Annotated in this window: 51 protein-coding genes, 1 tRNA gene and 2 pseudogenes (1 of these 54 running past the window's edge); 31 read left to right on the forward strand and 23 right to left on the reverse strand. The window is 65.5% G+C overall.

Annotated features, from left to right (window positions below):
- Window positions 1-24: the 5' portion of an ABC transporter substrate-binding protein gene (locus BLS74_RS11710; protein WP_093106009.1), read on the reverse strand. Its footprint begins 807 nt before the window's first position; the window shows 24 of its 831 coding nt (coding positions 1-24); its start codon is at window positions 22-24; the stop codon falls past the left edge of the window.
- Between the two features lie 88 nt (window positions 25-112).
- On the opposite strand from BLS74_RS11710, the gene BLS74_RS11715 reads away from it, so the two are divergent.
- A complete protein-coding gene (locus tag BLS74_RS11715) occupies window positions 113-532 on the forward strand; it encodes a group II truncated hemoglobin (RefSeq protein WP_093106012.1) in 420 nt (139 codons plus the stop codon).
- Here BLS74_RS11715 and BLS74_RS11720 read toward each other — a convergent pair.
- Window positions 529-1,185: a Smr/MutS family protein gene (locus BLS74_RS11720; protein ID WP_093106014.1), complete on the reverse strand. Its 657-nt coding sequence runs from the start codon at window positions 1,183-1,185 to the stop codon at window positions 529-531. The two genes, BLS74_RS11715 and BLS74_RS11720, sit on opposite strands and share 4 nt — an antisense overlap.
- A gap of 98 nt (window positions 1,186-1,283) precedes the next feature.
- A pseudogene (locus tag BLS74_RS11725) lies at window positions 1,284-1,664 on the reverse strand (UPF0758 domain-containing protein); the annotation flags it as partial.
- 63 nt (window positions 1,665-1,727) lie between these two features.
- Between BLS74_RS11725 and BLS74_RS11730 the strand changes: the two are divergent.
- The 3 genes from BLS74_RS11730 to BLS74_RS11740 all read left to right on the forward strand — a co-directional run bounded on the left by BLS74_RS11730 (window position 1,728) and on the right by BLS74_RS11740 (window position 4,191).
- Window positions 1,728-2,183: an FKBP-type peptidyl-prolyl cis-trans isomerase gene (locus BLS74_RS11730; RefSeq protein ID WP_093106017.1), complete on the forward strand. Its 456-nt coding sequence runs from the start codon at window positions 1,728-1,730 to the stop codon at window positions 2,181-2,183.
- An 89-nt stretch (window positions 2,184-2,272) separates the two neighbouring features.
- On the forward strand, window positions 2,273-3,229 hold the full coding sequence (gene ispH, locus BLS74_RS11735) for a 4-hydroxy-3-methylbut-2-enyl diphosphate reductase (RefSeq protein WP_093106020.1): 957 nt from the start codon (window positions 2,273-2,275) through the stop codon (window positions 3,227-3,229).
- A gap of 14 nt (window positions 3,230-3,243) precedes the next feature.
- Window positions 3,244-4,191 carry a threonine/serine dehydratase gene (locus tag BLS74_RS11740; protein WP_093106177.1) on the forward strand — a complete coding sequence of 316 codons (948 nt, stop codon included), beginning with the start codon at window positions 3,244-3,246 and terminating at the stop codon, window positions 4,189-4,191.
- Between the two features lie 15 nt (window positions 4,192-4,206).
- Here the strand turns inward: BLS74_RS11740 and BLS74_RS11745 are convergent, their stop codons facing one another.
- Complete coding sequence (locus BLS74_RS11745; protein WP_093106022.1) at window positions 4,207-4,617, reverse strand: VOC family protein; 411 nt, start codon at window positions 4,615-4,617, stop codon at window positions 4,207-4,209.
- Between the two features lie 62 nt (window positions 4,618-4,679).
- Between BLS74_RS11745 and serS the strand changes: the two genes are divergently transcribed.
- Window positions 4,680-6,011 carry a serine--tRNA ligase gene (gene serS / locus BLS74_RS11750; protein ID WP_093106025.1) on the forward strand — a complete coding sequence of 444 codons (1,332 nt, stop codon included), beginning with the start codon at window positions 4,680-4,682 and terminating at the stop codon, window positions 6,009-6,011.
- A 45-nt stretch (window positions 6,012-6,056) separates the two neighbouring features.
- Window positions 6,057-6,146 (forward strand) — tRNA-Ser (locus BLS74_RS11755).
- Window positions 6,147-6,620: 474 nt separating this feature from the next.
- Here BLS74_RS11755 and BLS74_RS11760 read toward each other — a convergent pair.
- Window positions 6,621-7,106 (reverse strand): thermonuclease family protein, encoded by a 486-nt coding sequence (locus BLS74_RS11760; RefSeq protein ID WP_093106027.1) that lies wholly within the window; start codon window positions 7,104-7,106, stop codon window positions 6,621-6,623.
- A gap of 230 nt (window positions 7,107-7,336) precedes the next feature.
- Here BLS74_RS11760 and BLS74_RS11765 point away from each other — a divergent pair, with 230 nt between their 5' ends.
- Window positions 7,337-8,266 carry a LysR family transcriptional regulator gene (locus BLS74_RS11765; protein WP_093106030.1) on the forward strand — a complete coding sequence of 310 codons (930 nt, stop codon included), beginning with the start codon at window positions 7,337-7,339 and terminating at the stop codon, window positions 8,264-8,266.
- Between the two features lie 40 nt (window positions 8,267-8,306).
- On the opposite strand, the gene BLS74_RS11770 is transcribed toward BLS74_RS11765, so the two are convergent.
- Window positions 8,307-10,484, reverse strand: coding sequence for an alpha/beta hydrolase domain-containing protein (locus tag BLS74_RS11770; RefSeq protein WP_244503842.1), 2,178 nt, complete (start codon window positions 10,482-10,484; stop codon window positions 8,307-8,309).
- A gap of 303 nt (window positions 10,485-10,787) precedes the next feature.
- Window positions 10,788-11,618, reverse strand: a complete 831-nt coding sequence (locus BLS74_RS11775) for an FkbM family methyltransferase (RefSeq protein WP_170855578.1) — start codon at window positions 11,616-11,618, stop codon at window positions 10,788-10,790.
- Window positions 11,619-11,775: 157 nt separating this feature from the next.
- Between BLS74_RS11775 and BLS74_RS11780 the strand changes: the two genes are divergently transcribed.
- The gene (locus BLS74_RS11780) at window positions 11,776-11,967 is read left to right on the forward strand and encodes a hypothetical protein (RefSeq protein WP_093106038.1); all 192 of its coding nucleotides are present in this window, start codon (window positions 11,776-11,778) and stop codon (window positions 11,965-11,967) included.
- 528 nt (window positions 11,968-12,495) lie between these two features.
- On the forward strand, window positions 12,496-13,116 hold the full coding sequence (locus tag BLS74_RS11785; protein ID WP_170855579.1) for a hypothetical protein: 621 nt from the start codon (window positions 12,496-12,498) through the stop codon (window positions 13,114-13,116).
- A 40-nt stretch (window positions 13,117-13,156) separates the two neighbouring features.
- Here the strand turns inward: BLS74_RS11785 and BLS74_RS11790 are convergent, their stop codons facing one another.
- The 7 genes from BLS74_RS11790 to BLS74_RS11820 form a co-directional block, all read right to left on the reverse strand.
- Window positions 13,157-14,449: an NAD(P)/FAD-dependent oxidoreductase gene (locus tag BLS74_RS11790; RefSeq protein WP_093106043.1), complete on the reverse strand. Its 1,293-nt coding sequence runs from the start codon at window positions 14,447-14,449 to the stop codon at window positions 13,157-13,159.
- Window positions 14,450-14,642: 193 nt separating this feature from the next.
- Window positions 14,643-15,641, reverse strand: a complete 999-nt coding sequence (locus tag BLS74_RS11795) for a transketolase family protein (protein ID WP_093106046.1) — start codon at window positions 15,639-15,641, stop codon at window positions 14,643-14,645.
- Window positions 15,641-16,480, reverse strand: coding sequence for a transketolase (locus BLS74_RS11800; protein WP_093106048.1), 840 nt, complete (start codon window positions 16,478-16,480; stop codon window positions 15,641-15,643). The genes BLS74_RS11795 and BLS74_RS11800 overlap by 1 nt, the downstream gene beginning before the upstream one ends.
- Window positions 16,481-16,518: 38 nt before the next feature.
- The gene (locus BLS74_RS11805; RefSeq protein ID WP_093106051.1) at window positions 16,519-17,778 is read right to left on the reverse strand and encodes a TRAP transporter large permease; all 1,260 of its coding nucleotides are present in this window, start codon (window positions 17,776-17,778) and stop codon (window positions 16,519-16,521) included.
- A gap of 2 nt (window positions 17,779-17,780) precedes the next feature.
- Window positions 17,781-18,296 carry a TRAP transporter small permease gene (locus BLS74_RS11810; protein WP_093106053.1) on the reverse strand — a complete coding sequence of 172 codons (516 nt, stop codon included), beginning with the start codon at window positions 18,294-18,296 and terminating at the stop codon, window positions 17,781-17,783.
- A 109-nt stretch (window positions 18,297-18,405) separates the two neighbouring features.
- Entirely contained in the window at window positions 18,406-19,383 is a 978-nt protein-coding gene (locus BLS74_RS11815; protein WP_093106056.1) for a TRAP transporter substrate-binding protein, read from the reverse strand.
- Between the two features lie 32 nt (window positions 19,384-19,415).
- Window positions 19,416-20,165, reverse strand: coding sequence for an SDR family NAD(P)-dependent oxidoreductase (locus BLS74_RS11820; RefSeq protein WP_093106059.1), 750 nt, complete (start codon window positions 20,163-20,165; stop codon window positions 19,416-19,418).
- Between the two features lie 56 nt (window positions 20,166-20,221).
- On the opposite strand from BLS74_RS11820, the gene BLS74_RS11825 reads away from it, so the two are divergent.
- The gene (locus BLS74_RS11825; protein WP_348272424.1) at window positions 20,222-21,220 is read left to right on the forward strand and encodes a LysR substrate-binding domain-containing protein; all 999 of its coding nucleotides are present in this window, start codon (window positions 20,222-20,224) and stop codon (window positions 21,218-21,220) included.
- Window positions 21,221-21,341: 121 nt separating this feature from the next.
- On the opposite strand, the gene BLS74_RS11830 is transcribed toward BLS74_RS11825, so the two are convergent.
- Together BLS74_RS11830 and BLS74_RS11835 are read right to left on the reverse strand one after the other, a co-directional pair.
- Window positions 21,342-22,982 (reverse strand): MFS transporter, encoded by a 1,641-nt coding sequence (locus tag BLS74_RS11830; protein ID WP_348272425.1) that lies wholly within the window; start codon window positions 22,980-22,982, stop codon window positions 21,342-21,344.
- An 82-nt stretch (window positions 22,983-23,064) separates the two neighbouring features.
- Window positions 23,065-23,334 carry a helix-turn-helix domain-containing protein gene (locus BLS74_RS11835; RefSeq protein ID WP_093106066.1) on the reverse strand — a complete coding sequence of 90 codons (270 nt, stop codon included), beginning with the start codon at window positions 23,332-23,334 and terminating at the stop codon, window positions 23,065-23,067.
- A 269-nt stretch (window positions 23,335-23,603) separates the two neighbouring features.
- On the opposite strand from BLS74_RS11835, the gene BLS74_RS11840 reads away from it, so the two are divergent.
- Together BLS74_RS11840 and BLS74_RS11845 are read left to right on the forward strand one after the other, a co-directional pair.
- Entirely contained in the window at window positions 23,604-23,843 is a 240-nt protein-coding gene (locus BLS74_RS11840; RefSeq protein WP_093106069.1) for a hypothetical protein, read from the forward strand.
- 118 nt (window positions 23,844-23,961) lie between these two features.
- Window positions 23,962-24,996: an RNA methyltransferase gene (locus BLS74_RS11845; protein WP_093106071.1), complete on the forward strand. Its 1,035-nt coding sequence runs from the start codon at window positions 23,962-23,964 to the stop codon at window positions 24,994-24,996.
- A gap of 53 nt (window positions 24,997-25,049) precedes the next feature.
- Here the strand turns inward: BLS74_RS11845 and BLS74_RS11850 are convergent, their stop codons facing one another.
- On the reverse strand, window positions 25,050-25,985 hold the full coding sequence (locus BLS74_RS11850; protein ID WP_093106074.1) for a LysR substrate-binding domain-containing protein: 936 nt from the start codon (window positions 25,983-25,985) through the stop codon (window positions 25,050-25,052).
- Window positions 25,986-26,092: 107 nt separating this feature from the next.
- Between BLS74_RS11850 and BLS74_RS11855 the strand changes: the two genes are divergently transcribed.
- A complete protein-coding gene (locus BLS74_RS11855; RefSeq protein WP_244503843.1) occupies window positions 26,093-28,153 on the forward strand; it encodes an oxidoreductase in 2,061 nt (686 codons plus the stop codon).
- Window positions 28,154-28,269: 116 nt separating this feature from the next.
- Window positions 28,270-28,392 (forward strand): annotated as a pseudogene (locus BLS74_RS11860) (transposase); the annotation flags it as partial.
- Between the two features lie 99 nt (window positions 28,393-28,491).
- Here the strand turns inward: BLS74_RS11860 and BLS74_RS11865 are convergent.
- Together BLS74_RS11865 and BLS74_RS11870 are read right to left on the reverse strand one after the other, a co-directional pair.
- Window positions 28,492-28,797: an NIPSNAP family protein gene (locus BLS74_RS11865; protein ID WP_093106076.1), complete on the reverse strand. Its 306-nt coding sequence runs from the start codon at window positions 28,795-28,797 to the stop codon at window positions 28,492-28,494.
- A 148-nt stretch (window positions 28,798-28,945) separates the two neighbouring features.
- Complete coding sequence (locus BLS74_RS11870) at window positions 28,946-29,830, reverse strand: LysR substrate-binding domain-containing protein (protein ID WP_093106079.1); 885 nt, start codon at window positions 29,828-29,830, stop codon at window positions 28,946-28,948.
- A gap of 70 nt (window positions 29,831-29,900) precedes the next feature.
- Here BLS74_RS11870 and BLS74_RS11875 point away from each other — a divergent pair, with 70 nt between their 5' ends.
- From BLS74_RS11875 to BLS74_RS11895, 5 genes are read left to right on the forward strand one after another with little or no spacing between them, the layout of a single operon-like run.
- Entirely contained in the window at window positions 29,901-30,740 is an 840-nt protein-coding gene (locus tag BLS74_RS11875; protein ID WP_093106081.1) for an amidohydrolase family protein, read from the forward strand.
- Window positions 30,737-31,537: an SDR family NAD(P)-dependent oxidoreductase gene (locus tag BLS74_RS11880; protein WP_093106084.1), complete on the forward strand. Its 801-nt coding sequence runs from the start codon at window positions 30,737-30,739 to the stop codon at window positions 31,535-31,537. The genes BLS74_RS11875 and BLS74_RS11880 overlap by 4 nt, the downstream gene beginning before the upstream one ends.
- A 30-nt stretch (window positions 31,538-31,567) precedes the next feature.
- A complete protein-coding gene (locus BLS74_RS11885) occupies window positions 31,568-32,527 on the forward strand; it encodes a Bug family tripartite tricarboxylate transporter substrate binding protein (protein ID WP_093106087.1) in 960 nt (319 codons plus the stop codon).
- Window positions 32,527-33,054: a carboxymuconolactone decarboxylase family protein gene (locus tag BLS74_RS11890; RefSeq protein WP_093106089.1), complete on the forward strand. Its 528-nt coding sequence runs from the start codon at window positions 32,527-32,529 to the stop codon at window positions 33,052-33,054. The genes BLS74_RS11885 and BLS74_RS11890 overlap by 1 nt, the downstream gene beginning before the upstream one ends.
- A 13-nt stretch (window positions 33,055-33,067) precedes the next feature.
- Complete coding sequence (locus tag BLS74_RS11895; RefSeq protein ID WP_093106091.1) at window positions 33,068-33,652, forward strand: DUF4286 family protein; 585 nt, start codon at window positions 33,068-33,070, stop codon at window positions 33,650-33,652.
- Here the strand turns inward: BLS74_RS11895 and BLS74_RS11900 are convergent.
- The gene (locus tag BLS74_RS11900; protein WP_093106094.1) at window positions 33,637-33,972 is read right to left on the reverse strand and encodes a hypothetical protein; all 336 of its coding nucleotides are present in this window, start codon (window positions 33,970-33,972) and stop codon (window positions 33,637-33,639) included. The two genes, BLS74_RS11895 and BLS74_RS11900, sit on opposite strands and share 16 nt — an antisense overlap.
- An 809-nt stretch (window positions 33,973-34,781) precedes the next feature.
- On the opposite strand from BLS74_RS11900, the gene BLS74_RS11905 reads away from it, so the two are divergent.
- The gene (locus BLS74_RS11905; RefSeq protein ID WP_093106098.1) at window positions 34,782-35,210 is read left to right on the forward strand and encodes a hypothetical protein; all 429 of its coding nucleotides are present in this window, start codon (window positions 34,782-34,784) and stop codon (window positions 35,208-35,210) included.
- Window positions 35,211-35,361: 151 nt separating this feature from the next.
- Window positions 35,362-35,568: a hypothetical protein gene (locus tag BLS74_RS11910; RefSeq protein WP_093106102.1), complete on the forward strand. Its 207-nt coding sequence runs from the start codon at window positions 35,362-35,364 to the stop codon at window positions 35,566-35,568.
- A 17-nt stretch (window positions 35,569-35,585) separates the two neighbouring features.
- Here BLS74_RS11910 and BLS74_RS11915 read toward each other — a convergent pair whose 3' ends face one another.
- Window positions 35,586-35,873 carry an SDR family NAD(P)-dependent oxidoreductase gene (locus BLS74_RS11915; RefSeq protein WP_170855580.1) on the reverse strand — a complete coding sequence of 96 codons (288 nt, stop codon included), beginning with the start codon at window positions 35,871-35,873 and terminating at the stop codon, window positions 35,586-35,588.
- Window positions 35,874-35,896: 23 nt separating this feature from the next.
- Between BLS74_RS11915 and BLS74_RS11920 the strand changes: the two genes are divergently transcribed.
- Together BLS74_RS11920 and BLS74_RS11925 are read left to right on the forward strand one after the other, a co-directional pair.
- On the forward strand, window positions 35,897-36,337 hold the full coding sequence (locus BLS74_RS11920) for a CBS domain-containing protein (RefSeq protein ID WP_093106108.1): 441 nt from the start codon (window positions 35,897-35,899) through the stop codon (window positions 36,335-36,337).
- A gap of 22 nt (window positions 36,338-36,359) precedes the next feature.
- Window positions 36,360-36,986, forward strand: coding sequence for a class I SAM-dependent methyltransferase (locus BLS74_RS11925; protein WP_093106111.1), 627 nt, complete (start codon window positions 36,360-36,362; stop codon window positions 36,984-36,986).
- On the opposite strand, the gene BLS74_RS11930 is transcribed toward BLS74_RS11925, so the two are convergent.
- Window positions 36,983-37,999, reverse strand: coding sequence for a class I fructose-bisphosphate aldolase (locus BLS74_RS11930; protein WP_093106113.1), 1,017 nt, complete (start codon window positions 37,997-37,999; stop codon window positions 36,983-36,985). The genes BLS74_RS11925 and BLS74_RS11930 overlap by 4 nt on opposite strands.
- Before the next feature lie 111 nt (window positions 38,000-38,110).
- Here BLS74_RS11930 and BLS74_RS11935 point away from each other — a divergent pair, with 111 nt between their 5' ends.
- The 7 genes from BLS74_RS11935 (at window position 38,111) to BLS74_RS11965 (ending at window position 49,234) form a co-directional block, all read left to right on the forward strand.
- On the forward strand, window positions 38,111-42,937 hold the full coding sequence (locus tag BLS74_RS11935) for an NAD-glutamate dehydrogenase (RefSeq protein ID WP_244503844.1): 4,827 nt from the start codon (window positions 38,111-38,113) through the stop codon (window positions 42,935-42,937).
- Between the two features lie 97 nt (window positions 42,938-43,034).
- Window positions 43,035-43,988 carry an alkaline phosphatase D family protein gene (locus BLS74_RS11940; protein WP_093106116.1) on the forward strand — a complete coding sequence of 318 codons (954 nt, stop codon included), beginning with the start codon at window positions 43,035-43,037 and terminating at the stop codon, window positions 43,986-43,988.
- Window positions 43,989-44,067: 79 nt separating this feature from the next.
- Complete coding sequence (locus BLS74_RS11945; protein WP_093106118.1) at window positions 44,068-44,748, forward strand: response regulator transcription factor; 681 nt, start codon at window positions 44,068-44,070, stop codon at window positions 44,746-44,748.
- A gap of 10 nt (window positions 44,749-44,758) precedes the next feature.
- Window positions 44,759-46,609: a sensor histidine kinase gene (locus tag BLS74_RS11950; protein WP_244503845.1), complete on the forward strand. Its 1,851-nt coding sequence runs from the start codon at window positions 44,759-44,761 to the stop codon at window positions 46,607-46,609.
- A 97-nt stretch (window positions 46,610-46,706) separates the two neighbouring features.
- On the forward strand, window positions 46,707-46,910 hold the full coding sequence (locus tag BLS74_RS11955; RefSeq protein WP_093106122.1) for a hypothetical protein: 204 nt from the start codon (window positions 46,707-46,709) through the stop codon (window positions 46,908-46,910).
- A gap of 125 nt (window positions 46,911-47,035) precedes the next feature.
- On the forward strand, window positions 47,036-48,472 hold the full coding sequence (locus tag BLS74_RS11960; RefSeq protein ID WP_244503846.1) for a surface-behavior sensor histidine kinase ShkS: 1,437 nt from the start codon (window positions 47,036-47,038) through the stop codon (window positions 48,470-48,472).
- Between the two features lie 432 nt (window positions 48,473-48,904).
- Complete coding sequence (locus tag BLS74_RS11965) at window positions 48,905-49,234, forward strand: helix-turn-helix domain-containing protein (RefSeq protein ID WP_170855581.1); 330 nt, start codon at window positions 48,905-48,907, stop codon at window positions 49,232-49,234.
- A gap of 91 nt (window positions 49,235-49,325) precedes the next feature.
- On the opposite strand, the gene BLS74_RS11970 is transcribed toward BLS74_RS11965, so the two are convergent.
- On the reverse strand, window positions 49,326-50,885 hold the full coding sequence (locus BLS74_RS11970) for a Fic family protein (RefSeq protein ID WP_093106127.1): 1,560 nt from the start codon (window positions 50,883-50,885) through the stop codon (window positions 49,326-49,328).
- Between the two features lie 439 nt (window positions 50,886-51,324).
- On the opposite strand from BLS74_RS11970, the gene BLS74_RS11975 reads away from it, so the two are divergent.
- A complete protein-coding gene (locus BLS74_RS11975; RefSeq protein WP_093106129.1) occupies window positions 51,325-52,455 on the forward strand; it encodes an AAA family ATPase in 1,131 nt (376 codons plus the stop codon).
- The last annotated feature ends 265 nt before the right edge of the window (window positions 52,456-52,720 follow it).

The raw sequence follows: 52,720 nt of genomic DNA on the forward strand, positions 1-52,720 counted from the left end.
GGAAGCGGCGATTCGGAAACGCATGTTGTTATCTCCAGTGGAAGTCGGCCCGCACCATAGCAACAAAAGCCTGCGCCGAGAAATAGCTCTTTCACATATGCATACTGCCGGCATGCAGATTCAAGACAAGCCGCCCTTCGACACGCCCTTCGAATGGATCGGCGGCGAAGCCAAGGTCCACGCGCTGGTCGAGCGCTTCTACGACCTGATGGAGCTGGAACCGGCCTATGCGCAACTGCGCGCCGTGCATGGCACGACGCTCGACAACGCGCGCCAGCGGCTGTTCTGGTTTCTCTGCGGCTGGCTCGGCGGGCCGCAGCACTACACCGACCGCTTCGGCCATCCGATGCTGCGCGCGCGGCACCTGCCGCAGAGCATCGGAGGGCATTCGATCGGCATCAAGGAGCGCGACCAGTGGCTGGCCTGCATGGACCAGGCGATGGGGGAGACAGGGGTGCCGGAAGCCTTGCGTGCCCGGCTTCGTGACTCTTTCTTCCAGACCGCCGACTGGATGCGAAACAGAAGCGGCTAGCGCCGCGCCGGCGCCAGCAGCACCAGCAGCGCGCCGGCTCCACCCTCGGCTGGCTTGGCCTGCACGAAAGCCAGCGTCTCGCTCTTCTGGATCAGCCAGCGCTGCACCTTGGCCTTGAGGACCGGCTGGCGTCCCGGCGAGCCCAGCCCCTTGCCGTGCACCACGCGCACGCAGCGCAGGCCCTGCTTGTAGGCATCGCGGATGAAGGCACCGAGCGCCTCGCGGGCCTCGTCGCTGCGCATGCCGTGCAGGTCGATCTGGCGCTGGATCGACCATTCGCCCGCGCGCAATTTGCGCGTCACGTCGGTGTGGATGCCCGGGCGGCGGAAGCTCATCGCATCGTCGGCGTCGAGCAGCGTGGTGACGTCGAACTCGTCGGACAGCGATTCGCGCAGCACGCGCTCTTCGTCCAGTTGATGCTGCACCGGGATCGGCGCCGGCGGCTCGGGCGCCAGCGGCACGGCGGCCTTGCGGCGCAGCGGCTGGGTGGCGCCGATCGCGCGCGCGAACAGGTCCTGTTCGGCCAGGCGCTTCTTCTCGGCGGCCGCGCGCGCAGCGGCCGCGGCGGTTTCGCGCTCGCGCTGTTCGGCCAGCTTGTGCTGCAGCGTTTTCAGGTCGGCGAGGCTCTTGATGGCTTTGGGTGGGAGAGGCATGGAGCTCAGGATAAGGCTTCGTCGTCTCTTGCTCAGACCAGGCCGCGCTCGGCCATCGACAGGGTCTGGCCACGGGCGACGATCATGTGGTCCGGCGCCGCGAACACCTCGTGCGGCCGCGCGGCGATGTGCAGCTGCAGGTAGTGCTTGACGGCATCGGGCGAGTCGAACACCGCGCGCTCCTTCAGGCGCTCGGCCAGGGCGCGGCGTGCCAGCTCGAGCACGGCCGCCAGCTCGGCGCGCTTGGCGGTGCCGCCCAGGCCCTTGATGCGTTTGAGGTCGTCGAGCCCGGCATGGAGGAGCCCGGCCAGCCCGCCGAAGCTGTCGAGCAACTCCTGGGCGAGCTGCAGCACGTTCTTGCCCGCCGCGCCGGTGCGCAGCAGCAGGGCCAGCAACTCGGCATCGCCGAGCGCAGCGGCGCCCTGCGCGATGAGCCTTTCGCGCGGGCGCGCCCCGGCCGGCAGATCCTTGAAAGACATGATTTATGCGGGCTCAAGGGCCCCTCCCTAAAATACAGGCCCAGTCTATAGCGATCCCCCATCTTGTCCTCCACCACCACCGCCGTCGTCACGCCCGGCTCCTTTCTCACGCTGCACTACCGGCTGGCCGGGCCGGCGGGCGACATCATCAACACCTTCAACGACAAGCCCGCCACGCTGTCGCTGGGCACCGGCGAGCTCTCGCCCGCGGTCGAGCAGCGGCTGCTGGGGCTGGAAGAAGGCACGCACGCCACCTTCGAGCTGCCGGCCGGCGACGCCTTCGGCGAGCGCAACCCCGAGATGCAGCAGTGGGTGGCGCGCAAGCTGCTCGCTCAGATGGGCGACCCCGACGAGCAGTACGCGGTCGGCGACGTGGTGCAGTTCCCCACGCCCGATGGCAGCGGCAGCTACGCCGGCGCGGTGATCGAGTCGAACGAGACCGCGGTGCGCTTCGACTTCAACCATCCGCTCGCAGGTCAGCCCGTGACCTTCGAGGTCCGACTGATCGGCGTGTTGTGAGCACCGCCGGGCCGCCCCAAGGTGCGAAGGCCCCCTCGGGGGGCAGCGAGGACACGCCAGTGCCGAGCGTGGGGGCCAGTTCAACCGGCGTGCAAGAGGTCATCCTGGCCGAACCGCGCGGCTTTTGCGCCGGCGTCGACCGCGCGATCGAGATCGTCGAGCGCGCGCTCGCCAAGTTCGGCGCGCCGATCTACGTGCGCCACGAGATCGTGCACAACACCTACGTGGTCAACGAGCTCAAGGCCAAGGGCGCGATCTTCATCGAGGACCTGGCCGAGGTGCCGCCGGGCTCTACGCTGGTGTTCAGCGCGCACGGCGTCAGCAAGGCGGTGCAGGCCGAGGCGCGCGAGCGCGGCTTCGAGGTCTTCGATGCCACCTGCCCGCTGGTGACCAAGGTGCACGTCGAGGTCGCCAAGCTCGCGAAGGAAGGCTACGAGTTCATCATGATCGGCCACAAGGGCCACCCCGAGGTCGAAGGCACGATGGGGCAGCTGTCGAGCGGCATCCACCTGGTGGAAGACGTGGATGACGTCGCGCACGTATCGCCCGCGCAGACCGACAAGCTGGCCGTCGTCACGCAGACCACGCTGTCGGTCGACGATGCGGCCGAGATCTCGGCCGCGGTGCGCGCGCGTTTTCCGAACGCGCGCGAGCCCAAGCAGCAGGACATCTGCTATGCCACCCAGAACCGGCAGGACGCCGTGAAGCTGCTGAGCCCGCAGGTCGACCTGGTGATCGTGGTGGGCAGCCCGACCAGCTCCAACAGCAACCGGCTGCGCGAGCTGGCGCAACGGCTGGGCACCGAGAGCTACATGGTCGATTCGGCCGCTGAGCTCCAGCCCGAATGGTTCGAGGGCAAGAGCCGTGTCGGCTTGACGGCCGGCGCTTCGGCGCCCGAGGTGCTGGTGCGCGAGGTGATCGAGCGCGTCAAGGCGCTGGGGGCGGTGTCGGTGCGCAAGATGGACGGCATCGAGGAGACGCTCAAGTTCCCGCTGCCCAAGGGCCTGAAGCTCGACGACATTCCCGCACCGGGTCATATCTCGTGAGCGGCGCCGCAACCATCGACTGGCGCCGCAACATCGAGGCCGCCGCCCGCCGCCTGCACGAGCGCGCGCCGCATTTTTTGCGCGAGACGCCGCTGTGGAAGCTGTCGGGCCGTGCGCTGGGTGTGGAAGTGCCGGGCGTCGAGGTCTGGCTCAAGCTCGAGCATCTGCAGGCCAGCGGCAGCTTCAAGGCGCGCGGCATGATGAATCGTTTGCTGGCCAACGAGATTCCGGAAAGCGGCGCGATCGTGGCTTCTGGCGGCAATGCCGGCATTGCCACAGCGGCGGCCGCGCACGCGCTCGGCGTGCATTGCGAGGTGTTCCTGCCCACGGTGTCGCCCGAAGCCAAGCGCGCGCGCCTGCGTGCGCTGGGCGCGACGGTGGTGGTGGGCGGCGAGATGTACGGCGATGCGCTGGCCGCCTGCCTCGAACGGCAGCGCGAAAGCGGTGCGCTGCTCACCCATGCCTACGACCAGCCCGAGGTGGTGGCCGGCGCCGGTACGCTCGGTCGCGAGATCGAGCAGCAGGGCGGCCTGCCGGACGCGGTGCTGGTCAGCGTCGGCGGCGGAGGGCTGATCGGCGGGCTGGCGGCCTGGTTCGAGCAGCGCAGCCGCGTGGTCGCGCTCGAGCCGGAGCGCGCGCCGACGCTGTATCGGGCGCGCGAAGCGGGCGAGCCGGTCGATGTCGAGGTCGGCGGCGTCGCGGCCGATTCGCTCGGCGCAAGGCGCATCGGCGCGATCGCCTGGGACATCACGCAGCGCCATGTGCGCGATGCGCTGCTCCTGCCCGACGAGGCGATCCGCGCGGCGCAGCTGTGGCTCTGGAAGGAGCTCAAGCTGGCCGTCGAGCCGGCGGCCGCCTTGCCGCTGGCCGCGCTGCAAAGCGGCGCCTATGTACCGCGCGAAGGCGAGAAGCTCTGCCTGATCGTCTGCGGCGCGAACGTGGACCCGGCGAGCCTGGCTTAGGGACTGAACAGGCCCTCAGGCCGGCGGCTGGTCGACGTTGACCATCCACGGCACGCCGAACTTGTCTTCCAGCATGCCGAAGCCGGGGGACCAGAAAGTGGCGGCGTAGGGCATGGTGACTTTCCCGCCCTCGGACAGCGCCTTGAAGAGCTGTTCGCCTTCTTTCACATCCTTGGCCTGCACCGAGAGCGAAAAGCCCTTGTAGCCGTCGAAGGCCATGCCGGGCGGCAAGTCCGAGGCCATGATCTGCTTGCCGCGGGCTTCGAGGGTGGCATGCATGATCTTGTTCTTGTGGTCGGCCGGCGTTTCGGCGCCCATCGGGCTCTCGCCGAAGCTCATGCTGAAGAGGATCTTTCCGCCCAGGCTCTTGGCGTAGAAGGCCAGTGCCTCGGCCGCATTTCCGTTGAAGGACAGATAGGCTTCCATCGAATCTCCTTGAGTCAGTTGAAAGGGGGAGAGCGATCCTACGCCCCGCCTAAAATCGCCCGATGCTCGATATCACTCTGTTACGCAAGGACCTGGCCTCGGTCGTTGCCCGCCTCGAAACCCGCAAGAAGAACCAGACCTTTCTCGACGTGGCCAGCTTCAGCGCACTCGAGGCCGAGCGCAAGACCCTGCAGACCCGCACCGAGGAGCTGCAGGCGCGCCGCAACGCGCTCAACAAGCAGATCGGGCCCCTGAAGGCCAAGGGCGAATCGGTCGATGCGTTGATGACCGAGGTCAATGCGCTCAAGGCCGAACAGGAGTCGTCGGCGGTGCGGCTCGATGCCATCCAGCCTGAACTTCAGGCTCTGCTGCTCGCGGTCCCGAATCTGCCGCATCCGAGTGTGCCGGTCGGAGATGACGAAACGGCGAATCTCGAGGTCCGGCGCTGGAGCCCGAAGGGCGGCAACGGCGCCGATGCACCTGCGCTCGGCTTCGAGGCCAGGGACCATGTGGATCTCGGCACGCCGCTGGGACTGGACTTCGAGACCGGCGTCAAGCTCGCAGGTTCGCGCTTCACCGTGATGAAGGGGCCGATCGCGCGCCTGCACCGGGCGCTCGCCCAGTTCATGCTCGACATCCAGACCGAGCAGCACGGCTACACCGAGTGCTACGTGCCCTACATCGTCAACGCCGAAACGCTGCGCGGCACCGGCCAGCTGCCCAAGTTCGAAGGCGACCTGTTCGCCGCCAAGAAGGGCGGGCAGGACGGCGAGCCGGCGCCCGATCATTCGGCGCTCTATCTCATCCCGACCAGCGAAGTGCCGCTCACGAATTTCGTGCGCGACGAGATCGTGGCCGAGTCGCAACTGCCCATCAAGCTCACCGCGCACACGCCGTGCTTTCGCTCCGAGGCCGGCAGCGCGGGCCGCGACACGCGCGGCATGATCCGCCAGCACCAGTTCGACAAGGTCGAGATGGTGCAGATCACGCATCCCGAAAAAAGCTACGAGGCGCTCGAAACCATGACCGGCCATGCCGAGGCCGTGCTGCAGGCGCTGGAGCTGCCCTATCGGGTGGTGCTGCTGTGCACCGGCGACATGGGTTTCGGTTCCACCAAGACCTACGACCTCGAGGTCTGGCTGCCGGCACAGAACACCTACCGCGAGATCAGCTCGGTCTCGAACTGCGAGGCCTTCCAGGCCCGCCGCCTGCAGGCCCGCTTCAAGAACGCACAGGGCAAGAACGAGCTGGTGCACACCCTCAACGGCTCGGGCCTGGCGGTCGGCCGCACGCTGGTTGCGGTGCTGGAGAACCACCAGAACGCGGATGGCTCGATCACCGTGCCGGAGGCGCTTCGACCCTATCTGGGCGGATTGGGTGTGCTGCGGGCCTGAAAAGCGCCCAAAGCCTCTGCTAGAATCGCGGGCTCGACAGACACCGGAGAGGTGGCAGAGTGGTCGAATGTACCTGACTCGAAATCAGGCGTCCGTGCGAACGGACCGAGGGTTCGAATCCCTCCCTCTCCTCCAGAAGTAGCGCCGACAAGCGCCACGGACGACCGAAAAGCCCTTGAGAATCTACGCTCTAGGGCTTTTTTGTTGCCTATGTTGTCCGCCAAAGTGCTTTGACAGCCCGAGCCAAAACGGGGGGCACAGTTGGGGGCATAAACCGCGATCCGAGCGGTGCCCCTCGAAAATGCCCCCAGATGCCGCTCACCGACACCGCCTGCAAGAACGCGAAACGCTCACTTGGCGAGCCTGGGTGGCGTGCATACATGTTGCACTACCAGACAGGCATGAAAAAGCCCGCCGAAGCGGGCCGTCTGTCGGGCAGCGGGCGAGTTACGCTGCGTCGCGACGTGATTCAAGTCACTTACGTTCGCATGGTAGCGTCGGTGAGTTCCATCAATGTCCTTGATGATCACATCAATCTTGATGGACTGCCCGAACTTTGGGCTGCACTCATGATGGTACAGACACCTCCACTGCCCAACATCACCAGCGTCAGCCGCCGCGCTGTACCTTCCGCCATTCCCACGGCGCCAGGGGCTCCCTATCGGCCCACAACCCTAGATGCTGCGCACGGGCGGTGTACTGCATCTTGAACAGCGCGCCGTCGTCGCGGGTCGTGTACTGCTCGTAGACCCAAGCCCAGCCGCCAGCTACTTGGTGCCGGCCGGCGTCCTCACCGCGGCATCTCACATCCGCCACAGTCCGGCCGTATCGGTCGGTGTCGCGTGGCGAGATCCGAGCCTGTTCCATGTAGCAAAGCGCGCTCAGAGCCTGCTTGCTTCGCTGGCCGTAGGGCTGACGTGACTCAGGAGCATCGATGGCTGCAAGCCGGACCTTCACCTGCTCGTATGAGCCTGGAGAGCCACAGCGGGCCGTGAGGGTGTCGCCGTCACTGATGCCAACGACGAGGCAGGTTCGGGGCTGGGCTTGGGCGGCAAAGGGAAGGGCGAGCAGCAGACAGATGAGGGCGCGGAGCATTGGGAGTAACGGCCCATGGCTGGGCGAGAGGAGGAAAGGAGCGCGATGATAAGAGGCCGTCAATGCGCCCTGCAGCCCGATATGCGAACGTCTCCCTCCCTCCAGTGACGGATTTCAAGCTGTCTCAGGAAGCTTCAGAAAACCCCGCAAACCCCGCGTCAAGCCTAGGTTTCCGGGGTTTTTTCTTGCCCGGGCGGTCTCACTCGGCGCAGTGGTCAAATCCACTCGTCATGATCAACCTGAATCGTTTCGATCTCGTCTCCCTGCGCCTTTTCGTCGCGGTCGTCGATGCAGGAAGCCTGACCGCGGGCGCAGATCGCTTCGGCGTTTCGCTCCCAGCGGCCAGCAAGCGCATCGCCGATCTCGAACGGCATTGCGGCATCGCCCTGCTCCAGCGGGGGCAGCGCGGCGTGACCGCTACGCCGGAGGGACAGACCCTGCACCGACACGCGATCGAAGTGATTGCGCGCCTGGAACAGCTCGTGCAGGCCGTCGACGATTTCCGCTCGGGTGCCACCGGTCACCTGCGGTTGTGCGCCAATCCTTCCGCTTTCGGAGGCTTCCTGCCAAGCGTGCTGGCAGAGTACGCCCGCCGCTACCCCCATGTCGTGATCGACATGGAAGATGCCCTGAGCGAGGACGGTATCCGCGCCGTGCAGAAAGGCTTGGCGGAGCTTGCCGTCATTGGCGACAACGTGCCGCACGAAGGCCTCGAGACAATCGTCTGCAATGTCGACCAGTTGGTCCTGCTCGTGCCGGCAGGTCACGCGCTGGGCAGTCAGCAGAACGCCTCCACAGTGAACGTGTTCGACTATGACCTGGTCACTCTGGCGCGAAGCGCATCGCTCACGCGCAAGGTGATGGCGGCGGCCGACGCGGTGAAGCGCACACCACGCATCCGGGTGCAGGTGCGCAGCTTCGATTCGATGTGCCGCATGGTCGCATGCGGGCTCGGCCTGGCGATCCTGCCACGCGCGGCTGCCGCTCTCTATGCCCAAGCCCTCAACCTCGTGCAGGTCGGCCTCGAGGGCATCGAGATGGAACGCGTGCTGCTGCTGGCAATGCGGAGCCGCCCGGAACTGTCGACGTCCGCAGCCGCGCTCGTGGAGATGATCGAGAGCGCGGCTTCGCTCAGCAGCGTCTCCGCCAGCACTTCATGAATCCTGAGAAGGCGATGCTGGTAGCGCATTTCTCTCCTCGTCAGCGGAGCACAGCGCTGTCGGACGCCTGACGGATGAGGCGCTCACGGTCCGCGGGGAGAAGGAAGCCCTCGGAGAACGCCTTCTCGGCGGCGGCTCGCACCGCGGCCACGTAGCCCTCGTGATTGCCGTAGCGCTCCTCGAGCGAGAGGCGCGGGTCGCCATGGGCGATCCGCTCGGCACGCGTCCGGGCGAACGGCACATAGCCCCCCACATAGTTGCACACTTGCCCCTGATGGAAACCCGCAGCGGTGATGTTGAAGCCCAGGTAGGTGCCCAGCGGAGCCATCACGAGCACGGTGGGTACGCCCGCGATCTCGTTGCCGTCGGCGTCGACCTTCGGTACCTTCATCGGGATGACCTTCTTGATGGGCGGCGGCACGTTGGTGGGCACGCCGGAAGCTTCCGCGTGGTTGAATTGCGGGCCCCAGTCGTAGTCGAACACCGGAAACGCAAAGTTCTCCGGCAGGAAGATCGAATCCGGGATGCCGGGCACGCCGTCCGGGAAACCCATCGCCTCCTTGTTCGCGTCGACCAGCGTCTTGCCCGCGAGCGTGGGCCACCGGCTCGGCGGCGGCGGCGTACCCTTAAGCACCCAGTCGCGCATGGCCAGGCGCAGCACGTTGGTGATCTCCGTGTGCGGCACCGGGTTCGCCGCCAACGTGGCGCGACCAAAGTTGTTGCCGGGACAGGTGGGGCCGGTGGTGGTCGCCGGGATGTGCGTGAAGCTGCCTGCGCCGCCGCCGTGGTTGGTGCTCGGCACGTAGTAGCGGCGAACGTTGCGAGTCAGCGGGATGTCCGCGTCGCCGGCCGTGCCGATCCACTCGGGCGTCAGCTTCAGTGCGTACACCTCGGCCGACCCGAAATGCTCGATCACCTTCGGGCAGGTGTTGTTCGTGTTGCAACGCGAGAAGATGCTGCCGGCGGGCTGGTTGCGCACCGGGTCCGCCCAGTCCACCCACCACTGCGGGCCTTCGCTGCCCTGCTGGTAGAGTTCCAGCACGCCGTCCGGCTGGGCCCAGCGCGAGTTGGCGGCCACCCGGCGGCCCGCGATGATCGGCCAGGCCCCGTCGTAGACCTTGCGGTTGCGTTCGTCCTGGTTCAGACCCATGAAGATGAACTGCCGTACCATGTTTCCGGACTGCGACACACCCCGCACGGCCGTGCCCTTGACGAAGCCGGCGATCGGATTGCGCGTGCCGAAGTCGTCGGTAGTCTCGTAGCGGAAGAAGGTGCCGACGTCGCGGAATGCCGCCATGCCCACGCCCAGGATGTAAGCGTTTTGCGCCGGGTACACCACCTGGTACAGCAGGTTGGGATCGAAGCCGTTCCGCAAACAGATGTGCACGGGCAGATTGCCGGGCGCGTTGGCGGGGTTGTTGTCGATCAGAGTACCGGGGAACGGATTGCTGGCGTCGCATTTCGCGAACGCCCAGTCGCCCGCGGCGATGCTCGGACCCTCGGTGATGACGCCGTCGACGGTTTCCTTGGTGTGCGTCTTCAGTGTCGCCTTGGTCGTGTCCAGCGTTGCTGGAAGGTAGGGCATAGGGTTCGATTGCACCGTCAGCGGCTTGGAGTCCGCGCCGCTCTGGTTGACGATCCGCGCGAATACGTTGCCTGTGACGGCCAAGCCGTTGACCTTCGCGATGGGCGCCGCCACCCAGTGATTGGTACCCGCCGCGCGATTGGCGGCAATGCCTGTATTGCCGGCGTTGTCCGCCTGCCAGCCGCTGCGCAAGCCGATATCGCCCAGCTCGCGTTCGTCGACGACGATGGTGCCGGCGCCGCCACGGTTGGGCACGTCATGCCAGAGGAAGCCACTGGAGCGGTTCATGTCGACCGGCTTCACCAGATTGAATGTGGTCTCGTAGCGCACCTTGCCATCGGCGTCCGTTCCCAGCTTGATGTCGGTGATGACGCTGTTGTGCGGATCGTTCGGGTCGAGCTCGCCGAAGGCGCGGCCGCGGATTTGCTCGTACAGGATCGCCTGCCCCGTGAGTGGCGTGACACTGTCGATCACGATGCGAGTGACGCGGGCCTCGGCCGGCGCGGCAGCAACGGTCGCCGCCGTGGCCGCAGCCGCGAGCCAGGGCAGGCGCGACTGACGCCCGATCAGGCTTCTGGGGTGCATGCTGTCTCCTGCTTTTTGTGGTGGTCCGACGGCGTCGGCGCCTTGCATCCTCACGATTCGGAGGCACGCCGACAATTCGCATCTTGTTTAGTCGGTCTTAACTGATGGTTAAGGGTGACAGTCTCACTAGGATCAACTCGCACGCCTGCATCCAGCAATGACGCTACGCCATCCCGCAAGGTAGTCCGTCGGTGATTCGTGCCATGCGCCAGGGTGTTGTCGCGGTCGGACATGAGCGGACTTGTTTCTGATGGAATGCGTTCGGGGCCCTTGACCGACCCTGTGACGCAAGTTTCCTGGTTGCCGCGGTGGCTGAAAAATGCGAAACGTGGATATGTCCATAGGCCGAGCCTATGTCTTCTCCGCAAGCAACGGCTTGCGCGCGATCAGCATCTCGTAGAACCCGGGCGGCACCTCATCGAGGGGGCGAACTTCAATGCGCATGCCCCGCACCAGCGAGCATGCGAAGAACCAGAGCTTTCCGAGCTTCCCCGCATTGTGCGTTGAGGGTATGCGATCGATGGAATGGAACTCCGTGTAGCCATAGCTGCGCAGCAGTTCCACTACCTTCGACTTGCCATCCACGAACTCGCCGAAGTGCTGCTCGAAGACCAATATGGGCGAGTCGCGGTCCAGAATGCCCTTCATTCCCTGGATTGCCGCATATTCGTGGCCTTCGACGTCGATCTTGACGAGCCGAACGTCGCGCACGTCCGCCACTTCCTCGTCAAGCCGGCGGCAGGGCAACTCCATCGCCTTTCCTGTGGGCTGCCAGCCCTCTGGAAGCACGTACGTGCCTCCAATATTTCCCGCCTCCTGCTCGAAGCGCAGCGTCCCGTTTGTGTCCGATGCTGCAACCTGGTGGCAGTGAATGTTTTCTGCCAAGTTTGCGTTGAGGGCAAGGACCTCGTACGACCTGGGGTTCGGCTCGATCGCGTGAACGGCTTCGAAGTACCGCGACATGAAGATGCTGTGGTTGCCGATGTTCGCGCCGACGTCGAGCATCGCACCGCCTACGTGGCCGTTCGCCTTGAGCCACTGCGCGAGGACCTCGAGTTCCTCAAACTCCCAGTAGCCGTACATATTGATGCCCTGGCCGATCAGGTCCGACGAGAAGACCACCATCTGGGGATGGTTCGCCGCAGCACGCTGTGAGAACTCCGGCACCAGCACCTTGTTCATGATCAGGCTCTTCAAGATCCGCGATGCGGCATAACGCCTTCCGAAGTTCAACATGTCCTTCTCCGCCTGTCGTGGTGACTGGTGAAGGCTCCTTTTCCGGGGGAAGCCTGGTTCTCTCAAGGCATCTGTGTCAAATTGCGTCCGGGTAAAATGCCGCATGTCCAACACCCAACTCACGCAGGATGGCCTGCGCTACGTCAAGAAGGCGCCAGGCTCCATCATCACCACGCCGCGCGCCGAAGCCATGATGTCCTGCTTCAAGTGCGGGAAGTTCGTTCTTCGCACCGGGATGACTTCGCGGCGCTTTCTCGGCAAGAACCATCTCGTCTGTGCGCCCAAGTGCCCATAGGAAGCGCACCGCGGCGTTGCCCACCAAACTCAGCGGCCTCTCGGCCACCTGCTGAAGTGAAGGCGCGCCGCTCAGCTCAACCTCGCCAGCAAGCACGCGCTCCAGCGACCAACACATCGAACGCCAGGCACAGGGCATTCGCCTGAAGGGACGCGAAGCTTGAGAAGCTCAGGTTCGAATTCGTCGGCAACTGACTGTCGGTAACACCTGGGCGGCGGATGTGGGTTGGTTCGCAGACCGCGGTGTTTCACAATCGGAGGCCGAAGAGAACGGGGTGCCTCCATGAATGAACCCTCCGACAGTGAGGCACTTGCACTGCTGAACGAGCGCCGCGGCCTGTTGCGCCGTATGTGGGCGCTTGCGATGGTCAGCATGGCATCTGGAAGTGCAGCGCTCACGGCCTGCGGCGGAGGCTCCGGCGCCCAGACAACAGTAGCTGCAGCCGCAATTGCAGCCGCTCCTGCCCCTGCACCCGCACCTGCTCCTGCTCCTGCTCCTGCTCCAACGGCGCCAGCCCTCGGCGCCCACGTGCTCGACTTCAACCGTGACGGCGTGTCGTCCTCATCGCTGTCCACTTCCGGCATGTCCACGCGCACGACCGGAAGCACCCTGTTGGCCTGCGTCGGGCGGGGTTTGCTTTCTGCCATCGCGCCGACGGACAACGTGGGCAATGCCTTCGTTCAGCTCGATGTGGCGCACACCTACACCCTCTGGCCAAACTCAGGGACGGCCTTGTATGCCTGCGAGCAGGCCCGGGGCATGGGCGGCCACGCGGTCACCGTGGTGAAGCCTAAAGTCACCGACGAAACGACCCTGAGCGTTGTCGAGATCACCGGAGGCGGCTTCGTGCGCGATGTGCAGTGGCGCGAGGTGCTGTCTGGCCAGCCCCTGACCAGCGCCAGTGTCACCACCACCGGCCCTGCGCTGCTCGTCGCATGGTGGTGGGGCGATGCAGGTGTCGACCTGGACAAGACGGCCGTGCCCGACAGCGGCTTCACGGTGGTCGATTCGGTACTGGCCTCTGGTGCATTGGTGCAGTGCGCCGTTGCCGTCAGGCGGGTGAGCGTGGCCGGTACCTACAACGTGACCTGGGCGTCGACGCCGCAGCAAGGAGCGCAGCTCTGGCTCGCTGCCGTGCAGGCGGCCTAGCCCGTCTCAACAGCAGCCTGCACGAACTCCTGGGTGATCCTTAGATCCGCGCGTCTACCAAGTGGAATGCGCGGGCGCCCGCTTCATAGCCCAGCGCCTTCGCGTTGCGCCACAGCGTGGGGGCCACTTGTGTCACCGGCAACGGCAGGTCATCGCGGCGGACCGCGCCCAGCACGAGCTTCGCGAGTTCCCTGCCGAACACCGTTCCCGGTGCGATACCCCGGCCATTGAAACCGTTGAACGAAACCACGTTGTGGTCAAGCTCGTGAAATCGGGGGAGGGCGTTGCTCGTCATGCCGATCGTTCCATACCACTCATGCTCGAACGGCACGTCCTTCAACTGCGGAAAGATCCTGGCGAGCGCGCGTCGCGCCCAGTCGTGGTGGATCTCCCGTCCCATGCCCCGCAAAGCGCCGACGCTGCCGAAGACGAGCCGCCCCGCGGCGTCGAGACGGAACGAGGACAGAACCTGGCGTGTATCCCATGCGCCTTGGCGTTCGGGCAGGATGCTTTCTGCGCTTGCCCGCGGCAGCGGCGCCGTGGCGAAGTTGAAATAGGGCAATCGCACCTGCTCTGCCTGGATGCCGGGCCACAGCCCGTCGCTCCCGGTGTAAGCATCGGTGGCGACGATGACCCATCTCGCGGACACCATTCCGCCGCTGCTCGTTACCAATTGCCACTGGGACCCGACGCGCTCGGCCGCTGTCACGCGCGTCTGCGTGTGGATGCGCGCACCCGCACGCAGTGCGGCATCGGCCAGGCCTCGCACATAGGCGAGCGGTTGGACGGTGCCGGCCCGGCGGTCCAGCAACGAAGCCGGATAGGCCCGAGTTCCGGTGAGTTCCAGGGTCCGCTGCGCATCGAGGACTTCCACCGGGGCGCCGAGTTCCAGCCACTGGCGCGCGCGCTCGGCAATCTCGGCGACGCCGCGTTTACCCGCTGCGCAATGCAACGTTCCGTTGTGGACGGCCTCGCACTCGATGCCATGGCGGGCAATCAGATCGAAAACGATGGAAGGCCCATTGCCCAGGATGCCCAGCAGGCGCTGGCCGTGCGACTTGCCGAGCTCACCCAGCAGCACGGATGGCATGACCCACATGCCGGCATTCACGAGGCCCACGTTCCTGCCGGAGGCGCCAAAGCCGATGTCGAATGCCTCGAGCACCGCGGCGCTCGCGCCGCCCTCGGCGAGGTGAAGTGCCGCCGATGATCCGGTATATCCCCCGCCGATGATCGCGACGTCGACCGTTATCCGCTGCGTCAGCGGTTGCGTCTTCGGCGCCAGCGGCGCCGAGGCCTCCCACAGGCCGTGCGAAAGCCGATCGCCGTTCATTGGGAACCTCCGCATTGCTACTGGGCGCGATGGGTGAAGTTGAGCATTCTGCCGGCAAAGACGGCTTTCGCTGCAATGCCGACTATGGATGCGCGTGCCCGTGCCGGACTTGCTGGCCACAGTGCCGGCGCTTGAAGAACAACCGCGCCAAGGGCGCCAGCACCATCGTGTTGCGCCACACATCCGCTCGCGGTTATATCCAGGCGCGTATGCGCTCGGCCATGGTAGTCGCCGAGATGCCATAGCGATCATGGAGCGTCGGCAATGCGCCCGCATCAAGAAATGCATCAGGCAGCGCGACGTGCCGGAATGTCGGCGTGACACCGGAGCGAAGCAGAAGGCTCGCCAGAGCCTCACCAAGACCTCCAATGACCGAATGGTTCTCGGCGGCGACCACCACACGGTCCGATCGTTTGACCTCGGACAGAATCGTCGCCTCGTCCAACGGCTTGATCGTGGGCACATGGAGCACCGCGACATCCACGTTGTCGGCACGCAGCTGCTTGGCTACCTCCAAGGAACGCATCGTCATGAACCCGCTCGCAATGATGAGCACGTCCTTGCCATCGCGCAGCAGCTTGGCCTTGCCGAGCTCGAACTTGTAGTCGTACTCGTCGAGCACGAGCGGCACGCTGCCGCGCAGCAGGCGCATGTACACCGGCCCCGGATGTGCTGCGATCTGCGGCACGGCCTGCTCGATGTCCAGCGCATCGCAAGGGTCGATGATGGTCATGCCTGGAATGCCTCGCATCATCGCGAGGTCCTCTGTCGCCTGGTGGCTGGGTCCGTAGCCGGTGGTGAGCCCCGGCAGCGCGCAGCACATCTTGACGTTGAGCTTCTCTTCCGCGATCACCTGGTGCACGAAATCGTAGGCGCGGCGCGTGCCGAACACTGCATAGGTGGTCGCAAAGGGAATGAAGCCCTCCTTGGCCATCCCGCCGGCGGCGCCCATCAGCAACTGCTCGGCCATCCCCATCTGGAAGAACCGCTCGGGGTACGCCTGGGCGAACAGGTGCAGGTCCGTGTACTTGGCGAGATCGGCCGTCATGCCGACGATGTCGGGGCGCTCTCGCGCCAGTTCCACCAAGGCCTTGCCGAACGGGGCCGCCTTGACGCGCTGGCCCTCGCCGGCAATCGAGGCAATCATCGCCGATGTGGTCAGCCGCGGCTTCTTGTCGGTCGTGGTGTTCATCAAACGGCTCCTTCGTGTTGCGCCTGGTCGAGATGGTCGATCGCTTGCTGCCATTCCGGCGGATCGACGCGGATGAAATGGTTCTTCTCGCGCTGCTCGAGAAAGGGCACGCCCTTGCCCATCAGCGTGTCGACGAGGATGACGCGTGGCTTGGCGTCGCTCAGCGCGCGCGCGACGTCGAACGCCGCGACGACCGCGGGCAGGTCGTTGCCGTCGACCCGCTGCACATGCCAGCCGAAGGCAGTCCACTTGTCGGCCAGCGGTTCGAACCCGAGCACCTTGCCTGACGGACCGTCGGCCTGCTGGTTGTTGATATCGACCAGGCAGATGAGGTTTGACAGCTGGTGGTGCGCAGCCGCCATCGCCCCTTCCCAGGTCGAGCCTTCGTCCAGCTCCCCGTCCGACATCGAGTTGTAGACGAAGGCGGGGTTGCGCTTCTGGCGCAGGCCGAGTGCCATTCCGACCGCGATCGGCAGCCCTTGGCCGAGCGATCCGCCGGACATCTCCATGCCAGGCGTGTAGGTCGCCATGCCCGACATGGGAAGGCGACTGTCGTCGCTGCCATAGGTCTCGAGTTCGTCCTCGGGGATGATCCCCGCCTCGATCAACGCCGCGTAGAAGGCGATGGCGTAGTGGCCGTGCGAGAGCAGGAAGCGGTCGCGCGATTCCCATTGCGGGTCTTCCGGGCGGTACTTCATGGCGTGGCCATAGGCCACGGCCAGCACGTCGGCATAGCCCAGGGCCTGGCCGATGTAGCCTTGCCCCTGCACTTCACCCATCCGCAGCGCATAGCGCCGAATGCGGTAGGCACGCTCGGAAAGAGTCGATGGATCAGACATGAATGGTCCTTTGAGATGAGAGTGGAGCGAGAGCGGGTTCAGCGAATCGTGAGCCAGGGCAGATAGGCGAAGCCGATCAGCAGGCCGATCGCAACGGCATAGAAGGGAATCAGTTCCTTCACCACGTCGCCGATGCGCACCTTCGCGATGGTGCTGGTGATGAACAGCGTGGTGCCGATCGGCGGGTGGTAGAGCCCGATCGAGAGGTTGACGATCATCATGATCCCCAGCCGCACCGTGTCCATGCCGACCGCGGCGGCGAGCGGAACGAACATCGGCGTGAGGAGCAGCACGGCCGCGGGCAGATCGATGAACATGCCGGTGGCCAGCATGATCAGGTTCATCGCCAGGATGATCAGCCAGGGCGACTGCAGCGTTTCCTTCGCGAAGCGTGTGAACTCGGCAGGCAGCTGTTCGTAGGTCACGATCCAGCCGACGACGCTCGAGGCCATGATGATCAGCAGCACCACGCCGGTGGAGATTCCGGCTTCGATCGCCGCGTGTTTGATCTTGGCCAGCGTGAGATCCCGATAGACCAGGCCTGAGACGACCAGGGCGTACAGCGTGGACATCACGCTCACCTCCGTCGGCGTCGCGATGCCGAAGCGCAGGAAAACGATGATCAGCACCGGCATTGCCAGCGCGGGCGCGGCGTGGGCGAGCAAGCGCCAGAACGCAGGCCACTGGAACGGCGTCGTATCGCGCGGAAAGTTGCGGCGCCGGCCCTGCACGTAGCACACCGCCATGAAGCCCGCGCACATCAGCAGGCCGGGCAGGATGCCCGCTACGAACAGCGCCCCGATCGATGCACCCGAGACCAGGGCATACACGATCATCGGGATGGACGGCGGGATCAGGATGTCGATGGTCGCGGCCGCAGCCAGCGTGCCGGCTGCGAAGGGTGCCGGATAGCCCAGCTTCTTGAGCCACGGGATCAGCATCGAGCCGATCGCCGAGGCATCGGCCACGGCCGAGCCGGAGACGCCGCCGAAGATGGTCGACGACAGCACACCGACCTGCGCGGGACCGCCGTGGACACGGCCGATCATCATCGACAGCAGGCTGACCAGGCTCTGACCGAGCCGGCCGCTGACCATCAGCGCGCCGGTCATCATGAAGAAGGGAATCGCGATCAGCGGAAAGCTCTGCGTCTGGGCGAGCATCTGCTCGACTGCCAGGTGCACGGGCACCTTGTCGATGATGAGAAGTCCGCCGACGGAGGCGAGGACCAGCGCGTGCGCGATGGGGATCGACAGCAGCGCGACGACGATGAACAGCAGAATGATGAGTGCGGTCATGGCTAGGCTCCGTGAGCGACGGCCTCGACGGCATCGAACCCCTGCGGGGGGGAGCCGGCCCAGAGCGTGGGCAACTTGCACAGCGTCACCAGGCTGAGCAGTGCGAAGCCCAGCATCAGAGCCCAGACACTCACCGAGCCGGGCACTTGCAGCATGGGGCTGCGTTCGTCGGCCGCGATCTCCATCAGGGGCCAGGCGGCGGCCGCCAGCGATGCGTAGAGCGCCGCCACGGCCAGCGAGCCGCCCGCCAGCACCCAGCGGCGCGCGGCGCCGAGCTTTTGCGTGAGGATGACCACCGCGATGTGCGAGCCCTGCTGGGCCGCCAGCACCACGCCGGCCATGATGAGCCACGGGAACATCAGCTCGGGCAGCTCGGACGCCGAGGCGAGGCTGGTGCCCGCGACATAGCGCAGCCCGACATTGACGCTCAGGATCGCGAACACGACGCTCAGCGTGATGTACAGAACGCCACGACACGCTGCGCCGACGCATCGGTCGATGAATTGAAGGAAAGACATGAAATTGCCCTCGTGAAGGACGCGCCAGGACGCAGTCGCGGTTTTCGTGGACGACAGGCACCATCGCAGCGCCTTGCCTGGCGCCGCTTCATTCGCCTGCCTGGGTGGCTTATTGCGCTTGCTGGACCACGCGCTTGACGAAGTCGCCAGCCGGGCCTGCAGCCCACTTGGTGTAGACCGGCTTCGTCGCCTCGATGAAGGCCTTGCGGTCCACCGCGTCGATCTGCACGCCCTTGGACTTCAGTTCGGTGGCCAACTTCTCGTCGGCTTCCTTGGAGAGCTTGCGCTGCATCTGCGTCGCTTCGGCAGCGGCTTCCATGAAGACCTTCTGGTCCGCGGTGCTCAACTTCTCCCATGAACGCTTGCCCATCACGAAGGGATTGGCCTCGTACTTGTGGCCGGTGAGCGAAAGGTACTTCTGCACTTCGTACAGCTTGGCCGACGCGATGTTTGTCAGGGGGTTCTCCTGGCCGTCGACCACGCCCTGCTGGAGCGCCACGTACAGCTCGGAAAACTTGATCTGCTGCGGGTCCGCGCCGAGCGCCTGCATGATGTCCATGGTCATCGAATCGGGCGGGGTGCGGATCTTCAGGCCCTTGATGTCCGCCGGCGTCTTGATCGGCCGCTTGCTGTTGCTGACGTGGCGGATGCCGTTGTCCCAGAAGCCCAGCACGACCATGCCCTTGGCGGCCGTGCGCTTGGCCAGGTCCTCGCCGATCGGGCCGTCGAGCAGTTGCCAGGCCTTCTGGATGTCGGTGAACAGGAAGGGCAGGCCCAGCGCGGCATATTCGGGTACCACGTTGGCCATCGCACCCTGGCTGTTGGCCGACATGTCGAGCGTGCCCGAGCGTAGCGCAGTGATCATGGCGGCGTCGTCGCCAAGCTGCGCGGAATGGGCGACCTGGATGTCGAAGCGGCCGTTGGTCTTGGCCTTCACCGTCTCGGCGAACTTCACGGCCGCGTCGTGCCGCGGATTGCCCGGCGCCGCACCGTGGCCGAAGGTGAGCTTGATGGGCGCCTGCGCGAAGGCGAGGCTTCCGGTGGTGATCAGTGCGCCGACGAGAACGGCGATATTCCTGCGCTTCATGGTTTTGTCTCCGGTGTAGTAATGGGGATGGATCAGTGAATCAACATGCCGCCATTCACGTCGAGCGTGATGCCGGTGCAATAGCTCGACAGGTCGCTGGCGAGGAAGAGGCAGGCGCCGGCGACGTCCGCGGCGACGCCGATCCGGCCGAGCGGGATTTCGCCGGCGATCTGCGCCTTGCGCTCTTCGGTCAACTTGCCCTTGCTGATGTCGGTGCCGATCAGGCCGGGGGTGATCGAGTTGACGCGGATGCCATCCGCGCCGAGTTCGCGTGCCATCGCACGCGCCAGCCCGAGCACGCCGGCCTTGGCCGCCGAATAGTGCGGGCCGCCGAGAATGCCGCCGCCGCGCTGAGCGGAAACGGAAGAGATGCAGATGATCGAACCGCTGCCCTGGCGCTGCATGACGGGAATGGCAGCTTGGGAGAACAGCAGCGTGCCGCGCAGGCTGACGTCCATCACGGCGTCGTAGTCGGCGCCGCTGATGTCGATCGTCTTGCGCGGCTGGGTGATGCCGGCGTTGTTGACGAGGATGTCGATGCGCCCGAACCGATCGAGAACGCGTGCGACCGCGGCATCGACTTCCGACTTGATCGTCACGTTGGCAACCAGCCCCAGGTGCTCGTCGCCGAGCGTGGCGGCGACCTGCGCCGGCGCGGCGGCTTCGAGGTCAGTGATGACGACGCGGGCGCCCTGCGACGCGAGCAGGCGCGCAGTGGCGAATCCCAGGCCATTGAGGCCGGCGCCACCGGTGATGAGGGCGACGCGATCGGTAAGCAGCATGAATTGTCTCCGTGGTGAGTGATGTGCGAGTGGGGTAACTATGGACATCACCACGCATGAAGACAAACGACACTTCTTCAGCGATGAGTGAATTGCCGTCATACAGGGTTAACCCGATGCGATCGTCGTTTCCTCCTTTGAGTTGTCTTCTCGCCTTCGAGGCCGCAGCGCGTCGCACGAGCTTCAGCGCGGCGGCGCTCGAACTCCATCTGACGCCCTCGGCAGTGAGCCACCAGATCGCCAAGCTCGAACAGCTTCTCGACGTACGACTGTTCGAGCGCTCGGTGCGCAGCATTTCGCTGACCGATGCAGGCCGCGAATACATGGCTCGCGTGTCAGTCGCGCTGGACGCGATCAGCGCTGCAACGGACAACGTGCGCAAGGGAGTACGCAACGCTCTGCATGTGCACGCGGCACCGAGCTTCGCGAGTCTGTGGCTCATGCCCAGGCTCGCGGACTTCGCGCAGGCCCACCCGGGGATTGCGCTATCGCTGTCGTCTTCCGTCGTGCATTCGGACTTTTCGAGCGGACAGGTCGACATCGACATACGCTACGGCATTCCGAACTGGCCGCACCTCCATGTCCAGTCGGTGTTCGAGGAATGCATCCAGCCGATGGCGAGCCGCGATTTCATCGAGCGGCATCGACTCCGGACACCCGAGGACTTGCTGCACGTCCCGCTCATCCAGTCGGTGGTCAACGTCGTGCAGTGGGGGGACTGGTTCCGCAGCCGCAAGATCGAATTCTCGGCGGGGCAGTTCGCCTACCGCTTCGATCGCACTTCCATGGCGCTGGATGCCGCGGTGCAGGGGCTTGGTGTGGCGTTGGACAGCTCGTCGATCGCGGCAGGCCACCTTCATCAGGGCCGCTTGGTGAAGGTCTTCGACCCGCGCTGGTGCTTGAAGGTGCAGGCCCATTTCCTGGTGTGCCCTTCCCGTCACCTGCAGCGCAAGGAAGTGGCCAGCTTCATGGAATGGCTGCAGGAAAACGCATCCGACCCGGAGGAGGGCGCGCTTGGCGGCCCAAAGGCGGCTGGGTACCGTCCTTCACGATGATGGGAGAGCCGTCGTACCGGCCGCCGAACATCACACCTGGAATGTTGAATTCCAGTCGAGCGTGGGCTTGCCTTCGTCAACGTCCGCTCCCGCTGCGAGCCAGCCGCTCGCGAATACGATTTCACCGCTCAGCGATGTAGTGCTGGGTCGTCACCGCCTCGCCGTCGCGCAGGAACATCCGTACACGAGCCTCCACCTCCTGGTCGGCCAGCGTGGCCCGGGCGCGCTGGTGCAGGTAGTCGGCCCAGGAGGCGACGATGAATCGCTCGACATAGCGCGACGGATCGCCGAGGTCGCGATAGACGCGCCATAGGGTGGCGCCGTCGCGGCGCCGCGAGGCGCGCAGCTGGGTCACGGCGTTCAAGAACTCCTCGGCTTCGCCGGCGCGGATGCGATAGCCGATCTCCACCGACACCGGGCCATCGTCCGGGAGAGGCTGATCCTTGACGAAAAGATCCTCCCAGAGCGCGACGGGCGTGATCTCCGGCGAAGCGCCCATCCGCAGCGGCAGCCAGCGGGAGAGAAAGATGCCTGCTGCCATGGCGAGGGCTGCGATGCTCAAGGCGATCGCCAGCCCCAGGATGCCTGAAACCGCGCCCCAGAATGCCGAGCCGATGGCGAACGAGCCCAGCGCGCTGACCGTGTGCAGTGCCACCGCGCGCGAACGGACCCACGGCGGCGCGCTCGACTGCGTGGCGGTGTTGAAGGTGGCCATGACCGCCATCCAGGCGGCGCCGCCGATGGCAAGTGCCACGAATACCACGGTGGGAATGCGCACGAACGCAGCGATGAGCATCACGGCTGCGAAGACCATACACCCCAGGGCGACGAGGCGCTCGAGCCCCAGGCGCGCACGCAACTTGCCCAGCACCAGGCCTGCAGCAACCGCGCCTGTGCCCAGGCATCCCATGAGGAAGCCGAATCCGGCGGCGCCCAACTTCAGTTGTTGCGCCGCGATGGCCGGCAACAGCGCCCACAGCGCCGAGCCCGCGCCGCTGTAGGCGACGGTGCGCAGCAACTGAGCCAGGATCGTCGGCGAGTGCCTTGCGTAGCGCAGACCCGCGACGGTGCCGCTCCAGAGGCGCTCCGCCGGCAGGGGCGACTGGGCGTGCGGGGCAGGGGGCCAGCGCCGCACCGCTTGCATCATCACCAGTGCGCTCACCACCGCGACCACGAACACCCAGCCCGCACCGAGCCATGCGAATATGAAGCCCGCGACCGACGGCCCCAATGCCCGCGCGCTGTTCCAGGCGATCGACATCGCCGTGATGGCCTGCGGCATGTCCTCGCGTGGCACTGTGTCCGCGACGCTGGTGTTCCAGGCTGGTGACAGCAGCGCCGTGCAGCAGCCGGCGGCAAAGGTGAACAGCAGCAAGGTCGCCGGTCCCGCCCACCCTCCCAATGCGAGCAGGGACAGGACAACGACGACGGCCACCTGAACGGCCAGCGCATTCAGGATCAGCCGCCGCCGGTCCGTGGTGTCGGCCAGCACGCCGGCCGGCAGTGCCAGCAGGAACATTGGCAGGAACACGGCGGTCTGCACCAACGCTGCGAGGAAAGAGGAGCCCGTGAGCTCCACCATGAGCCATGAAGCCGCCATGACCTGCATGGCGTTTCCGGTGAAATAGATCGCGCTGCCGGTCCACAGGCCCCGGAATGCGGGCAGACGCAACGGGGACCAAAGGGAGTGGGATGCGGAGGACATCGAAGGAAGCTTTGCCTGATTATGGTCGGGGCGTTCGCACGTCTTCCATGGGGGCAACTGGCGCGCTGCGAGGTTGAGGGCCGCGAGAGAGGCCCCATAGACAGACGTTACGTACCCTGCGCTCAGCAGTCGGAACAACTCAGGATGCGAGCTGGCCGCTGTCTGGCGGCTGCAACTTCGTTGCGATGCCGTAGAGCGCAAGCATGCCCAGCACGTGCCCGATCGCGACGCCTGGTTCACCTGATTCAATCCGGGCGATCGTCTGGACGTGCACGCCCAATCGGGCGGCAGCGGCGGCTTGGCCGTCGCCGGCACTGGTGCGGGCCAGCTTGGCCGCGGCACCCATGTCCTTGATCGCCTGCAGGGCGTCGCCACCAATGTCTGCCGAGATGCGCTTGCCTTGGGCCATCCGCGGATTGTCGCTGCACAATCGAACTCCCGGTCCAGGTGTGGCCAGCTGGTCACCATGAAGAACCTTCGACTTTCGCTTCTTCGTTGTGCAGACTTGCCAGGGCCATGGCGTCGAGCAACAAGCGTCCGGCCAGGGAGACGTTGGGAACTTGGGCTCAGTTAGAAAGCCTAAGGGAGATACCGTTCTCCAAGGTCGACCACCGACCTTCTTGCCCTGACTGGAAACAGCCAGGGCTTTTTCGTTTCAACGGTGGGTCAGAGTAGGTCTTGGCCGCCGCGGCCGTGACCTTGCTGCTTTACACGGCAGCGACAGTGGGCTTGCCTGCGACCGCCCTCGGCGCGCTTGTTCTCTTTCTCCTGGCGGCAGCGGGGGGTGCCGTCCTCAACCTGAACTACCACCGGAAGCAGTTGCCGCTGCCGAAGTGGCTTGTCATCGTCCATGGGCTGGCTGCCGTGGCCGGATTCCTATTGCTGCTGAGCGCGACGTGGGCGACCCGCGCCGCATGAACCCCACTCGAGCTGCCGTGCACAATCTGTCGCATGTCGACCATCACTCTGTACGTCCTGGACGCCAGCACGACTGGATCACTGATGTGTCCAGGAGTCCATTTGCCCTAGGCAGTGCATGCGAATCCACGAACTAAAACGGCGACTGCGGGAAGCCGGAGCGGGCCCCATCCACGAGCACCGGATCTTGCGGCTGTGGTCCCATGCTCTACCCCGAAACAGCGGCAAGCGTCGACCAGAGAGCTTTTTTCCGTCGTCGCTGCTGGCTGCCCTGCCGTCCATTGAAGCTGAGCTTGCGGGACTGGCGCGCATCCACGCGGTCCATCCCGGCGCCGATGGTTCCGAGCGGCTGCTCGTTGCCCTCGCGGACGGTCAGACCGTGGAGAGTGTGTTGCTGCCTCGGGACGGTCTGTGCATTTCGTCGCAGGTCGGGTGCGCCGTCGGGTGCCAGTTCTGCATGACGGGCCGCGAGGGATTGCTGCGCCAACTGGGAAGCGCCGAAATCATTGCCCAGGTCGCCCTCGCGCGGCTGCGCCGGCCGGTACGCAAGGTCGTGTTCATGGGCATGGGCGAACCGGCCCATAACCTGGACAACGTGATGGAGGCGATCGACCTGCTCGGCACGGCGGGCAACATCGGCCACAAGAACCTGGTGTTCTCCACCGTGGGCGATCCACGCGTGTTCGAGAGGCTGCACCAGGGAAGCGTCAGACCTGCGCTGGCACTCTCGTTGCACACGACCAAGGCTGAGCTGCGCAGAAAGCTCCTTCCGCGCGCGCCGAACATGACTCCCGAGGAACTGGTCACCGCATCCGACCGCTATGCCCGGGCCACCGGCTACCCGATTCAATACCAGTGGACGCTGCTGGAAGGTGTGAACGACGGGGAAGAGGAGATTGAAGGCATCGTCAGACTGCTCTCCGGCAGGTACGGCGTGCTGAACATGATCCCCTTCAATGCGGTGGATGGCGTGGCGTTCAGTCGACCGTCGTGGGAGCGCTGCGAACAGATTGCTCGCACGCTGCGCCAGCGGGGCATTCTGACGAAGCTGCGCTATTCGGCCGGCCAGGATGTCGACGGCGGGTGCGGTCAGCTGAGGGCGCGCGCAGCCGAAGTACAGGTGCCGCTTCGAAGGGCCGAAGACTGGCGTTAGGTCACATTCGACACCTGCTGGCAGGCAGCAGTGGGGGGCGATGTACACGTCGGTCAAGTGTCCCGGAACAATGCGTACTGCTGCGTGATGGTCGCAACGTCTTCGCGCATTTCGCTGACGAGCCAATCCAGCACGCGGCGCACTTCTTGTCGAATCGACCCGGGCCTTGCCACCAGCCGGTACTCCTTTTCGGTGCGGATCAGGCGGCTGGAGGCCGGCACCAGAAGGCCCTCGCGCAGCGCACCGGATACCGCCGACACCCAACCGAGCGCAATCCCTTGACCGAGCAAGGCGGCCTGCAGCACGAGTGCCGAATCGGAGAAGCTGAGGGAGTTGCCGGGGCGCCGGCAGTCCAGGCCGGTGCGAGCCCCGTATTCTTCCCAATCCATGGTTGTCGTGGTCAGATGGATCAGGGTGTGCTGGCTCACATCGGCAGATTCACCGACGGCACCCACCCGATGCAGGTATTCCGGGCTGCAGACCGGGAGCACCACTTCCGGAAAGAACTCCCAGCTCTGCCACTTCCTCGTGGGGTCGTACAAGCGCAGTCCCAGGTCCACCTCGTCGACATCGCCACGGAGAACGCCGCTGATCACCTCGAAGCGCAGGTTGATGTGCGGGACGGCCTGTTGAAAACGTGCGTAGCGCGGCATCAACCAGTGGGAGATGAACGCGCTCGACAACGACAGCGTGACGGTGCCCCGATCTGCACGGCGGCGCCTGATCTCGCGCAGCGCCGTCTCCATCTGGCTGAAGCCGGCCGACACCGCCGAATGCAAGACCTCACCTTCTTCAGTGAGTTGAACGCCCAGCCGAGAGCGCGTGAACAAACGGATGCCCAAGGTGTCTTCGAGCCGGCTCACCATGCGACTGACCGCCACGGGCGTCACGTGGAGCTCGGAGGCGGCGAGCGTGAAGTTCGCACAGCGTGCGGCGGCTTCAAACACGCGCAAGGCATTGGCGGAGCGTATCGTCTGCTGCGCTTCCATAACATCATGTTAGCGATCTCTGCCTAAGATGTAAATGGATCGGCCTCGTGTTCGATTACACAATGTCTATGCAGGCCGGACTCAACCGAGCGCGATAAGGAGAGGATGTGCAGCTGTTTGCCCACTCCGTTGATGATGAGAAATCGGTGCGGCGACAGGACCCGCTGCTGACCCCGTTCGCCATCAAGAGGGTCATCCTCAAGAACCGCATCATCAGCACCAGCCACGCCAGCGGCCTGACGGAGGGTGACTTTCCCCAGGAACGCTATCAGCGGTACCACGAAGAAAAAGCCATTGGCGGGATCGCGATGAGCATGTTCGGCGGCTCGTCCAACGTCGGCATCGACAGCCCGAGTGTCTTCCGGCAGATCAACATGGGCGTCGACGAGGTGGTTCCCCATCTCCAGCAGTTTTCCGCGCGGATGCACGCCCATGGCACGGCACTCATGTGCCAGCTCACTCACATGGGCCGACGCGGGAGCCCGTATGAAGGCGCCTGGTTGCCGGCCATCGCGCCATCTGCCAGGCGCGAAACATTGCATCGCAGCATTCCGCGTGAAATGACGGAGCGGGACATCCACCGGGTGATCCGCTATTTCGGGCAGGCGGCATCGCGCTGCCGGCAGGCAGGCCTGGACGGGCTGGAAACGCTGGCGGGCGGCCATCTGCTTGGGCAGTTCCTGAGCCCATCGGTCAACGTGCGAACCGACAGATACGGCGGTTCGCTGGAAAACCGCTGCCGGTTCATCCTGAGGGTGCACGAGGAGATCCGAAAACAGGTCGGCGAGGATTTCGTCGTCGGGATCCGCTATGCCATCGAGGACGGACTGGATTTCGAGGAGAGCGTTCGCGCCGCCGGCATTCTCGAACGCTCCGGGCTCTTCGATTTCTTCAATGTGGTCTACGGGCGCATGGACACTGCCCAAGCCCTGATCACCGACAACATGCCGACCATGTCGATGCCCTCGTCGCCCTGGCTGCAAAAGGCGGCCGCGTTCAAGAAGGAGGTGAGGCTGCCGGTCTTTCATGCGGCCAAGATCGCCGATCTGGCCACCGCGCGCTATGCGATCAGCGAAGGTCTGCTCGACCTGGTTGGGATGACGCGCGCCCACATGGCCGACCCGCACCTGGTTCGAAAGCTGATGGAAGGCCGGGAGCACGAAGTGCGCCCCTGTGTGGGTGCCTCGTTCTGCCGCAGTCATGAGACCGCATGCATCCACAACCCGTCCACGGGGCGGGAGACCTGGCTGCCTCACGAAGTCGATCGCTCGCCCGGTCCATGCAGGAAAGTGGTTGTCGTGGGCGCGGGTCCCGCGGGACTGGAGGCGGCCCGGGTGGCCGCACTGCGCGGACACGAGGTCGTCCTGCTCGAGGCCGGATCGCGGCCTGGCGGCCAGGTGCTGCTGGCGGCGCTTGCGTCATGGCGCAAGGACATCCTCGGCGTGATCCAGTGGCGGGTGGACGCCCTGACTCGCCTCGGCGTGGACATCAGACTCAACAGCTACGCGGACGCTGCCGATGTTACCGGGCTGGAGCCCGACACCGTGATTGTCGCGACGGGAGGCATCCCGTGGCTCGATGAACTTGAGGGCCATGAGCACTGTCTTTCGGTGGTGGACGCGCTGACCCAGCAGCCACCTTCCGGCGGCGAGGTACTGGTCTATGACGGGACCGGACGCCACAACGCCTATGTTTGCGCCGAACGCCATGCGCTCGCCGGCCGTCAGGTGACCCTGGTCACCCTGGATGGCCAGCTCGGCATGGAACTGGGCGGACGAGGAGACGACATCGTGTGGCGCCGCAAGCTGACCGAGCTGGGCGTTCATGTCCGCCACGATCTCAGGCTGATCAGTGTGTCGGCCGTATCGGGTCGGCGCCGCGCAGCATTCGTGCACGAGTTGACCGGCGCAACCATTGCGCTCGAGGCGGACCACGTGGTGGTGGAACTGGGTGTGCTCCCAGTGTGCGATGTCTACGATGACCTGAAGCCCGCATCGGTCAACGATGGGGAGCTGGATCTGGACAAGTTCGCCAAGGGTGTTCCGCAGGCTTGGCCCGCGGCCGGACCCGGCAAGCGCTTCGAGCTCTATCGGATCGGCGATGCGCATGCTTCGCGCGACATCCACGCCTCCATCTACGAGGCATTCCGCTTGTGCCGGCTCTCTTGATTCGCAACCCCGCCTCTCGAGGAGATCACCATGAACCTCGCGGTGCTGATGGATTTGCGCTTTCGGACACGTGGGGACCACAAGTCGCCTTGCTGGGCGAAACGATAGGTTGAGTGGAATGGGTCGTCCATGCGAAGCGCCCCTTCGCCGGACCCGAGGCGGTGCTGGCCTACCTGTCTCGCTACACCCATCGCGTGGCGATCTCCAACAGTCGCCTGATCGCGTTGGATGAACGCGGTGCCTATCGTGGATTCAAATGGAAGGGCAAAAGTGGTTGCTTAACGAATGAGTCCAGCGGAAGCCAAAGGCGGTCCACTGCAACGCTTGGTTAGGCCGATTCATTTGAATACAGGCCTGAAAAAGCTGCGTTCATAGCTGAGGATGCAGCGAGTGTCCTGCGCATACTTGAACGCAGCTTGGCACTCTGGGTCTGTGGCAGACAACGCGCGATATTCCTCGTATGCCGCAAGACTTGGGAACGTGAACATGGCCAGCGCAATGTTGTTCGCGCCTTCCGAGGGCAAGAAGTAGCCATGGTGCTGCCCTCCAAACTTTTCGACGAGAGGAATCCAGATCTTTCCGTAGTGCTCGAACTCCTTGAGCTTGAACGGATCGATGACATAGCGCAGGTAGCAGGTGACCATGGTAGTTCCGAGATGCTTAACGTTTGACATGAGGGCTGGCCAGGCCAGTCCGTTCTGTCTGCTTGCGGGCAAACTTTAGCCGACCGCGAGCGGCTGCTAGCGGCCCTGCCGCCGCTTCATTTGCTTTGGCGCCAAAGTGAGATGGCGTTTAGCGACGCCGGAAGTCCAGCTCTTGCAGGATTTGTGCAGTACCCCGGATCAGACGCGTTGCCGGACGTGCCATCGGTGTCGCAAGCACCAGCACATTCCAGATGCTGGGCGGCCCGATCGGTGCGCGTGGCAGGGCTTCGTCGCCGGTCGCGCCCAGGGCGCTCTCCGGAAGGATCGTGCATCCGATCCCGGTCGCCACGAGCGCGAGCACGGTGTGGACGGCTCCCACCTCTGCGAGCACCTGGAGTTCAATGTGACGCGGCGCCAGGACGGAGTCGAGCAAGTGGCGAATCGCATTTGGCGCACTCGGCAGCACCATGGGGTAGTTCGCAAGCGCCGACAATCCGACACGGGCTGGTAGCTTGCTCTTCGGCGGCGCCACCAGCAGCAGCTTTTCCCGCATCAGAGGCTGAAAGGCCAGCTGGGGAGAGGCTGCAGGATCGAAGAGCAGCGCCAGATCCAGCCGTCCCGCGATCAGGGATTCGCGCAGTGCGACGCTCAGGCCTTCGAGGACCGTGATGACGGCGCGCGGAAACTTTTCCCTGAACCGCTGGATGAGGGCCGTGCTCAAGCCCAGCGCCACCCGCGGCGGCATGCCGACCACGATCCGCCCGCCGGGACTTTCGTCCATCTCTCGCAATTCGTCCCGGGCGCGACGGGAGATCTCCAGCATCGCGCGCGCATGAACGAGCAGGGCTTCCCCTGCGTCCGTCGTGGTCACGCCGCGTCCGGTTCTCACCAGCAACCGTTGCTCGAGATCCGCCTCCAGCAAGGCGATCTGCCTGCTCAGACTGGGTTGCGCCAGATCCAGCGCCACGGCACCGCGACTGAAGCTTCCCGCATCGACCACGGTGACGAAGTACAGGAGTTGTCGCAATTCCATAGCCAATAAGCATAGCTGATATAGGAAGGATGTCATTACGGAGGACAGCTGCAATGGGGACACTGCCTTCATGACCTCAACCCTTCCCCCGGGGGCCTGCAACGCCCACTGCCATGTGTTCGGGCCCGGCATGCGCTTCCCGTACGCCCCTGACGCCACCTTCGTTCCCCAAGCAGATGCGCCGAAGGAGGCCCTGTACGCGTTGAACGACCGACTCGGCTTGCAACGCTGCGTGGTCGTGCAGTCGGCCTGCCATGGCTTCGACAACCGCGCCACCGAGGACGCCGTCGCGCCGCGGCCCTCGAGCTACCGCGCGATCGCCCTGCTGCCGACCGACGTCGGCGACGCAGAACTCAAGCGGCTCGACGCCGCGGGCTTCCGTGGCGTCCGCTTCAACTTCATGGGCCACCTCGGCCGGCACGCACCCATCGAGGAGGTCCTGTCGTTGGCGGGCCGCTTCGCGCCGCTCGGCTGGCATCTGCAGATTCACGGCGATCCCGCGCTGCTCACGGACCTGGCGCCCGCGCTGCGTCGCTCGCCCACGACAGTGGTGATCGACCACATCGGTCGCATCGATGCAGCGCTGGGTCTTGACCAGCCGGACTTCCAGGCGCTGCTCCGGCTGATGGCGGACGAACGCTTCTGGGTCAAGGTGAGCGCAATGGACCGCATCACGCGGCTGGGCCCGCCCTACACCGACGCCCAACCCTTCGCTCGAACGCTGGTCGCCGAGTTCGGCGACCGGGTCGTATGGGGCAACGACTGGCCCCACCCGAACCACGCCGGACCCGTACCCGACGAGCAGCAGCTCGTCGACCTCATTGCCGAGATGGCACCCACGGAATCCGCGCGCCATGCGCTGCTGGTCGGCAACCCGGAGCGCCTTTATCAATTTGGAGACAGGACATGAGCCTGCGATTCGAGAACAAGGTAGCCATCGTGACCGGCGCCGGTTGCGTCGGCGCTGGCTGGGGGAATGGCCGCGCCATCGCCGTGCGCCTCGCCGAGGAGGGCGCCAGGGTCTTGGCGGTCGATCGCGATGGCGCCCGACTCGACGAGACACTCGAGCTGGCCGGTGCCGCCCGCGCGTCGATCACGCCGTGGGTCTGCGACGTCACGAACAGCGAGAGCGTGGCGGCCATGGCGGCTGCCTGCCTGAACGCCTACGGGACGATCGACATCCTCGTCAACAACGTGGGGGGGTCCGCGGCGGGCGGGCCGGTGGAGCTGGCCGAAGAGACATGGGATTTGCAGATCGACATCAACCTCAAGAGCGTGTTTCTGACCTGCAAGCATGTGCTTCCCACGATGCTGGCGAAGGGCGGGGGTTCAATCGTCAACATCTCTTCGACATCGGGCCTGCGCTGGACCGGCAGTGCGCAGGTGGCGTACGCCGCGACCAAGGCTGGCGTCATCCAGATGTCGCGCGTGATCGCGGTCCAGCACGCGGCCAAGGGGGTCAGGGTCAATAGCGTCGTGCCGGGACAGCTGCACACGCCGATGGTCGAAACACGCCTGGCGAAGCAGCGCGCGGGCGGCGACGTCGACGCACTGCTGGCCCAGCGCCAGAAACGCATTCCACTCGGTTTCATGGGCGACGGCCGCGACACGGCGAGCGCGGTGCTGTTCCTGGCCAGCGACGAGGCGCGGTTCATCACCGGCACCGAACTGATCGTCGACGGCGGCATGACCGCGCGCTGCGACTGAGATTCGAGTTATTGCAAGACGGGGACATTCATGACCATTCAACGCATCCTGCTCACGGCCGCGTTCGCCATCGCGCTGATGCCCGCAGTCCACGCACAGCCGAAGACGACGCGGATCGTCGTTTCCTTCACCTCCGGGGGACCTGTCGACTCGGTCGCCCGGACCCTGTCCGAGCAGCTCGGCAAGGAGCTGGGCCGCACGGTCATCGTCGACAACAAGCCGGGCGCCAACGGCGCGATCGGTGCCGTCGATGTCATGAAGTCGGCCCCGGACGGCGGCACGCTATGGTTCACCAGCGTCGGCGCGGCTGCGATCAATTCTTCGCTGTATGAGAAGCTCCCCTACGACATGCAGCGTGACTTCGCGCCGGTCTCGCTGGTCGTCAACAACGTCGAGTTGCTGGTGACCCAGCAGACCAGCCCGGCCAAGGATGCGGTCGACTTCGTGGCGGCGACGAAGAAGCGCGCCGAGCCAACGCCGATGGGCTCCTCCGGCACAGGAAGCATTCCGCATCTGGCGATCGAGCAGTTGGCCGATTCGAGCGGCGCCAAGCTGCTTCATGTCCCCTACAAAGGCGCAGCGCCGGCCATCACGGACCTGATGGGAGGCCAGATCAGCGGATTCTTCGGTGATGTGCCCGGGTTGCTCGGGCACCTGCAAGGTGGACGGCTCAAGGCGCTGGGCGTGGCGTCGAGCAAGCGACATCCTTCGCTGCCGGACGTGAAGACGCTGGAAGAGCAAGGCATCAAGGGCGTCGACACCAACAACTGGTACGCGCTGTTTGCGCCTGCCAAGACGCCGCCCGAGATCATCGAGGCGCTCAACAGGGCGGTGCGCAACACATTGGCCAACCCAGGCGTGCGCGAGAAGTTGTTGAAGACGGGCACCGAGCCTGCCGGATCCACGCCCCTGGAACTGGCGACCATCCAGAAGCGGGACGCCGAGAAGTGGGCGAAGCTGATCCGCGCCAAGAACATCAAGGCCGAGTGATGACGACTGCCCGTATCCGCGTACCCCTCGTGCAGCCCGGCACACGCCCCGAGCTGGCCGAAGTCGAGTCCCGCATCATGGCGCAGCGCGGCCGCGTGTCGCTGCTCTACCAGGTGCTCCTCAACAGCGGGCCGATCGCCTCAGGCTGGGAGCGCATGCTCACGGCGGTTCGCAACCAGACCGGCGTACCCGCCGATCTTCGCGAGCTGATGATCCTTCGGGTCGCTGTCCTCAACGGCGCCGGATTCGAGTACGACGCGCACGTGCCGCATGCGCAGAAGGCCGGCGTCGGCGCCGAGAAGATCGACGCCGTCCGGCAGGACGGATTGTCCGACGTGTTTGCGCCGCTGGAGCGCCTGGTGCTGGAGCTGACCGATGCCATGACCCGTCAGGTCGTGGTTCCGGAAGAGCTCATGGATCGGATCCAGCAGCACTTCGACCCCAAGGGCGTGGTGGAAGTCGTGGCGACCGTGGCGGCCTACAACATGGTGTCGCGCCTGCTGGTTGCCCTGAACGTTGCACATTGACGGGGAGCCGCGAATGCAAGATTTATGGCTTCTCAAGTACGACGCATCCGTGGTCGATCAGCCGTTCGCGCCGGTCCACGCGCTGCCGCCTGAAGTTCAGACGTGGCACGCGATGGATGGCCCTTTGATCTACTTCTACGGATCGGGGAGTGCGTCGCCGACACTCACCCCAGGTGGTGCCAGCGAATGGAGACGGCTCGCCTGCCTGCAAGAGGTGCGGGGTGCCTCTGCCGGCCAAGTCGCCTCGCACCACTACGTTGTGGAGACGGACGTGCTTCCCGAGTTCGAGGACGACCTCAATGCCTGGTACGCGCAGGAACATCTGCCCGGACTGGCTGCCGTGCCAGGGACCGTCCGAGCGGCCCGGTATATCGACGCCGCAGGCTCGCCGCGCTATTACGCCTGCTACGACCTCGCGGGCGCTGAAACCTTGGGCAGCCCCGAGTGGCTGGCCGTGCGTGCGACGCCCTGGAGCTCGCGGGTTCGACCCGCGTTCCGGAACACAAGGCGAACCATGTTTCGCCGGGCGGCGGCAGCGCAGGCCCCCTCGCGGCCCGCTTTGCATTTCTGCGCCATGCCCCGTCAAAGTGAGCCGTAGGCGCTGTCGGCAAGCAACGGACGAGGGGCTTTCCGCGACTCCTGGCGAAGACTCGTCACCCAAAGTCGAGCATGGCGTTGCTCGCGGCTTTCGAAGCGTTCGGTGAAGCGACGGATGGCGGGGCGCTCGATCGCAGCGATCGTCATCCAGTCGGTGGTTCCGAAAGACTGCGATTCGCTGCATCGCTCAACCAGGGCAGGGCGCAGCGCCAGGATTGATTCGGCAGGAATGTTGGGGTCAGCGTCCAGTATCCGCAATGCGATCTTTGCTGCCTTGGGGCTGAGCGTTTGTACCTTGCGAAGATGAAAATCCGAGTCCATCGCGTGGCTCCTTAATGGCTTTGGCGTACAGCGGCGTATCAATATACAAGAAGTGGTTAAGAAATGTGAATATTTCACACGCCTGCGGCCGAGTCGGTTGGCGCTGGGGCAAAAAAAGGCCCGCCGAAGCGGGCCAAGGTCAGCCCTTCACAGATGAAAGGAGGGTTTGGAGGAACCAGGGCTGACAGGTGTCAATGTAGGCCCCGAGTTGGGAGTAATTTGGGAGTAGTTTGGGAGAAAGGCCAAGGGCCAGATGTCGCTTTTGCAGGCACAGCATCGTGACGCCCGCGTGGCAACGGTCTGCAGCGATGCGCACATCCTTTTCCACAGTCTTGTCCACTGCCGCGGTGGAGAATCTTCCACTCGGTGTTGACGCAACCATCACAACGCGCGGCAAAGTTGTACACATTTTGTAGTACATGCGGCGTGTGCGCGCACGGTCCGAGCGGCGGCCTGTTCTCAGGGCATGAAAAAGCCCGCGCGGAGGCGGGCTTTGGATGTTGGCCGTGGGCACTTACGCGGCCCACGTTACGGCACATTCACATGCAGGAGTCACCGTTTGTTTTTTTCGTCGTGGTGGCTCTGGTTCGACGTGCCGCCGTGAGATTCGGCGTTGCCTGCGCAGGCGATCCCGAAAGAGGCCAGGGCGTTTCGGGGAGGCGGGATTCTAGCAGAGCCGCCGCGCGATGCCGGCGACTATCGCGATATTGTGATTCGACACAGTCCGGCGGTTGGTGCTTACTTTGTCTGACAGCACCCGCCTCGCCACCTCGCACCATCGAGCTTCCGTCGAGCCCGGAGAGCGCGCAATGGATTCGCCCGTGGTGGTGCGCAAGAGGTACCAGCGATTTTTCGCCTGGACGTTCGTGTTCGCGACGATGCTGGCGCTTGGCATGTTCTGGATAGAGCTTGCCTTTCCGCCCCCGCCTGTTCCGGCCGCTGTTCCGGCGGGGACCGTGAATCCCAGCGCTTTCGACCTGCACGACCTGCAACTGCTGGTGGTGGTTGCCGCGCTGGTGGCGGCGCTCGCGTCCTTCGCGGGCCTCGTCATCGCGACGCCGCTGGCTTGGCTCGAAATTCGAAGAGAGCGCACGCGGGCCGCAATCGAGTCCGCGCTGAAGCGGCAGGACCGGATCGACAGGCTGGCCGCGGCGCGCGTCGCCAATTGGCCGGGTGGCAGGGCCTCCCGGACCGTCGGCCACTTGCACGACCTTCACGGCCACCTCTCCGGCAGATGAAGGGCGGCTCTCCAATTAGTCACATCTTCCGACTTGGCGTTCGAGCCGCGTTCCGCTATTGTTGCGCCTCGCCAGGGAGATCCCAGTCCCGCAGCCCGCCTCACCGGGTTGTCGTGTACGCAAGCGTCGAAAAGCCAGGACGGAGATACACATGCGATTCCCCTATCTGGGCGCGGCACGCGTCAAGTACCTGCTCTCCATGTTCGAGCACCGTCGTCTGATGAGTCGGAGCCCCGGATGGCCGGCGGTGCCGATGGCTGATTTCGCAGACACGCGGAAGGCCGGCGAGCCGGTCGACTGGCTCATCGAAACACGGCCCGCGACCAAGGACGCCGGATCGTTCCAGGGGTTGCGTTAGCCGCCTCGGCTCTTCCTTCAAACCACCATCGGCGTCGCAGCGCCATCCATCGGGCCGAGCTCCGCTTCCGCAGCGTCGAGCATGGCCAGCGCGGCGCCTGCGTCGCTCAGATTCGCGCTGTGGCCGCGAACCTCGGTGTGCCCTTCCGTTCGCAGCTGGGCCACCGCGTCGTCCAGATGGGCCGCGGTGCGGCCGACCAGGCTGACCTTCGCACCCTCGCGCAGGAACTCGCGCGCGCAGGCCAGGCCGATGCCGCGGCCGCCGCCCGTGCATTGATTTCGAGCTTGGAGTAGTCTGAGGCGCAACGCCCTCTGCGGAGAAATGACCTATGAAGACCGTGGCAGAAATCCTCAAGGAAAAAGGCGACCGGACGGTTCACACCATCGAACCCACGGCCTCGGTGTTCGAAGCCGTCGAGCGGATGGCGCAGAAGAACATCGGGGCGCTGCTGGTCCTGGAGCAGGGCCGCATCGTCGGCATGCTGACCGAGCGCGACTATGCACGCAAGGTCGTGCTGATGGCGCGCTCGTCCAAGGACACGCCGCTGCGCGAGATCATGACGACCTCGGTCATCTACGTGCGCCCCGACCAGACCAGCGAGGAGTGCATGGCCCTGATGACCCAGAGCCGTGTGCGCCACCTGCCGGTCATCGACGAGGGCAAGCTTGCCGGCCTGATCTCGATCGGCGACCTGGTGAAGGGCATCATCTCGGAGCAGAAGTTCATCATCGAACAGCTGCAGCACTACATCACCGGGGAGCGCGCCTGATCTCCGGCCGCGTTGCGACGCTGTGACCCTGACGGCCGAAGACCTCGAACGGATCGCCGCGTCGACGCTCTCGCACTACGACCGGCGGGCCGAAGATTTCTGGGCCGCCACGCGCGATCACGACGTGAGCCAGAACATCGCGGCGCTGCTCGGGGCGATCGAGGCGCCGCCGCCGTTCGAGATACTCGACTTCGGCTGCGGGCCTGGGCGCGATCTGCTGGCCTTCAAGCGGCTCGGGCATCTCGCGACCGGGCTGGAGGGAGCGCCGCGGTTGGCGGAGATGGCGCGCGCCTACAGCGGCTGCGAGGTGCTGCAGCAGAATTTTCTTGCGCTGGATTTGCCGCCAGGCCGCTTCGACGGCGTGTTCGCGAATGCAGCGCTGTTCCATGTCCCCACGCAGGAGTTGCCGCGCGTGCTGCGGGAGTTGCACGCGACGCTGAAGCCGGGCGGCGTGCTGTTCAGCTCGAACCCGCGCGGCGTTGGCGAGGAAGGCTGGAGCGGTGCGCGCTACAGCGCCTTTCATGATCTGGAGGCGTGGCGTAGCCACATGTCGGTCGCCGGATTCGCCGAAGTCGCTCACTACTACCGTCCCGCCGGCCTGCCGCTCGAACAGCAGCCGTGGCTGGCGAGCGTTTGGCGCAAGCCCTAGTCGGTGCTTTCCATCGAAGCGCTGTACTTTCCCATGGATGCCGCGGCGTTCAATCGCGCGCGCTTCTGCAGCGCATCCTGAGCCCGGCGTTCGTTGGCCGGCTGTCCTTGCCAGGCCTGCATCGCGGTGTCCTGCAATGCACGTCCGTATGAGAAGCTCAGATGCCAAGGCTGGGCGCCCATGCGGTTCATCGCGTCCAGGTTGGCCGTCGCTTCGGCCGGCGACTGGCCCCCGGAAAGAAAGTTGATGCCCGGCACAGCCGCCGGCACCGTGCGCCGCAGGACGCGCAGCGTCTCGGCCGCAACTTCATCCGGCGCAGCCTGCTGCGCATGGGCCTTGCCCGGCACCACCATGCTCGGCTTCAGCAGCATGTGCTCGAGCGCCACCCGGTGGCGGTAGAGCGCGTGGAAGACCTCGAGCAGCACGGCCTGCGTAACCTCGGCGCAGCGCGCCAGCGTGTGATCGCCGTCGATCAGCACTTCGGGTTCGACGATCGGGACCACGTCCTGGGCCTGGCAGATCGCCGCGTAGCGCGCGAGCGCTTCGGCATTGGCCTCGATCGCCGCCCGGCTCGGCAGCACGTCGGAGACGTTGTAGACCGCGCGCCATTTGGCGAAGCGCGCGCCGTGCTGCTTGTAGCCGTCGAGGCGCTGCGCGAGCCCGTCCAGGCCCTGCGTGATCTCGTCGCCCGGCGCCAGCGCCAATGGAATCTTGCCGGCATCGACCTTGATGCCCGGCACGATCCCTTGCCGGGCGGCCAGCTGCGCCAGCGCTTCGCCTTCGCCGCTGCGCTGGGTCAGCGTCTCTTCGTAGAGGATGACGCCGCTGATGTACTGGCCCAGCCCCGGCGCCGCCAGGATCAGGCTGCGCCAGGCGCGCCGGTTCTCCTCCGTCGACTCGACGCCGATCGCCTTGAAGCGCTTGGCGATCGTCGGCCCGCTTTCGTCGGCGGCAAGAATGCCCTTGCCCTTCTGAACCAGCGCGTCCACAGTGGCTTGAAGTTCGGTGCTCATGGCGTGGCCCTCCGTTCGAGTTTTCCAGTCTCCAACGCCGGCCGCGGCAGCGCAAGTCATTCTTTTGCCCGCATTGCGATGTAGATTTACGACGCCAACCCGGAGACAAGCATGCTGATGACCACCCAGACAGTCGAATCAGGGCGCAGGGACGAGCGCCTCGAAGAAGTGGTGCAACTGATTCGGGCCAAGGTCCCGGCCGAGGCGGCGGACGAACTCGCCGCCTTCGCGCGCCAGTACTTCGGCCAGGTCGATCCCGAGGACCTGGCCGAGCGCCAGGTGGCCGATCTGTACGGCGCGGCGCTCTCGCATTGGAGCTTCGCGCGAAAGCGCGAGCCGGGGCGCGCGAAGCTTCGGGTGTTCAACCCGACGATCGCGGAGCATGGGTGGCAGTCCACGCACACCATCATCGAGATCGTCAACGACGACATGCCTTTTCTCGTCGATTCGGTGACGATGGAAGTCAACCGAAACGGGCTGACGCTGCACCTGACCATTCATCCGCTGGTGGCCGTGAACCGCGGCAGCGACGGTACGCTTCAGGGGCTGGCAGGCGAGGGCGCGTCGCCCGATGCGCGGCGCGAATCCTTCATCCATGTCGAGGTCGACCGCGTGCCCGAGCCGGCCCGGCTCGAGGCGCTGGCCGCCGACCTGGCGCGCGTGCTCGGCGACGTTCGCCTGGCCGTGGTCGACTGGAAGAAGATGCAGGAGCGCGTGCTGGACATCGTCCGCGGCCTCGACGAGCGCGCGCCGCCGATTCCGCCGCAGGAGCTTGCCGAAGGCCAGGCCTTCCTGCGCTGGCTGGCCGACAACCACTTCACCTTTCTCGGCTGCCGCAGCCATGAGCTGGACAAGATCGATGGCGAGGACGTGCTGAAGATCGTGCCCGATTCGAGCCTGGGCATCCTGCGCGACGGCCCGACGCCGAGCGCCAACGCCGCCTTCGCCGCGCTGCCGCCCGAGGTGCGCGCCCATGCGCGCCGTCCCGACCTGCTGGTGGTGACCAAATCCACCTCGCGCTCCACCGTGCATCGCCCCGGCCACCTCGACTACGTGGCCGTCAAGCGCTTCGACGACGCGGGCCAGGTGTGCGGCGAAGACCGCTTCCTGGGCCTCTTTACCTCCACCGCCTACAGCGCCAACCCGGCCGAGATTCCGCTCTTGCGGCGCAAGGTCGCCGACGTGGTCGAGCGCGCCGGCCTGGCCGCGGGCAGCCACTCGGGCAAGGCGCTGATCAACATCCTCGAGACCTATCCGCGCGACGAGCTGTTCCAGACCAGCGACGACGATTTGCTGCACACCGCGACCGGAATCCTGCACCTGGGCGAGCGCCAGCGCTTCCGCCTGTTCGTGCGGCGCGATCCCTTCGAGCGCTTTCTCTCCTGCCTGATCTATGCGCCGCGCGAGAACTACACCACCGAGCTGCGCCAGAAGTGGCAGGACATCCTGATGCGCGAGTTCAACGGCATCGGCTCCGAGTTCAACGTGCACTTGTCCGAGTCGGTGCTGGCGCGCATCCACATCACCGTGCGCACCAAGCCCGGCAGCATCCCGCCCTTCGATGTGCGCGAGGTCGAGCAGCGCCTGGTGGCCGCGGCGCGGCGCTGGGACGACGACCTGAAGTCAGCCTTGATCGAATCGGCCGGCGAGGCGCGCGGCAACGAATTGCTGCGCCGCTTCGGCGGCGCCTTCCCCGCCGGCTACCGCGACGAGTTCGCGGCGCGCGCCGCGGTGTACGACATCGAGCTGATGGCGCAGCTGAGCGACGCGCAGCCGCTCGGCATGAACCTCTACCGGCCGCTCGAGGCGCCGCCCGGCACGCTGCGTTTCAAGCTGCTGCGGCGCGGCGAGCCGCTCACGCTCTCGGCCAGCTTGCCGATGCTCGAGCACCTGGGCATGAAGGTGCTCGACGAGCATCCGCACCGGCTCGCGCCGCAGGGCGCAGCGCCGATCTGGATCCACGATTTCGGCCTGCAGAGCACGATCGGCGATGCCGACATCGAGATCGACGCGCTGCGCCCGGTGTTCGAGGAAGCCTTCGGCGCGGTGCTGGGCGGCGAGGTCGAGAACGACGATTTCAACCGCCTGGTGCTCGCGGCGCGTCTGCCGGCGCACGAGATCGTGGTGCTGCGCGCCTTTGCCAAGTACATGCGGCAGATCGGCTTCGCGCTCTCGCAGTCCTTCATTGAAGGCACGCTGGTCGCCAATGGGCCGATCGCGCGCGCGCTGGTCGAGCTGTTCAAGCTGCGCTTCGATCCGGCGCAGGCCGACGGCGCCGACGACAAGGTGCGCGAGATCGAGGCCGCGCTCGAGCAGGTGGCCAACCTCTCGGAAGACCGCGTGCTGCGCCAGTACCTGGCGCTGATCCTGGCCACCACGCGCACTAACTTCTGGCGCCGCGATGCGGCAGGGAAGCGGCGCAGCTTCGTCTCGTTCAAGTTCGATTCGTCGAAGGTGCCCGACCTTCCGGCGCCGAAGCCCATGTTCGAGATCTTCGTCTACTCGACGCGCTTCGAAGGCGTGCATCTGCGCGGCGGCCGCGTCGCGCGCGGCGGGCTGCGCTGGTCGGACCGGCCGGAAGACTTCCGCACCGAGGTGCTGGGTCTGGTCAAGGCGCAGATGGTCAAGAACACGGTGATCGTGCCGGTGGGCTCCAAGGGCGGCTTCGTGCTCAAGCGCGCGCCCGCTGCGGGCGACCGCGATGCCTTCATGCGCGAAGGCGTGGCCTGCTACCAGGACTACCTGCGCGGCCTGCTCGACATCACCGACAACCGGGTCGGCGACGCGATCGTGCCGCCGCCGCAAGTGCGCCGGCACGACGAGGACGACCCCTACCTCGTGGTCGCGGCCGACAAGGGCACGGCCACCTTCAGCGACTACGCCAACGGCATCAGCAAGGAATACGGCTTCTGGCTCGGCGACGCCTTCGCATCCGGCGGCTCGGTGGGCTACGACCACAAGGTCATGGGCATCACCGCGCGCGGCGCCTGGGAGTCGGTGAAGCGGCACTTCCGCGAGATGGGCATCGACACGCAATCGACCGAGTTCACGGTCGCCGGCATCGGCGACATGTCGGGCGACGTGTTCGGCAACGGCATGCTGCTGTCGCCGCACATCCTGCTGGTGGCGGCTTTCGACCACCGGCACATCTTTCTCGACCCGAGTCCCGACGCGGCCAAGAGCTTCGCCGAGCGCGAGCGCCTGTTCAAGCTGCCGCGCTCTTCGTGGGCCGACTACGACGCCAAGCTGATCTCCGAGGGCGGCGGCATCCATGCGCGCAGCGCCAAGTCGATTCCGATCACGCGCGAGGTGAAACAGGTGCTCGGCATCACGGCCGATGCGCTCACGCCCACCGAGTTCGTCAACGCGATCCTCAAGGCGCCGGTGGCGCTGATCTACAACGGCGGCATCGGCACCTACGTGAAGGCGACGAGCGAGAGCCACGCGCAGGTCGGCGACCGTGCCAACGACGCGCTGCGCGTCAACGGCCGCGAGCTGCGCTGCAAGGTCTTCGCCGAGGGCGGCAACCTCGGCTGCACGCAGCTCGGGCGCATCGAGTACGCGCTTGCCGGCGGACGCATCAACACCGACGCGATCGACAACTCGGCCGGCGTCGACACCTCCGACCACGAGGTCAACATCAAGATCCTGCTCGGCCTGCCGGTCACCGAGGGCGAGCTCACCGAGAAGCAGCGCAACACGCTGTTGCCGGAGATGACCGACGATGTCGCCGCGCTGGTGCTGCGCGACAACATCTTCCAGACCCAGGTGCTGTCGGTCACCGGCCGCATCGCGCCGCAGCTGCTCGATGCGCAGACGCGTTTCATGCAGTACCTCGAGAAGGGCGGGCGCTTGAACCGCGCGATCGAGTACCTGCCCTCCGACGAGGAACTGGCCGAGCGCCGCGCCCAAGGCCAGGGCCTGACCAGCCCCGAGCGCGCGGTGCTGCTGGCCTACAGCAAGATCTGGCTCTACGACGAGCTGCTGGCCTCGACGCTGCCCGACGACCCCTGGGTCGCGACGGCACTCGAACGCTACTTCCCGGCGCTGCTGGCGACCAAGTTCGCCGGCTACATGCCGCGCCATCCGCTCAAGCGCGAGATCATCGCCACCCACGTGACCAACAGCACGGTCAACCGCGTCGGCAGCACCTTCGTGCACCGGCTGGCCGAGACCACCGGCGCACGCGCCTTCGAGATCGTGCGCGCCTACCTGATGAACCGCGAGATCTTCGGCATGGTGCCGCTGTGGCTGGCGATCGAGGCGCTGGACAACCAGGTCGACGACGAGGTGCAGTCGAGCATGCTGATCGACACCAGCCGGCAGCTCGAACGCGGCACCATGTGGTTCCTGCGCTCGCGGCGCCTGGCCGAGGACATGTCCGCGACCATCGAGCACTTCAAGCCCAACGTCGAGGCGCTGTCGGCGCGGCTGCCGCAGCTGCTCGACGCCGACGAACGCAGCCGCGTCGATGCGGCGATGGCGCACTACGTTGCCAAGGGCGTGCCGCGCGAACTGGCCGAGCGCGTGGTCACCTTCGGCACGCTCTACGCCACGCTCGACATCGCCGAGATCGCCGGCAGCGCGCGCTGGCCGGTGGAACTGGTGGCGGCGATCTACTTCGATCTTGCCAACCGGTTGGGCATGCCCTGGCTGCGCGACCGGATTTCGGCGCTCCCGGGCGACCAGCACTGGCAGGCCTTGGCCAAGGGCGCGATGCAGGACGATCTGTCGGGCCTGCAGCGCTCGATCACCGGCGCGGTGCTGGCCGGCGGCGGCGAGGGCGAGTCGCCGGCGGCGCTGGTCGAGGCCTGGCAGGCCAGCAACGGGCGCACGCTCGAGCGCGCGGCGCAGCTGCTGGGCGAACTGCGCGCCGTGGCGGCGCCCGATGCGGCGATGCTGGCGGTGGCGTTGCGGGAGCTGCGGGCGCTGGGATAGCAGGGCACGCCAGGCGAGGGGGTCCCCCAAACGCAGGATGGCAGCCATCGTGTCGGCGGCCTAAGCTTCGACCGCCGGCCCCATCCAAGGAGCATCCATGCGCATCGCCTTCGCCTCCTGCATGACTTCTTTCCGCTTCCCCGATCAATCTGCATGGGACGAGATCGCGGCGCGCCAGCCGGACGTGCTGGTGCTCCTGGGCGACTCCGCCTACTACGATGCCGACGGCGCCAGCATGTCGCAGGTGAAGAGCATGAGCGCGCACGATTTCGCCGTGCACGCTCATGGGCGGCTCGCGCGGCAGATCGCGCGGCCCAGCTTTCAGGCGCTCGTTGCCCAACCCCAGCTCACGACCCACGCGATCTGGGACGACCACGACTTTCTCTGGAACGGCGCCTGCGGCGCCGAGATCGCTGGCCAGCCGCACCTCAGCCACCTGATCCCGCCGAGCCGGGCCGTGTTCGCGGCCTACCGCAAGGCGCTGGCGGCACGCCTGGCCCCGGGCAGCTTCCCGCCCGCGCCATTCATATGGGATGCCACGACCCCCGAGCCCGGCTACAGCAATGTCGCGCTCGGCCAAAACGTGCTGCTGCACCTCACCGACGGACGCAGCTACAAGACGCGGCGCGGCCGCAAGGCCTTGCTGGGTGCCGCCCAGATGAGTGCGATCGAGGCGGCCTGCAACGCCGCCGATCCGTCCACCGTTCACCTCATCGCATCGGGCATCGTGTTCGATGCGCGCAATGGCGAAACCTGGCTCGACTGCAAGGACGAGTACGGGCGGATGCAGGCGCTGGCCATGAACCATCGCATCCTCATCCTGAGCGGCGACATTCACGACAACAACCTGGCCTCCTACCGCCTGACCAACGGGCGGTTCCTGTTCGAGGCCACCTCGTCGGGCGCCGCGGTGTGCACGGCCGTCACCGTCGGCGCCGAGCAGCGCAACTGGGGCTTGCTGAACGTCGACGCGAATCGGGTGGGCATCGAGATCTTCAAATCGGGCGTGACTCAGTACGCCGGCAGCATCGACCGCGCCACGTGGACCTAGTCTTGCCGCCCCGTGCCGGCGTACGGGTGTCATGCCATTTCTGATGCAACAATCCGCCGCATCGAGCGTTCCGCCCACCATGCCCCAGACACGAATTGCCCTCGTCGAAGACGACTTCAGCATGCGCGAGCGCATTGCGCGCGTGGTCAGGGCCGACCCGTCCCTCGAGCTGGCCCACAGTGCCGGCACGGCGCGGGAGATCCTCGAATGGCTGGCCGAGAATCCGGTCGACGTGCTGCTGGTGGACCTGGGCCTTCCGGATCGATCCGGCCTCGACGTGATCCGCGACTGCCGGCGCACGCAGCCCGCTTGCGCGGTGATGGTGGTCTCGATCTTCGGCGACGAGGGCAACATGGTTCAGGCCTTCGAGGCCGGCGCGAGCGGCTACCTGCTGAAGGACGGCACCGAAGCCGATCTTGCCACCCACATCCGCAACCTGCGCGCCGGCGGATCGCCGATGTCGCCCGTCATCGCGCGGCAGCTGCTGCGCCGCTGGCAGGCCCATCAGCAGCAGGAGCGGCCGGCGGCCGTCGCGCCCCAGGCCGCCGCAGCCTCCTCTCCGCACGAGCGCCTGTCGCCGCGGGAGTTCGAGGTGCTCGACCTGGTGTCCCGAGGCTTTCCCTATGCGGAAGTGGCGGTGCGCATGGGCGTATCGGTCTCCACCGTGCAGACCCACATCCGCAACATCTATGGAAAGCTGGATGTCCACAACAAGTCGGAAGCAGTGTTCGAGGCGCGAAGCCTGGGCTGGCTTCCGTAGCCGCGGCGCCATGCAGGGCGCCGTCCGCGCCGTGACGCGCTGCCTCGCCTTGGCGATCGCCGCGCTGACGGCGGTCGTTGCCGGCCCCGCCGCCGCCGAGATCCACAGCGTGAGCGCGGCCACGGCGACCCTCCGGCCCGAGGGACTGCCGTCCGCCAGCCGGGAGGTCGAGCTTCCGTTTCGCTGGGACCGCGAATACCCGGGGCGCGGTGGAACGGTCAGCTACCGGATCACGCTGCCTCCCGGCGCCACGCTGGACGGCGGGCCGCTGGCACTGCTGCTGTCCGGTGTCGGCAACCAGGCTGCCATCTCCCTGAACGGGACCGTCGTCACCCGCCTCGGCATCCTCGGCGAGCGCGGGTACGACGCCTCCAAGGCGAGCCACCTGATCCGGATTCCCGCGGCGCTGCTGCATGCCGGCCAGCCCGACGAGTTGCTGATCGAGGCGACGGTACAGCGCCAGCGGGGCGCCGGGCTGAGCGCGGTCAGGTACGGCTCCGAAGCCGCGATCGAGCCCCTCGAGGCGGCGCAGCGGCGATGGCGGCACACCTCGTCCATCGTCTACGCCGTGAGCCTGCTGCTCATGGGCGGGCTGGCGGCGGGCCTCTGGTGGCGGCAGCGCGATGCACTCTACGGCTGCTTCAGCCTGGCGGCCTTCTCGGGCGTGATCCGCAACCTCGATCGCGCTTGGCTCGACGTTCCCGTGCCTTGGCCGCTCTGGGGCGCGATGGTGGCGGTGGGCTATGCGTGCCACATCGGCTTCATCGCCCGCTTCGTGCTGCTGGTCCTGGACCGCAATCCGCCCTGGCTCGTCAGGACCATCCACACGGTGCTGGGCACCGCCGTCGTGCTCGCCTGCGCTTCCTTCGGGCTCGCGCGGCCGGCCCTCTGGACCGCCAGCCTCATCCTGCTCCAGCTCACCAGCATGGCCTGTCTGCCGCTGGTGCTGCGCGAGGCCTTCGTCGCGCGCCGGCGCATCGCGTGGGTGCTGGTGGCGGCCGGCACCCTGGCCGTCACGGCGGGTGCCCACGATCTGCTCGCCGTGCGCATCGGCCTCTTCGGTGGCGCCGAATTCACGCTGACCTCGCACGCCATGTTCTTCTTCGTGCTGATCCTGGGTGGCGTGGTGATCGAGCGTTACAGCCGCTCCGTGACCGACTACCGGGCGCTGAACGCCAACCTGGCGGAACGCGTGGCCGAGCGCGAGCAGCAGTTGCGGGGTGCGTTCGACGAGCTGCGTGCGCAGCAGCAGGAGCAGGCGGTGTTGATCGAGCGGCAGCGCATCATGCGGGAGATCCACGACGGCGTCGGCTCGCAACTGGTCGGCCTGCTCAACATGGTGACGCAGCGCGGCTCCAGCACGGCGGTGCTGGAGGAGCACGTGAAGCTGGCGCTGGACGAGATGCGCATGGCCGTCGATTCCCTGCAACCCACGCACGACGACCTCGCGACGATGCTGGCCACGCTGCGCTACCGGTTGCAGCCCCGCCTCGACGCGGCTGGCATTGCACTGGACTGGGATGTCGCGGCGATTCCACCGGTCGCCTCGTTCACGGCCCAGGTGGCGCTTCAGTTCCAGCGCATTCTGCTGGAAGCCTTCACCAACGTGCTGAAGCACGCGCGGGCCTCGCGGATCTTCATGCATGCGAGCTGGCGCGACGGCGCGCCGCCCCGCGTGCGCATCGTGCTCACGGACAACGGCGTGGGCATCCAGGACGCGCCGGCAATGCTCGGCGCCACGGGCCACGGCACGGCGAACATGCGGGCGCGAGCGATGGCGATCGGCGCCACGCTGCGGATCGAAGCGGGTGCCGACGGCGGCACGTCGGTGGTCCTCGACTGGCCTTGCCACCCGGCCTGACGATCAGGGTAAGGCCCGATCACCGCGTGCCGCTTCACGCATTCCGATGCCGCACAATCCCGTCAAGAAGAGAAACAACAGCGGGTAAGGAGGAGAGATGGCGTACGAGCTGCTGAGGAGGATCATCGCGGGCGGGCTGCCGATGACGGTCACGCACGAGGAGGACATCGAACACCTGCGCATCCTGCGCGACGCGGGCTATGTCAAGGCGGACATCCCGATGGACGACGGGGCGGCCGCGCTCGTCAACGCGGTCACGCCGCTCGGTCGCACGGCGCTGCGCTACTTCGGCGGCGGATAGCGGATCCTCCTTCGTGCGCAGTTAAGATCACTTGTCACCGCCGACCGCCGCAGGCGGTGGGATGCAGGGCCCCTCGCGAGGGGCTTTTTAATGGCCGGACTGACAGTGGGAGAGGGCAGTGAGCCATGATGGGTAATTCGTCATTCGCAGGGTTGGGCAACTCGTCATTCGCGAGCCTCACGCCGGCACCGGCATCCGCCGACGAGGCCGAACCGTGGGTGCGCGGCGAGTTGATCCGCAGCCTGATGCGGGCGTCCCGCGGCTCCTACCTGCTGGCCGCGGCGCTGATGCCGGCCATGGTCGGCCTGAGCTGGGGCCATGTGCCGCCCTGGCAGCTGTTCGCCTGGCTCGCCATCGGCATCGGCGCCACCGCCTGCCGCATCTGGGGCGAGCAGCTCTACGGCCGGCACTACGCCGACCGCGACTCGGCCGCCCAGCAGTACTTCGTCGAGCGCTACCGCTTTCTCTGGAGCGCCAGCGCCTTCGCCTGGGGCCTGTCGATCCTGATCTTCTTCGAGCGCACGCCGCTGGTGAACCAGTTCATGAGCTGGCTGATCGTCGCCGGCGTGGCGACCTTTCCGCTCAACGGGCTGGCGCTGCATCCGCCGCTGCTCAAGCGCTACGTCAACACGTTGTTCGTCACCATGCTGCTGGCGATCGCCTTCCGCGTGATCGAACTCAAGTTCGAACGGCCGCATTTCCACTACGGTTTCCTGCTCTTGCCGGGGCTGCACTGGTGGCTGCTGCTGCGCGCGGGGCGGCGCATCCACGAGACGGCGCGCAACAGCTTCGAACTGCTGTTCCACAACCACATCCTGATCAACTCGCTCACGCAGCAACGGCAGGCGGCGGTGTCGGCGGTGGCGATGAAGAACCGCTTTCTCGCCAGTGCCGCGCACGACATGCGCCAGCCCGTGCTGGCGCTCTCGCTCTACGCCGACTGGCTGCGCAACGAGCCCGAGCTGGTGGCCGAGATCGCGCCGAAGATCGTGCGCGCGACGCATGCGGTCAATGCGCTGTTCGACTCGCTGTTCGACCTCGCGCGCATCGATTCCGGCCAGGTGCGGCTGCACATCGAGCGGGTGGATGTCGCCCAGCTGCTGCACGATCTCGAACTGCAGTACCGGCCGGTGGCCGAGGCCAAGGGATTGACCTTTCGCATGCACGTGAGCTCCGGCACCGTGCTGACCGACCCGATCCGCGTGCGCCGCATGATCGGCAACCTGCTGGCCAACGCGATCAAGTACACCGCCGAGGGCGGCGTCCTGCTGGCCTCGCGGCACACGCGCGACGGCCTGCGCGTGGAAGTATGGGACACCGGCATCGGCATCGCGCGCGAGCACTTGCGCGACGTGTTCCTGGAGTTCTACAAGGTGGCCGACCATGCCGGCACGTCCGATGGCTTCGGCCTGGGCCTGGCGATCGTGGCGCGGCTGTCGCATGCGCTCGGGCATCCGATCAGCGTGCGCTCCAGGCTGGGCCGGGGGAGCGTGTTCCGAGTCGCCTTGCACGACGCCGACGAATCCCAGGCGCAGACGCGTATTTCGGGCGCCGTAGGATAAAAAAACCGGGCCACGAGCCTAGCCGTTGGCCTTAAGTGTTGATCCCGACGACTTGGTCTCGTAGACCGCCCTCCCTGCCCGTTCGGGCTCGGAGGGATTTTTCTGGCCAGGATTTCTCTGTCAGGTTTTCGGTTTCCCGAGGCCGTTGCGGGTCTACATGGACCAAGACAGTGGCATCCGGGCGGCCTTCCTGGCAGCTTTTGTCGACCGGATCAAAGAGCGAACCGCTGATGGCTGGTACGTGTCGGTGCTCAAGGAAACCACCATCCACGACAAGGAGGCCGCGGTCAAGCTGGCTCGTGATCGCCTAAAGGCGGAGGCGGAGGCGGAGGCGGAGGCGGAGGTGCGCCCAGGCCTGGCCCAAGACGAACTGCTTGTTGAACTGATGAAGCGGGAATGCGTTGTGCAACGTGGGCGTCTTTTGGGTCAGTCGTGCCAGCGAAGTTCGCCTCCAATGCCTCGCTGCCTGCCGAGATTTCTGAGGGCTTCGAGGCCCTCGCAGAGCATCGCGCCGGCAAGCGCACGCTGCGCACGCATGAAGTTCAGGACATGCCGGCGCCAGCGATCGCGGCGAGCGAGTTGATCGCCCTGCGCGAAAGCCTCCATTTGTCCCGTCCTGTATTCGCCCGCTACTTGCGCACCAATCCGAGGACGCTGGAGAACTGGGAACAGGGCCGCGCCAGGCCGAATGCGCAGGCAGCACTTTTGATCCGTCTTGTCCAGCGCTTCCCTGATACGGTGGATCGGCTCGCATCCGCTTGAGTCTTGTCGATAAACGATGGCTGATGTCCGTCGCCGGGCCAACACCGGTCGTTCGACGCCCGAGCCCAATCGAGGCAATATCGTTGCCCGCTCAGGGCGCGTGCCGTTCGAAGTACTCTGCAAAGCGGCTGTTGACGGTCGCCTCCATGCGTTCGACCTCGGCATCGCTCAGTCTTTCGGCCAGCTTGCGCTTGTTCCTGGACAACTTGCCGTGTCCTTGGACGATAACGTCGATGAGTGTGTTGAGCTGCGACTGGCGCATGTCGAGCCAGTTTCCCAACTCGCGCACGGTAAGGTCATGGGCGCGAAGGTAGGCCACCTCGTCCAGCAGGTCCTCTTCGACGCATAGCTTCACACACTCGAGGATGAACTCGCACATCTCGGTGGCGTCGAAGTAGGCGTACAGCCATGCCGGTTGCGGAGACCGTACCAAGATGGTGGCGCTTTCTGCATCCAGCAGGTAGTCGAGAAGCTCCGTGCGCGGCCGCGAGTAGCTCTTGAGCAGGGCGGAGTAGCGATGCAAGTCCTTGAGCATGCGCGCAGACAGTGGCAGCACCACACCGGCAGGCGTGAAGCCGGCCTGTCGCAGCACATGGTGCAGCAAGAAACGATGCAGCCGCCCATTGCCATCCAGAAACGGATGCACGTAGACCAGGCCGAACGAGGAACAAGCAGCAGCCAGTACCGGATGAAGGCCCCGCCCCGCGGCCAACGCAGCGACCTCGGCCACTGAGTCCATCATCGAGTCCACGAGCGTCGGCGGCGGAGGTATGAAGTCAGCGATGTTCCGCAGGCGTCCTCCGGGGCGCGAAAGCCAGTTCTGACTATTGCGATAAGACGCTTCAATGGACAAGGGGCCAACAATCTGTGACTGCCATTGCACCAGCTGCTCTTCGCTGAGCGCGCCGGGCTCGCCGGCCTGTTCCAGCAGGCGTCGGAACTTGGCCGAGCGATTGTTGTCGGGAATTTCGTCCTCGATGTTGTAGGTCGAGCGCGTCTCCGATAGGTACAGGAAGTCCATGGCTCGTGCCAACATTTCCGGCTCGAGGTTGCTCAAGGCGTTCGCCACCTTTGCGCCGAGGTCCTCAGCGAGTAGCGCGTCGAGCCTTTCAGTACGCCGAATCAGAGGGCTGAAGAAGCGGCCTCCCACCAGGTTGTGCGTCACGCCAAACTTGGTGTCCGGCACGGCTGGGCCGGTGATGTACTCCTTTGGGTCGAGCACAGGCACGCGTGGGGTGCCCGGCGGCAACTTGTATGCAAATTCGTGTCCCGTCAGCCACTGGGCCAAATGTCCCGCCATTCGGGCGTACTTCGACGAGGGCTTGTCCTCTAGCCAAGCCTGCACACCCTCTAAAGTCTCCCTGTGCTCGAAGAGGGCGCCCAACACGGTGAGGTTCAGTCGCTCGCGCTTGAGTGCGAAGGTCAGTTGGCCCACCAAGCTGTTGGTGTCGGTCAGTCGTGGAAGAGGCAATTCGATGCGCTCGTCTCCGTCTGCTGCGATGATATGGCGCTCGACAGCACGGTCCACGCCTACGCTCACCGTGCGTAGCGGCGGCACCTGCAGTTGATGGCGCCGAATGAGGGCTTCGTAGCCCAGGTAGACCGGCGCGACGCGCGGGCTACCAGTGGCGGGTTCGGCAAGCGAATTCATCTACTCGAGCAGCGTCTAGGTCCGGATTTGTCTAGGTGGGTTGCAAAACCATCTACTTCACGGGCCATTCTACCAAATTCGTCTACGTCTGTTGGTCTGATATCTACTTTTTGGCCATCAGCCAGAAAACAATCTACAAGGCCAGCGTTCCAGAAATGACAGACACTCCCCCTTCGGCCTTCTGAGCGGCGCTGCCCTGCAAGCGGCCCTGAAACCCCTCCGCGTAGTTCGCCACGTTCAGCGCTGGCGAGCGAGCAACCGAAGTCCGCACGGGAACCTCTGCCGGATGCCTGAAGGCGGCCCAGAACCGGACATCCGCAACGTATCGGCAAACGAATCACCCATCGGACATGTCCCGTCCTATGACGAAGGCAGAGCGAGTATTGTGAAAAATTAAACTACATTTCAATAATTATGAAAGTTGACTATAATTTTTCGTATGGAACTGAACCAGATTTGGCACTGCCCCCGACCGGAGCTCGCAAAGCGCTACCTAGCCCTGCTGCAAGCCGGGCCGGTTGTGAGCACGACCGTTTTCGCGCCCCGGCGCACTGGGAAGACGGTGTTTCTGCGCAAAGACCTGACGCCAGCAGCCGACGCTGCCGGCTTCACCGTCGCGTACGTGGACCTTTGGCAGACGAGGTTGAACCCCGGCATCGCGATTGTTCGGGGACTGGAGGAAGCGCTCACGCCGAGGACGTTGGCACAAAAGGCGCTCCACAAGCTGCATGAGCCGGTCAAGAAGGTCAAGGCATCCGGCAGCGCGGGTGAGAAGGGCGCCATCGAGGTTGAGTTAGGCGACGCGAAAAAGGAAGCCACTGAACTCGCCCTGCGTATCGAAGAACTCGTTGTCAAGCTTGTTTCCAAGAAGAAGCTTCTGCTCTTGGTCGATGAAGCTCAGGAACTTGCACGAAACAAGGAGAATGAGCTGATGGCAATGGCACTGCGCACCGCCATCACCAAAAATAGCGACAAGCTGCGAGTCGTATTCACCGGCTCATCGCGCACGCAGCTCGCCAACGTCTTCTCCAACAGCACCGCGCCACTCTTCTCGGTGGGCGCCGCTGTTCAAGAGTTCCCGCTGCTTGGCAGAGAACTAGTCGAATTCGTCGCAAAGAAGTTCCAGGTCGCCAGCGGACGAACCCTGGACGTCGCCGCAGGGTGGACAGCCTTCCAAGAATTCCACCAGCAGCCCGAGCCATTCCTCTCGGTGGTCGTGGCCATGCTCATGGACCCATCGCTCACCTTAGAGCGCGCTGTGGCAACCGAAAAGGCAGAGCAGGACAAGGAGGAAAACCACGAAGGAACCTGGGCGTCGCTCGATGCGATGCAGCGCCAGCTCCTTTTGCTCTTCGTCAACGACCCGCATGCCAAACCATTCGGAAAGGCGGCGCTTGCGAAGCTTGCCAAAGCTCTCGGCGTTCCATCGCTCGCGCCGTCCGACGTGCAGTATTCGCTCAACAACTTGAAGTCCAAGACCATCATCTCGAAGGCGCCAGGCGGTGTGCACACGTTCGAAAGCGCGGCGTTCGAGCGCTGGGTCAGAACGTTGGCGCCCGTTAATCCCTAACCGGCGCCAAACCGGCTGTGGCGTGTGGCAGCATCCGGGCCACTTCCGGACGTTCGCGCCTCATTCGCCGACCTTATCCGGCATCAAAGTAGAGCCAGCGCAAAACAAAATTGTAGATATTCAGAAAGACTCAAAAGTAGAGCAATAGTGTGGCAAAATAGTAGAGTTTAAATACTGGAGCCACCCGCTCATGGCTACGCCCAATGAAAAGCTCGCCGCTTCCCTGCACGTGCTCAAGTCCTTGCAAGACAAGGGCATCCAGGTG

The organism is Variovorax sp. CF079, from assembly GCF_900101545.1.
Taxonomy (GTDB): Bacteria; Pseudomonadota; Gammaproteobacteria; order Burkholderiales; family Burkholderiaceae_C; genus Variovorax.

Excerpts from the sequence above, each read along its gene's own strand:
- BLS74_RS11715 (WP_093106012.1), top strand. The coding sequence starts at position 113 with ATGCAGATTCAAGACAAGCCGCCCTTCGACACGCCCTTCGAATGGATC.
- BLS74_RS11720 (WP_093106014.1), bottom strand. The coding sequence starts at position 1,185 with ATGCCTCTCCCACCCAAAGCCATCAAGAGCCTCGCCGACCTGAAAACG.
- BLS74_RS11745 (WP_093106022.1), bottom strand. The coding sequence starts at position 4,617 with ATGGAAGCCTATCTGTCCTTCAACGGAAATGCGGCCGAGGCACTGGCC.
- serS (WP_093106025.1), top strand. The coding sequence starts at position 4,680 with ATGCTCGATATCACTCTGTTACGCAAGGACCTGGCCTCGGTCGTTGCC.
- BLS74_RS11760 (WP_093106027.1), bottom strand. The coding sequence starts at position 7,106 with ATGCTCCGCGCCCTCATCTGTCTGCTGCTCGCCCTTCCCTTTGCCGCC.
- BLS74_RS11765 (WP_093106030.1), top strand. The coding sequence starts at position 7,337 with ATGATCAACCTGAATCGTTTCGATCTCGTCTCCCTGCGCCTTTTCGTC.
- BLS74_RS11770 (WP_244503842.1), bottom strand. The coding sequence starts at position 10,484 with ATGCAAGGCGCCGACGCCGTCGGACCACCACAAAAAGCAGGAGACAGC.
- BLS74_RS11775 (WP_170855578.1), bottom strand. The coding sequence starts at position 11,618 with ATGAACAAGGTGCTGGTGCCGGAGTTCTCACAGCGTGCTGCGGCGAAC.
- BLS74_RS11780 (WP_093106038.1), top strand. The coding sequence starts at position 11,776 with ATGTCCAACACCCAACTCACGCAGGATGGCCTGCGCTACGTCAAGAAG.
- BLS74_RS11790 (WP_093106043.1), bottom strand. The coding sequence starts at position 14,449 with ATGAACGGCGATCGGCTTTCGCACGGCCTGTGGGAGGCCTCGGCGCCG.
- BLS74_RS11795 (WP_093106046.1), bottom strand. The coding sequence starts at position 15,641 with ATGAACACCACGACCGACAAGAAGCCGCGGCTGACCACATCGGCGATG.
- BLS74_RS11800 (WP_093106048.1), bottom strand. The coding sequence starts at position 16,480 with ATGTCTGATCCATCGACTCTTTCCGAGCGTGCCTACCGCATTCGGCGC.
- BLS74_RS11805 (WP_093106051.1), bottom strand. The coding sequence starts at position 17,778 with ATGACCGCACTCATCATTCTGCTGTTCATCGTCGTCGCGCTGCTGTCG.
- BLS74_RS11810 (WP_093106053.1), bottom strand. The coding sequence starts at position 18,296 with ATGTCTTTCCTTCAATTCATCGACCGATGCGTCGGCGCAGCGTGTCGT.
- BLS74_RS11815 (WP_093106056.1), bottom strand. The coding sequence starts at position 19,383 with ATGAAGCGCAGGAATATCGCCGTTCTCGTCGGCGCACTGATCACCACC.
- BLS74_RS11820 (WP_093106059.1), bottom strand. The coding sequence starts at position 20,165 with ATGCTGCTTACCGATCGCGTCGCCCTCATCACCGGTGGCGCCGGCCTC.
- BLS74_RS11825 (WP_348272424.1), top strand. The coding sequence starts at position 20,222 with ATGAAGACAAACGACACTTCTTCAGCGATGAGTGAATTGCCGTCATAC.
- BLS74_RS11835 (WP_093106066.1), bottom strand. The coding sequence starts at position 23,334 with ATGGCCCAAGGCAAGCGCATCTCGGCAGACATTGGTGGCGACGCCCTG.
- BLS74_RS11845 (WP_093106071.1), top strand. The coding sequence starts at position 23,962 with ATGCGAATCCACGAACTAAAACGGCGACTGCGGGAAGCCGGAGCGGGC.
- BLS74_RS11850 (WP_093106074.1), bottom strand. The coding sequence starts at position 25,985 with ATGGAAGCGCAGCAGACGATACGCTCCGCCAATGCCTTGCGCGTGTTT.
- BLS74_RS11865 (WP_093106076.1), bottom strand. The coding sequence starts at position 28,797 with ATGGTCACCTGCTACCTGCGCTATGTCATCGATCCGTTCAAGCTCAAG.
- BLS74_RS11870 (WP_093106079.1), bottom strand. The coding sequence starts at position 29,830 with ATGGAATTGCGACAACTCCTGTACTTCGTCACCGTGGTCGATGCGGGA.
- BLS74_RS11875 (WP_093106081.1), top strand. The coding sequence starts at position 29,901 with ATGACCTCAACCCTTCCCCCGGGGGCCTGCAACGCCCACTGCCATGTG.
- BLS74_RS11880 (WP_093106084.1), top strand. The coding sequence starts at position 30,737 with ATGAGCCTGCGATTCGAGAACAAGGTAGCCATCGTGACCGGCGCCGGT.
- BLS74_RS11885 (WP_093106087.1), top strand. The coding sequence starts at position 31,568 with ATGACCATTCAACGCATCCTGCTCACGGCCGCGTTCGCCATCGCGCTG.
- BLS74_RS11890 (WP_093106089.1), top strand. The coding sequence starts at position 32,527 with ATGACGACTGCCCGTATCCGCGTACCCCTCGTGCAGCCCGGCACACGC.
- BLS74_RS11895 (WP_093106091.1), top strand. The coding sequence starts at position 33,068 with ATGCAAGATTTATGGCTTCTCAAGTACGACGCATCCGTGGTCGATCAG.
- BLS74_RS11900 (WP_093106094.1), bottom strand. The coding sequence starts at position 33,972 with ATGGACTCGGATTTTCATCTTCGCAAGGTACAAACGCTCAGCCCCAAG.
- BLS74_RS11905 (WP_093106098.1), top strand. The coding sequence starts at position 34,782 with ATGGATTCGCCCGTGGTGGTGCGCAAGAGGTACCAGCGATTTTTCGCC.
- BLS74_RS11910 (WP_093106102.1), top strand. The coding sequence starts at position 35,362 with ATGCGATTCCCCTATCTGGGCGCGGCACGCGTCAAGTACCTGCTCTCC.
- BLS74_RS11920 (WP_093106108.1), top strand. The coding sequence starts at position 35,897 with ATGAAGACCGTGGCAGAAATCCTCAAGGAAAAAGGCGACCGGACGGTT.
- BLS74_RS11930 (WP_093106113.1), bottom strand. The coding sequence starts at position 37,999 with ATGAGCACCGAACTTCAAGCCACTGTGGACGCGCTGGTTCAGAAGGGC.
- BLS74_RS11935 (WP_244503844.1), top strand. The coding sequence starts at position 38,111 with ATGCTGATGACCACCCAGACAGTCGAATCAGGGCGCAGGGACGAGCGC.
- BLS74_RS11940 (WP_093106116.1), top strand. The coding sequence starts at position 43,035 with ATGCGCATCGCCTTCGCCTCCTGCATGACTTCTTTCCGCTTCCCCGAT.
- BLS74_RS11945 (WP_093106118.1), top strand. The coding sequence starts at position 44,068 with ATGCCCCAGACACGAATTGCCCTCGTCGAAGACGACTTCAGCATGCGC.
- BLS74_RS11950 (WP_244503845.1), top strand. The coding sequence starts at position 44,759 with ATGCAGGGCGCCGTCCGCGCCGTGACGCGCTGCCTCGCCTTGGCGATC.
- BLS74_RS11955 (WP_093106122.1), top strand. The coding sequence starts at position 46,707 with ATGGCGTACGAGCTGCTGAGGAGGATCATCGCGGGCGGGCTGCCGATG.
- BLS74_RS11960 (WP_244503846.1), top strand. The coding sequence starts at position 47,036 with ATGATGGGTAATTCGTCATTCGCAGGGTTGGGCAACTCGTCATTCGCG.
- BLS74_RS11970 (WP_093106127.1), bottom strand. The coding sequence starts at position 50,885 with ATGAATTCGCTTGCCGAACCCGCCACTGGTAGCCCGCGCGTCGCGCCG.
- BLS74_RS11975 (WP_093106129.1), top strand. The coding sequence starts at position 51,325 with ATGGAACTGAACCAGATTTGGCACTGCCCCCGACCGGAGCTCGCAAAG.